This is a genomic window from Mesorhizobium sp. M2D.F.Ca.ET.226.01.1.1 (genome assembly GCF_004022705.2).
Taxonomy (GTDB): domain Bacteria; phylum Pseudomonadota; class Alphaproteobacteria; order Rhizobiales; family Rhizobiaceae; genus Mesorhizobium.
Genome location: NZ_RZOY02000001.1, coordinates 699885 through 753587, shown reverse-complemented (window position 1 = coordinate 753587; position 53703 = coordinate 699885). Strand labels below are relative to the sequence as shown.

The window sequence follows — 53703 nt, the reverse complement described above, 5'->3', positions numbered from 1 at the left end:
GAGAGCCTGGAGCGCGTGCATCGGCGCGTCGCGGGCAAGTAGTCCAATCACTCCGCCGGCGCGAGCCGCAGCGACGGCTTCCGGGAGCTGAGCCGGTCCAAATAAAGATAAACGACCGGCGTGGTGTAGAGCGTCAAACCCTGCGAGACGATGAGGCCGCCGACGATTGCCGCGCAGAGCTGCAATTCCGGCCTGAGCGACTCAGCCAGCACCGGTGAGTTCGACAGCCGTGCGCACGCGGGCAAGCACCTCACACAGCATGTCGTGCATGGCCTTGCGGGCCCCGGCGGGGTCGCCAGCCTCGATCGCTTTCAGCACCTTGCCATGCGCGTCGAGATCGCCCACCGGGTGACCGAACAGCGCGTTGGTGGTCGGCACGCTATACTGCAGCGCCGTGTGGATCAGGGCCGTGAGCGGCAGGAAGAAGCGGTTGCCGGTGGCGGCAAGCACGGCTTCATGGAAAGCGGCGTCCGACAGGACCGGATCGCCCTGGCCGCAGGACGCCGCGCGCATCGCTTCGAAAGCCTCGCGGATGGCCGCGATCTCGTTCGCGTTGTTGCGGCTCGCGGCAAGGGCCGCCGCCTCGCATTCGAAGCCCAACCGCACTTCCAGAAGCTCGATGATGAAATGGCGCGGTGTGGCGCTGGCGCGCAGCCAGCCCAACACCGACGGGTCCAAAAAATTCCAGTCCTTCAGCGGCCGGATGCGCGAGCCGCGCCGCGGGCGGGTGAGCAGCAGCCCCTTGGCCCACAGGATCTTCACCGCCTCGCGGGCGGCGCTGCGGCTGGCGCCGAAGCGGGCGCAAATCTCTTCCTCGCCGAGCAGCGTCGCGCCAGGTGGAAACAGCCCGCCGAGAATCTCGCGGCCGAGACTATTGGTTATCTCGTCCGTCACCGACGCGGTCTGGTTGCCTGCCATTTGTCCCGGCCCGTTTAGTCTGCCAACAACCGGTCGGTGTTACCTCACCGAGCCGGGTCTGTCCATATCATCTGATTTGTCAGATAAATGCAGTTGAAGCCGCCGCGGCTTTCCTGTTAGCTGCGGGAAGAGAAATTCGAGCGAAGCAGCGGAGAGCCGGTTTGTCGCCAACATCCTCGATGCGGGCTGTGGTGCTACGCCAGCCGCTCGACCTCCATGTCGAGGAGCGCGAGACGCCAACGCCCGGTCCCGGCGAGGTGCTGGTGCGCATTGCGCGCGGCGGCATTTGCGGCTCGGACCTGCATTATTTCCGCCATGGCGGCTTCGGCACCGTGCGCATGAAGGAGCCGATGATCCTCGGCCATGAGATCGCCGGCCACGTCGAGGCGCTCGGCACCGGTGTGTCCGGGCCGGCGGTGGGCACGGCGGTCGCCGTCAATCCAGCCAATCCCTGTGCCGTCTGCGCCTTCTGCCGGGCCGGACATCCGATCCATTGCCTCGACATGCGCTTCCTGGGGTCCGCGATGCGAACCCCGCACGTGCAGGGCGGTTTTGCCGAGCATCTGGTCTGCCGCGCCGAAAACGCCGTGCCGCTGCCGAAGGACGCCGACCCCACCGCCGGGGCCTTCGCCGAGCCTCTCGCCGTGACGCTGCATGCGGTCGCCCAAGCGCCGGTCTATGGCAGCCGCGTGCTGATCATGGGCGCCGGGCCGATCGGCACACTGCTGGTGCTGGCCGCGCGCTTTGCCGGCGCGCGCGAGGTGGTCGTCACCGACGTGCAGGACAAGCCGCTGGAATACGCCACGCAAGCCGGCGCCGACCGCACCATCAATGTCGCCACCCACGCCGACGCGATGGACGCCTATGCCGCCAAAAAGGGGTATTTCGACGTCGTCTTCGAGGCCGCCGGCCAGGGCGCGACAGTGGCCAGCGCCTTGCCTATCATCAAGCCGCGCGGCACGCTGGTGACCGTCGGCCAGGGCGCGACGGCGGAGCTTTCGATGTCGATGATCGTCACCAAGGAAATCCAGGTGAAGGGCAGCTTCCGCTTCGACACGGAATTCGCCCTCGCCGTCGACCTGATCGGCTCCGGCCGCATCGACGTCGCGCCGCTGCTCAGCAACACGCTGCCGCTCGCCGAGGCGCGAAAAGCCTTCGAGCTGGCCAGCGACAAATCGCAATCGATGAAGGTGCAAATTGCGTTCGACTGATTATCTCGGCCGCCTCTTCGGCCTCGAAGGCAGACATGCCTTCATCACCGGCGCCAGCCGCGGGTTGGGCCTCGCCTTCGCGGAGGCGTTGGCCGGAGCCGGCGCGCGCGTCACCATCGGCGGCCGCAAGGCCGACGAGCTCAAGGCTGCCGGCGACAGGCTGCGTTCCGAAGGCTATTCGGTGACGGAGACGCTGATCGACGTCACCGACACGCAATCGGTCGATGCGGCAATCGCGGCTTCGGAATCCGGCACCGGGCCGATCGACATCCTCATCAACAATGCCGGCATCCAGCGCCGCGCGCCGCTCGAGACTTTTTCCGACGCCGACTGGGACGCGCTGATGGCGACCAATCTCGACGGCGTGTTCAAGGTGAGCCGCGCCGCGGTGAAAGGCATGATCCAGCGCCGCAAGGGCGTCATCATCAACGTCTCGTCGGTGCAGAGCGCGCTCGCCCGCCCCTCGATCGCGCCTTACGCGGCGAGCAAGGGGGCGATCACCATGCTGACCAAGTCGATGGCCGGCGAATGGGGCCAGCACGGCGTGCGCGTCAACGCAATCGCGCCCGGCTATTTCAAGACCGAGCTCAACGCCGCCCTGGTCGCCGACGAAAAATTCTCGACCTGGCTGACTGGCCGCACCCCGATGCGGCGCTGGGGCGATGTGGAGGAATTGGCGGGTGCCGCCGTGTTCCTGGCATCGGATGCGGCAAGCTTCGTGACGGGGCAGACGCTGCTGGTCGATGGCGGGATCACGAGCGTGTTGTGAGGCGACCGCGTCACACCGGCAGGCTTGTCACACCGGTCGATAGATGCGGCTCGCCCGGCGTGGCCGTGGTGTCGACCTTGGCGCTCGCGCCCGCCCTGCCCTTCATCATCTCGACCAGCACGCGGTCGACCGACAGCCGGCCGGAACCGGCGAGCGCCAGGATGAACATGCCGCCGGCGATCGCCAGGTCCTTCTCGAAATGCAGCAATTCGTTCTGGCTGGCGAAATTGGTGTGGAAGAGGCTTGCCGTCATCAGGCAGAACAGTCCGAGCCCGATCGCGCCGAGCCGTGCCAGTATGCCCAACGCCACCGACAGGCCAGCGCCGAGCTGCAGCAGGATGGTGGCGATGAGCAGCGGCGTGCCGACGCCGAGCGCGGCCATGGCTTTCTGAGCGCCCTCGAAATGCGTCGCCAGTTGCAGTCCCTCATGCACGAAGATCAGGGACAGAAGCAGCCGGCCGGCAAGCAGGGCGACGTCCCTGGCATGCAGATTCTTGACAAGTTCGCTCGGTATCATGGTCGGCTCCAGTCTTTGGAAACAGTGGCCATCACGCGTTCGCGTGGACGCGCGCCCGCGTGCTCGACGTTGAAAGGTCGGAGCCAGCGCGAGGGAGAGGAACGCCGGCTCCGGTTTTCGGGCGCTACCGCCGTGGCGCCCAACAGTTGGTGTTGGCGGGAGAGGTCAGCGCCGGGCCCCTCTCCGGCCTTGCGGCCACCTCTCCCCCACTTCGTGGGCGCGAGGAACAGCAGCGTTACTTCGTCACCTTGGTGTCAATGGCCTGCTTGAGGTCGGAAAGCTCCTCGCAGCCCGACGGGCATAGCTTCTCCAGCGAGGCGAGCTGCTCGTTGGCCTTGGCCATGTCGCCGGTCTCGACATAGAGCTCGCCCAGATATTCATGCGCGGCCTTGTGGTCGGGCTTTAGCTCCAGCGCCTTGGTGTAGTAGGTCAGCGAGGTCTGGTAGTCGCCGGTCTTGCGCAGCGTGAAGCCGAGCAGATTGTAGACGTCGGCCTGCTGGGTGTCCTGCGCCAGGTCGCGCAGGTCGGCCAGCGCGCCCTTGTAGTCCTTGGCGTCGATCTTGGCCTTGACGGCCGTCAGGTCGGGCGCGTCGGCGCCTTCGATGTCGTCCACGGCATAGGCCGGAACGGCGATGGCGATCGGGGCGGCGGTCAAGATCGCAATGGCGCCGAGCACCACGAAAAGTGCGTGTTTCATGGAAGTTGTCGCTTTCTGTTCGGGATCCGATTTGATCAGATCTCGGTTGGGGTGAAGGCGTAGGCGTTGCCGTCCTTGACGAAGCTGCCGGTGCCGGGGAACGGGAAGTGCGAGCCGCAGATGCGGACATTGTCGGCGATCACCTGGTCGATAATCCGGTGGCGCGTGGCGATCGCCATCGGCCCGTCCTGGTCGTAGGCGCCCTGCCATTCGGGGTGTGGGGCAAGCAGCGCCGGCACATACATGGTGTCGGCCGAGACGAGGAACTGCTCGGCGCCGGCATCGACATGGTAGACGGAATGTCCAGGCGTATGGCCGGGCGCCACCATGATGCGGATGCCGGGCATCACTTCGGCGCCGTCGTCGACCAGCTTCCAGTTCTTCCATTTCGGGAAGTTCTCGGCGATGCGCTTGCCCGCCGGCTTGCGGCCCTCGGGCAGCTTGGCGAGGCGGCTGGGATCGGTCCACCAATTGTACTCGGTGGCATTGACGATCAGCTCGGCATTCGGGAACACCGGATCGTTGGTGCCCTTCTCCATCAGGCCCCAGACATGGTCCGGATGGAAATGCGAGATCAGAATGGTGTCGATCGCCTTGTAGTCGATGCCGGCGGCCTTCATGTTGGCCGGCAGATGCGTGGCGTTGGCCTGCCACTGACCGACGCCGGAGCCCGCATCCATCATGATGGTGCGGCCGTTCATCTTGAGCACCATGACGGTGAGCGGGATCGGCATGAAGTCGGTGGTGAGCCCCGCCTTGGCGAGCGCCGCCTTGGTATCGTCGACCGAGACGCCCTTGATGAAGGCCGGGTCATGGGGCTTGCGCCAAATGCCGTCATAGACGGCGGTGACCTCGAGCGAACCGACCTTGTATTTGTAGAAACCGACCAGCGGCTCGACCGGGGTTTCGGCGTGAGCCGCGGGCGCGAATTCCAGCTTGCCGGCAATGCCGAAGGCGGCAGCGGCGGCAGCTGATCCGAGCACCATGCGGCGTGTCATGTTGAACATCAGAAATCTCCTCTTCATGGCTTGCGCGTTTGCTTCAGGGTTCAGGCGGTATGAGAGATTGGCGGAGGGCCCGGTGCGACCCTCCGCCGGCTGCGGAACCGGTGTCGGCCGGTCCGACTGAAGATCGGCCGGCGCCGGGGAGATCAGGATTTCGGCTCCGAGCCCGGCGAGGCGTGCCTTCCCCGCCTAGGATCAGGACCGTCGGTCCTGACTCCTAGCTCAGCGACCCCAGATGCCCTGGCCGGGCTCATCCGCAGCGATCCTGGCGGCCGGCTTCATGTCGTGGCGGGCCATTTCGGATTGCGCGATGGAAGCAGTGGTGGTGGTGTCGACGGCGACAGCCTGCTGACCGGCCGCGACGAAGTGGTCGCTGCCAGCAAAGGCACTGCCGGTGGCAATGAGAATGGCGACTGCGGCGAAGATGGTTCTGTTCATGTTGGTAGTCCTTCCGGGTGGTTGATGCGCGCCTTGGGAGGATGGCCTCGCTACAGCCAAGACCCGGAAGTCCGGGGCTTTATTCCCGGGGCGCGGAAGAATTTTTTGGGGGTCACGGAACCAGGGCGGAGACCGGCAAGGCCTCGGCCGTCATCCGACTGTCACACGCGGGCCGACAGCACGTGCTAGAAGGAGCGCTGGCCGCCCCCGGCGACCCGACCATATCAAGAGCCGGCGAAGCCGCCATGAACATCGCCCTCCCCACCGAAGGCACCGATCTCTCGCCCTATTTGCCTGACGAACACGGGCTGTTCTTCATCTACCATTTCAAGGCCGACGGTTCCCGCACCAAGGACCCCGCCGAGGCGCACTGGACCTGGCGCAGCTACCAGATCACCGACATGCGTGCCCGCCGGGAGATCGGCGCCGAGCGGGCGCTGCCGGCACCGGTGCGCGATGCCTTCCTGTCGCCCAGCCATGGCTGCCAGATCGATTTCGAGGACGACTTCCTCTATGGCGACCTGCCCGACCTCAGGCACGATTTTGCCGAGGCGCGCGGGCTCACCCACTTCCGCTTCGCCTTCAACGACAAGATGCTGATCGGCGCCCGCAAGCAGCCGCTGGAATCGGTCGACAGGATCCGCAAGCTGGTGGAGAGCGGCACGCGCAAATTCCGCGCGCCGGCCGAGCTGATCGAGGCGGTGATGGGCCAGTCGCTCGACGGCATGGCGGTCGAGCTCGACAGGATGGGCGACACGCTTGACGGCATCGAGGACCGCATCGTGTGCGACGCGTGGCACAATGAGCGCCAGGCGCTGGTCGACGCGCGCCGGCAGCTGGTGCTGATCCACCGGCAGATGGCGACGCTCACCAGCCTTTTCCGCCACCTAGACCATTCGCATCGCAACGAGCTGCCGGACACGATCAACGACATGGCCACACGTCTCTCGCACCGGGCGCATACGCTGCATCACGACGGCGAGCAGTTGCAGGCGCGCACCCGCCTTTTGCAGGACGAGCTGATGGCGAAGCTCACCGAGCAGTCGAACCAGCTGCTCTACATCCTGTCGGTCATGACGGCGGTGCTGTTGCCGATGACCATCATCTCCGGCCTGTTCGGCATGAATGTCGGCGGGCTGCCGCTGGTCGACACGCCGCACGGCTTTTGGGTGGTGACGGCGATCTCGGTCGTCATCGCCGGCATCGTTTACAAGATCGTGCGACGGCTGGGGCGGGTGTAGCGCTTCAAGCGGTTGCCCGCAGATCCTCGACTATCGTGCCCGCGGCAGCGACTTCCGCTTCATGGCCGGGTTCGCGCCAGGTCTCGGCGAGGCCGGCCGCATACCATTCGCGCATCGCCGGCAGGTCGAGCAGCCGCTTCGGGTAGGCGGCAGCGGCGCCCTCGAAAGCCAGGCCATAGGACTGCGCCCTGAACGCGACGGGAGCGAAGAAGGCATCGACGGCACCAAAACGGTCCCCGGCCAGGAACGGCCCACCGAAACGCGCAAGGCCGTCGTTCCACAAGTCTCCCATGCGGAAGAGGTCGTGCTTCAGCGCGGCGGACATCGGCAACGGTTCGACGCGCACGCCGCAGCTCATGGGGCAGTCGTTGCGCAGCGCGGTGAAGCTCGAATGCATCTCGGCGGCGGCCGAGCGTGCCCAGGCGCGCGCCTTCGCGTCCGCCGGCCAGACGCCCGGATGGCGTTCGGCAAGACACTCAACGATCGAGAATGAATCCCAGACCGCCCAGCCATCGTCGACCAGGCAGGGTACGCGGCCGTTCGGTGAAAACTGCCTGTAGAGGTCGAAACTTGGTCCATTCGGGAACGGCGTCAGCCGCTCCTCGAAGGGAATGTCGAGGACGCGCATCAGCAGCCATGGGCGCAGCGACCAGGACGAATAGTTCTTGTTGCCGATATGCAGGATGTACATCGGGCGCCCTCCTCTGTTCGACGCGGTTGCGGACGGAAAGCCGTCTCGCACTTTTGCTTATCTCGCAGGCGCCGCCGGGCGGACCTCGCGGCCCCTGAACATCGACCATGAATACATCGCCAGCGCCGTCCAGATCAGCGCGAAGGCGATCGCCTGCGTGGCGCCGAACGGCTCGTCGAAGATCAGCACGGCGATCAGGAACACCATGGTCGGCGCGATATATTGCATGATGCCGATGGTGGACAGGCGCAGCAGCCGGGCGCCGAAGGCGAAGAGCAGCAGCGGCACCGCGGTGATCGGGCCGCAGCCGATCAGCAAGGCCGTGTCGGAAACGGTGCTGGAGATGAAATGATCCTGGCCGGTGGCGATCAGGTAGACGATGTAGCAAAGCGCCGGCACCGAGAGCAGCAGCACTTCGAGCAGAAAGCCCTGGCTGGGGCCGATCGGCAGCGTCTTGCGGAAGAAGCCGTAGGCGGCGAAAGAGAAGGCGAGCGCCAGCGATACCCAGGGCAGCTTGCCTGCCTCGACGGTCAGCACCGAAACCGCGACCGCGGCCAACGCAACCGCCGCGATCTGCAGCCGGTCGAGCCGTTCGCCGAGCAGCACGGCGCCGACGACGACGTTGACCAGCGGGTTGATGTAATAGCCGAGAGCGGTCTCGACGGTGCGGTCGACCGCGATTGCCCAGACATAGATGCCCCAGTTGACCGAGATCAGCACCGCCGTCAGCGCCGCCATGGCAAGGCTTTTCGGCGAGCGGATCGCCGCCTTGAAGTCGGCTGTGCGGCCGGCCCAGACCAGCACGCAAGCCGCGATCGGCACCGACCAGACGACACGGTTGGCGATCACCTCGGCAAGCGGCAGATGCGCCACCGCCTTCATGTAGAAAGGCAGCAGTCCCCAAAGGAAATAGGCGCCAAGCGCCAAAAGGAATCCTCGGCGGGCTTTGGCGTCGTGATCGAGATCGGCTGTCGCTGTGACCATGGCCCAACGCTATGGCCCAGCGGATCGTCCAAGACCATCACAAAATTATGATGGATCAATGGACTTTTGGTGATGGTTCAAGGGGTTGACGTCGCGCCCAGGCGCCTCGACAGCGATGCATGCTCATTTCTGGGCAGGTCTTTTGACAAGCTCGAAGAAGACCCTGTCGGGCGCTCCCTCATCATGCCTGAAGCCCGTCAGCTCCGCCGCCAGATCGAGAGGAATGTCGAAGACATGATCGACATTACTTTCCTTGTCCTGCTTTGAAAACGCCTGCTGCCTCAGCGATTCAAAGGACGCTGGAGGATCGCCCGTGGTGTGGAAATCTCTGATGTTCTTGTCGCCACTATGCCAAACTCGCCAGATGTTCTTTCCGTTGCTCCAGAACTCGGCGCGAGCGAACATTTGATGTTCCTCTACATGCACGACGACCATTTCCCTGCCCTGCGAGAACACCGATAGATAACTGTCGGGAGGGTTGGGAAAGCTACAATAATCCAGGATGATGATCGCCCAGTTCTTATTGCTAAGGTAAGCGCTTATGGGAGCATCGAAATCCTCCGAAGAGTCGCCGACGTCCCTGCCGAACAGGGCCGCGGCGTCCTTAATCTCGTAACCGCGAAAGCCGAACCAGCTTATCGAGAAGCCCACGCGCCCTCACTCCGCCGCCACCAGCCCCGCCATCTCGCGGTTCTTCATCAGCTTGTAGATGATCGAATCCATCAGCGCCTGGAAGGAGGCGTCGATGATGTTTTCCGAGACGCCGACCGTCCACCAGCGGGCGCCGGTGGAATCATGCGATTCGACCAGGACGCGGGTGATGGCCTCGGTGCCGCCGTTGAGGATACGCACCTTGAAGTCGGCGAGCTCGAGGTCGACGATCTCGCTCTGGTATTTGCCGAGGTCCTTGCGCAGCGCGATGTCGAGCGCATTGACCGGGCCGTGGCCTTCCGCCACCGACATCTTCTCCTCGCCATCGACCTCGACCTTCACGATCGCCTCGGAGACGGTCTTCAGATTGCCGTTGGCGTCGAAGCGGCGCTCGACCATGCAACGGAAGGATGTGACGTTGAAGAACTCCGGCAGGCCGTGCAGCATTTTGCGTGCGAGCAGCTCGAAGGACGCGTCGGCGCCTTCGTAGGCATAGCCTTCGGCCTCGCGCTCCTTGACCACCGCGATCAACGCGTCGAGCCGATGATCGTCCTTCGGCACGTCGATGCCGCGCCGCTTCAGCTCGGCGAGGAAATTGGCCTTGCCGCCCTGGTCGGAGACCATGACGCGGCGGCGGTTGCCGACGGCTTCAGGCGGCACGTGCTCGTAAGTCGCCGGCTCCTTGGCAAGCGCGGAGGCATGGATGCCGGCCTTGGTGGCGAAGGCGGAGGAACCGACATATGGCGCCTGGGCTTCCGGCGCGCGGTTGAGCAATTCGTCGAAGGCGCGGGAGAGCCGCGAGATGCCGGTCAGCACTTCGGCCGAAATGCCGGTTTCGAATCGATCGGCGAAGGCCGGCTTCAGCGAAAGCGTCGGAATGATGGAGATGAGGTTGGCGTTGCCGCAGCGCTCGCCGATGCCGTTCAGCGTGCCCTGGATCTGGCGCACGCCGGCCTCGACGGAGGCGAGCGAGTTGGCCACCGCCTGGCCGGTGTCGTCATGCGCATGGATGCCGAGATGATCGCCCGGGATGCCGCCAGCGATTACCTTCTCGACGATGGCGCGCACTTCCGAGGGCTGCGTGCCGCCATTGGTGTCGCACAACACCACCCAGCGCGCGCCGGCATCGTAGGCGGTCCTGGCGCAGGCCAGAGCGTAGTCCGGATTGGCCTTGAAACCGTCGAAGAAATGCTCGCAGTCGACCATGGCCTCCTTGCCGGCCGCGACCGCCGTCTCGACCGAGACCTTGATCGATTCCAGGTTCTCCTCGTTGGTGCAGCCGAGCGCGACGCGGACATGATAGTCCCAGCTCTTGGCGACGAAACAGATGGCATCCGACTTCGACTGCACCAGCGCCGCCAGCCCCGGATCGTTGGAAGCCGAGACCCCTGCCCGCTTGGTCATGCCGAAGGCGACGAACTTTGCCCCTTGCGTGCGCTTCTTCTGGAAGAAGGCGGTGTCGGTCGGATTCGCGCCCGGATAGCCGCCCTCGACATAATCGATGCCGAACTCGTCGAGCAGTTTTGCGATGGCGATCTTGTCCTCGACGGAAAAATCGATGCCCGGCGTCTGCTGGCCGTCACGGAGGGTCGTGTCGAAGAGGAAAAGTCTTTGTTTTTTCATGGCTATAGCTCGAAAAGCTGCGATCCTTCGCGCCCCCCTCTGCCCTGCCGGGCATCTCCCCCACTTGGGGGGAAATTGGACGGCACTTCGGCTTTCGCCAATCTCCAGCGCTGCAGGAGAAACGGCGTGGCCGAAGCTGCTGATCTCCCCCCTTGTGGGGGAGATGGCCGGCAGGCCAGAGGGGGGCGCCGTAGAGCACGAACCTGCATCATTATTTCCCCGCAAACCGATCCGTCGCCCGGATCAGCCGATCCAGAATCCCCGGCTCCGAATAGGCGTGCCCTGCCCCCTCGATGAGGTGGAAATCCGCTTTCGGCCAGGCCTTGTGCAGCGCCCAGGCATATTTCGCCGGGCAAGGCATGTCGTAGCGGCCGTGGACGATGGTGCCGGGAATGTCCTTGAGCTTCCACGCATCGCGCAGCAGCTGTCCCTCCTCCAGCCAGCCGGCATGGACGAAGTAATGGTTCTCGATGCGGGCGAAGGCCACCGCATAGTCGTCCTGGCCGAACGGCGTGCTGGTCTCGGGCTCCGGGAGCAGCGTGATCGTCTCGCCTTCCCAGATGCTCCATGCAAGGGCGGCCTCGACCTGGGCCTTGCGGTCAGAGCCGACCAGCCGCTTGCGGTAGGCGGCCATCATGTCGCCGCGTTCGGCTTGCGGGATCGGCGCCAGAAAACGCTCCCATTTGTCAGGGAACATCTCCGAGACGCCGAACTGATAGTACCATTCGAGCTCGGCGCGGGTCAGCGTATAGATGCCGCGCACGATCAACTCGCTGACGCGATCGGTATGCGTCTCGGCATAGGCGAGCGCCAGCGTCGAACCCCAGGATCCGCCGAAGACAAGCCATTTGTCGAAACCCGCCATCTCGCGCAGGCGCTCGATGTCGGCGACGAGGTGCCAGGTGGTGTTGGCCTCGAGCGAGGCGTTCGGCGTCGACTTGCCGCAGCCGCGCTGGTCGAACAGGATGACGTCATAGAGCTTCGGGTCGAACAGCCGCCGGTGCTTCGGCGAGATGGTGCCGCCCGGACCGCCGTGCAGGAACACGGCAGGCTTGGCGCCCCTGGTACCGCAGCGCTCCCAGTAAATCGTGTGGCCGTCGCCGACATCGAGCATACCCGAATCGAAGGGCTCGATCTCGGGATAGAGCGTGCGCAAAGAACCGGCAGCGATCGTCATAGTTTCAAGCCCTGCTGTGGCCAGTTGGCCGTCTCGTGGTCGGGATGCTGGAAGGAGATGATCTGCTCCTGTCGCCGATAGAAGTCGGGGTCGTCGAGCGTCGGCGCCTCGAATATCTTCTCCACCCAAGGCAGCCGCACCGCGTAGTTAACCTGGATCTGCGGCGCGAGGTCGGAGCGGTCGTCGAAAGCGCCGATGGCGATCTCCAGCGCGCCGGGCTGGCGGTAGGTCAGCGGTGTGCCACAGCGGCGGCAGAAGCCGCGGTCGATGTTGACCGAGGACTGGAAGTAGCTCGGCTCCTCATGGGTCCATTCGACGCCGTCCTTCGGCACCGTCACGAGAGCGCCGAAGAAATTGCCGAACTGCTTTTGGCACATGCGGCAATGGCAGATGGAGGGACGCCCGAGCTTGCCCTTGATGCGGAAGCGCACGGCGCCGCACTGGCAGCCACCGGTTCGAACTTGGTCGGTCATGGTCTTTCCTCCGGCGGCCATTGGTCGGTGTCGTGGTCGGGATGCTGATAGGAGACGAGCTCGGCCAGATAAGGCGCGGAGCCGATATCGGCCATCGTGTCCTCGGACGGCAGTTTCGGTATGCTGTCGACATAGGGAAGTTTTGCCTCGGCGCCCCACTGCACAGTCGGCGCGATACCGGTCGGGTCGTCGAAAGCAGCGATCGCCAGCGCAATGCCGTCCGGCGCCTCGAAAGTCAGCGGCGTGCCGCATTCGGCGCAGAAGCCGCGCCAGGCCGCGCTGGACGAGCGGAAGCGCTTCGGCTCGCCACGTGTCCAGTCGAGCTTGGCGCCGCGCACGGAGACCAGAGGCAGATAGAAATTGCCGCTCGCCTTCTGGCACATGCGACAATGGCAGATCGAGGCATCGCCGAGCCTGCCCTCGACGCGGAAGCGCACCGCGCCGCATTGGCAGCCGCCCGTATAGACCGGCCGGTTGTCGAGGCTCATGACGGACTCCGATTCTTGAAATCACGCCGGATCATGGCAAACCGCCTCAACATTGTTGCCGTCGGGATCGAAGACGAAGGCGCCGTAGTAGTTGGGATGATAGTGCGGCCGCAGGCCCGGCCCGCCATTGTCCTTGCCGCCGGCGGCAAGGGCCGCAGCATGAAAAGCATCGACCTCGGCGCGGCTGCGCGCGGTGAAGGCGATGTGCTGGTGGTCCTTCGGCTTCTCCTTGCCGGCGGTGACCCAGAACACCGGCCGGTCGCGGCCATAGCCGCCGACCTTGGCGCCTCCGGTGTATTCCTGCGGCACCATGTAGAGCAGCGAAGCGCCGAGCGGCGCCATCGCCTTGTCGTAGAACGATTTCGACACGTCAAAGTCGGAAACGGTGATGCCGAGATGGTCGATCATATGACGAGTTCCTCCCTTGGTAGCGCCGGCGCATCGGCCGGGCCGGCCGCGATGACGATGTGCTGGCAGACATTGTCGATATCGCGGATCACGTCGTCATTCCAGAAGCGCAGGATGGTCCAGCCGATCGCTTCAAGCGTCGCGGTTCGCGCCGCGTCAGACGCCGAGACATCGGGCGAAGCATGTTGCGAGCCGTCCAGTTCGATAATCAGCTTCTTCTTGGGGCAGGCAAAATCGACGATGTAGCCAGCTATGGGCATCTGACGCCTAAACGCCATTCCCATCAGCCTATCGGCGCGGACCTCATTCCAGAGCTTCAATTCGGCGTCTGTCATCGCCTTGCGCATCTTGCGAGCATTGCCACGGTTGGCTGGAGATACACGATGATGAGTCATCGCGAGGCCCCCCTCTCTGCCCTGCCGGGCATCTCCCCCTCAAGGGGGGAGATCAGCAGCTCCGCCGACGGCGCCCAATGGTCAACGTCGGCGATTGGCGAAAGCCAAGGCGACATCCAATCTCCCCCCTTGAGGGGGAGATGTCCGGCAGGACAGAGAGGGGGGCCTCGCTCCAACCTCTCCATCATGAGAGCATCCGCCCTCACCGCTTGATCTCCCAGGTCGTCACGCGCTCGCCTGTGACAGGATCCTTGCCGTCCTTCAACTGCACGCCTTGCGCCAGCAGCTCGTCGCGGATGCGATCCGCCTCCGCCCAGTTCTTGGCGGCGATGAATTCCAAGCGTTTGGCGATCGACTTGGCGACGGCGACTTCGTCCACCTTGGCCGCGCCGACATCAAAGCCGAGGAAGGCCAGCGCTGCTTTGAGCGAAGCAGCCGCGCCATTCCCTGCGTCGCCGCCAACCTCGCTCGCCTCGCCGGCAAGCTGCGTCAGCCGTTGGAACGCCGTGTAGGTGGCGAGGTCGTCGGACAGCGCTTCCACCACTTCGGGCGGCAGGTCGTTCGCGGCCGCGGGCGCGAGGTCGGCGGCGCGCTTCCATTTGCGCAGCGTGTTTTCCGCCTCTTCCAGCTTGCGCACGGAAAAGTCGATCGGCTCGCGGTAATGCGTCATCAGCATCGCCAGCCTGAGCACCTCGCCGGGCCAGGTGCGGCCACCAAAAGTCTCGGTCTCCAGCAATTCATGGATCGAATAGAAATTGCCGAGGCTCTTCGACATCTTCTGGCCCTCGACCTGCAGGAAGCCGTTATGCATCCAGACGTTGGCCATCACCTTGGTGCCGTGGGCGCAGCGCGATTGGGCGATCTCGTTCTCGTGGTGCGGGAAGATCAGGTCCAAGCCGCCGCCGTGAATGTCGAAGACCTCGCCGAGATAGGCCGCCGACATGGCCGAGCATTCGATGTGCCAGCCGGGCCGGCCCCTGCCCCACGGGCTTTCCCAGCCGGGCTCTTCGGGGCTCGACAGTTTCCACAGCACGAAATCGCCGGGGTTCTTCTTGTGCGCGTCGACGGCGACGCGGGCGCCCGCCTGCTGCTCGTCGAGATTGCGCTTCGACAATTCGCCATAGTCCGGCATCGAGGCGGTGTCGAACAGCACCTCGCCGCCGGCGACATAGGCATGGCCGCGCTCGATCAATTGCGAAATCAGCGACAGCATGTCGGCCTTGCCGTCGGCGCGGGGCGCGACGAACTCGGTGGCGCGCGGCTCAAAGGTCGGCTGCAGGCAGCCAAGGGCGGCGACATCCTTGTGATACTGGTCGGCGGTCTTTTCCGTGACCTTGCGGATGGCGTCGTTGAGGGAGAGCTTTCCGGCCGCGATCGCCTCGCCGAAATCGCGAAGCGCACGCGCGTTGATCTTGTCGTCGACGTCCGTGATGTTGCGCACATACGTGACGTGGCTTTCGCCGTAGAGATGACGCAACAGACGGAAGAGCACGTCGAAGACGATCGCCGGACGCGCATTGCCGATATGGGCAAAGTCGTAGACGGTCGGGCCGCAGACATACATGCGCACATTGAGCGGGTCGATCGGAACGAACGGTTCCTTCGTCCGCGTCAGCGTGTTGTAGAGGCCGAGGCCCTTCGATGCGTCAGACATGCGTGCCCTTCCGATCCCTTAGATTGGTCGGAGCCTTGTCTGCGCCGCAGGCACAAATCGGGCTCCAGCCTGCTGGCCGGGGCGTTTGTCCACTCTAGGGAAAGATGAGGCGAAAACGTCCGGACCAGCGCGAGGCTAGCCAATAATGCAAATGCCACAAATGGCGAAAGACGTTTTCATGGCCGGCTTTATCGCTCTGGCGGGTGTTGCCGTCAAGTCGCTCCACTTGGGAAAGATGTCGTCGGATCACAGGTAAAGACGGGGCGAAACATTTTATTAAACATGTCGGCACAGTGATGAAACATTCGCCGGCTAGACCGCCAGATGTCACGATTTGGTCGGAATCCGCCGCCAAACGCTGAACACGAAACTGTTACCAGGGAAGAGAATCATGGCTCGCAGCAAGCAGGAACAGAACCGACAAACGCAGCCCGCACTGGCCAACCACTACCGCGCGATCGGCCCGGCGGCGATCGTCGCCGCCCTTCTGCACACCGCGAAGAAGAAGAAGCCCGCGCAGAAGATCGTTTCGCCGCGCGCTGCCTGAAAGGGCACGACGGGCACTGTCCCGACGATGGGGACGCCGGCGATGAGGGCGCCGAAGAGCGCCCTGGAGATGAAGGCCCCAAAGCAGCCTCCCGAGGCAAGCAGCCTTCCGGATGGTTTTGCGCAATTCCGAACGGAAAACCGCTCCACGCTTTTCCTGGAATTGCTTTAAAACAAACTCATCTGATTTTCGTCCGCGCCAGGCTTTTGGCGCCTGGGCTTTTCGGCCTGCGGCGACACGATGCCTCGCTCCTGAATCTCCGGCCCGGTGTTGGCGACCTTGTTGACGAGGTCTGAAACCGGAATCGCTTCGAAGAAATCGGGCTCGGCGGGCTTCAGCAGATCGAGCACGTCACGCGGCTCCTGTGTGCGGCAATCGAGCCAGCGGGCGAAGTCGCGCTCCTCTATCACCACCGGCATGCGGTCGTGGATGTGGCAGATGCCGGTATTGGCCTCGGTCGTTAGAATCGCGCCGGTGTCCATCTCCGAGCCGCCCGGTTCGGAGAAGGTCTCGATCAGGCCGGCGAAGGCAATCATGCCGCCGTGCTTCGGCCGAATCCAATAAGGCTGGCCCTTTGCCCCGCCCGACTGTTGCCATTCATAGAAACCGGATGCCGGTACAAGAGCGCGCCGGTGGCGCATGGCGGTCTTGAACGAAGCCTTTTGCAGCACGCCCTCGGAGCGGGCGTTGAAGAGCAACGGGAACTCCCTGGTGTCCTCGACCCAGGCCGGGATCAGGCCCCATCGCACCAGTATCGCCTGGCGCTCCGGCAGGTTCGAGCCCGGCTCGCGCTGCGGGCCGGCAAGCACCATCAGCACCGGCTGAGTCGGCGCGATGTTGTAGCGGGGTGGAAATGCTTCCAATTCGGCAAGGCCGAGGAAGGCTGCGGTCTGTTCCGGAGTGGCGGTCAGGGCGAAGCGTCCAGCCATGGATCGGGCTCGTCAACTGGTGTGCGATGAAAGTGGCGATGGAACCGCCACGCCGCAACGACTAAAGCTTTGATCGGACCAATCGGTCCACAACAAGACTGCAAGCAAATCGGCTCTTATGGAACCCAGAAAGATCGTCCCCTCCGTCTCCGTCGCCGTCGTGCGCGGTAAGACGGTGCTATTGGTCAAGCGTGCACGCGCACCTTCCAAAGGACTGTTTGCCTATCCGGGCGGCAAGGTCGAGCCGAGCGAAACCTTGCCGCAAGCCGCAGCACGCGAATTGCTTGAAGAAACCGGATTGCAGGCCGGCGACTATCGCCCGCTGCGCGACATCCATATCGACGGCAGCGGCGAAAACCACCCGGTCGACTATCTGTTGACGGTATTCGGCGCCACCTATGCCGGCGGCGAGCCGGTGGCCAGCGACGATGCCGAGACCGCGGCTTTCTACACGTTGGCGCAAATGGCGGACATGCCGCTGGCCGGCGATGTGTTCTCGGTCGCCGAGGAATTGCTCGGGCCTGTTTAAGACGCACCGGGTAACCGGCAAAAATCGCCTTGCAGGCGACAAAATGTTTCGCCACAAAGCTTTGGTTCCCCTCACGCCAAGGCTTTGATGACCCGCGCCTCGCCCTTTCTTGCCGCATGCCTTGCCATCAGCATGGCAGTGGTGGCGCGGCCGGCACTCGCCGCCGAGGCGCCGTTCGAGCCCGGGCTGATGCGGCTGGCGGAAGTTCTGGGGTCACTGCATTTCCTGCGCAATCTCTGCGGCGAGAAGGGCGACCAGTGGCGGGTCGAGATGGAAAAGCTGCTCGAATCGGAAAATCCCGATCCCGACCGGCGCGCCCGCTTCATCGCCTCGTTCAACCGCGGCTACCGCTCCTTCAGCGGCACCTATACGCAATGCACGCCTTCGGCGACCGCGGCCATTGCCCGCTACATGAAGGAAGGCGAGACGCTGTCGCGCGACATTGCTTCCCGCTATGGCAATTGAGGCTTGATCCGCGGCAAGCGCGTTTTGCCCAGTTTTTTGCGACAATCGGCACTAATGTGACGTGCCTTATTGTCTCCTGTCCCGCTCTGGTGCAATGATGTGTTGCAATTGCGCAACAGCGTTAATGAAACGTTAGCGCGCAATTGTGGAATTAACTCAAACTGAAGGTTTTGATGCCGCAAGCCGGTCTAATCGGCTAAGCTCGACATCGATTGAGGGCAGTCTCGCCGGCAATGTAGATTTTGACCCTAAAAATGTCGTATTTACAAAGACTTAAGTGAGACTGCGGACGAACTGACAGACCAAGCCAAGATCCATCGGTCGGATCGCCGCTTGCAGAAGGTGGACATCGCAATGGAACATGGTGTCAGCGACATCGACGCGTTGGTCAGGGAAGAAAAGCGCCTGACCGCCGTGGAGAGCCACAGCGAAGCCTGGGCGGAAGGCCTGTCGGCTGGCATCGAACCTGAAATCATCGCCGAAGCCGCGCTGGAAACGGCCTTCGGCGAAATGCTGCGCGCCAATGGCGAGACCTCGGCGCTGGCGCTGCTCGACCGCATGCGGGAAAAGGTGATTGCCGGCGCGTTCGAGCCGGAGCGGCTCAAGCACTAGCCGCCTGTTTTGACAGCGACTTTTTAGCAGTCACTTTTTGACGGACGCGCGCCGTTTGGGCATCATGCCCAACGCGCTTGATCATTCAAAGCGCCGCCCGGTCAGGCCGGGTAACAATGGAGAGGCATGCGGTGAGATTTTCGATGTCCGGCCAGCCATGCGGGCTGACCCTCAACATCCTGATCGCCGCTTCCTGCCTGGCACTGCCTTTGAGCCTCGCCAGCACCCCGTCCTACGCGCTGAGCGAGATCCAGCGCGAGGATCTGCCTTCCCCCCTCACTCCGCCCGCCAGTGGCGACAGCGCCGCACCCGGCGCGACCGTGCCGGTGCCGGAAGGACCCGGCTCAAAGCCCAGGGACAGCGGCCAGCCGGCCGACGATAAGGATAAGTCGGAACCGGAAACGCCGCCCGCCAATGGCGGCATCACCAGCCCGCGCGCCGACCCCGATGCGCCGCCGCCCGCGGTCGTCTACGACCTCGACACGCTTCCCGAACCGGTCAAGCGCATGCACGGGCTGATCATCGAGGCCTGCAAAAGTGGCGATATCGAGAAGCTCAGGCCGCTGATCGGCAAGGGCGATACGATGACGCAATTGTCGCTGGGCGACATTGACGGCGACCCGGTCACCTTCCTCAAGAGCCTTTCGGGCGACGGCGACGGCCAGGAAATCCTCGCCATACTGGAAGAGGTGCTGTCGGCCGGCTATGTGCATGTCGATACCGGCACGCCGCAGGAGCTCTATGTGTGGCCGTATTTCTTCGCGCTGCCGCTCGACAAGCTCGATGCCAGGCAGCGTGTCGAATTATTCAAGCTGGTCACAGCAAGCGACTATGACGACATGAAGCAGTTCGGCGCCTACATCTTCTACCGTGTCGGCATCACGCCCACGGGGCAGTGGCTGTTTTTCGTGGCTGGGGATTAAGCGGGAAACTTATCTCTTTCCGGTCTCCGGCCAGATGCGAGCCGCTTCCTCTTGCAAGGCCGAGATGGCGTCAGCACCTACCGCAGGGTCCATTTGCAAGACTTCGGCTGCGTCGCGCAGTTCGCCTATGTCCCGGAGCTTACCCACTACCCAGGCAACTTTGCGTTCGATGTCGGGTCCATAAGCAGTTTGCGCCTTGTCGAGGGCTTCGGTTGGGATTTGCCCATACCCTTTGACCAGCATCCCGAGATCGAAGGCGTCACGATACGCGACAGCGCGATCCTGGCATCGGTCGGCATTCGCCAGCAGCTTCTCTGCAAACATGTCTGCTGGAACGAGCGCCGGTATCCCCAAATCCTCGTCAAAATGACCGCGCAAATCGATGCGGCCCTCCCGGACGACTTCGAACCGGATCGGGTGCTCCCTCAGGCGCACCATTGTCCTCAGGCCGTATTGGTCGATCTGGAAATCCCGAGCAGCTTCGACGGGCTCGGGAAAAAAGGCTCGAATGCCGAGTTCCGATGCTCGTGTTCGCAGCTCGCGGTAGCCGCCAGCGTCCGCGCGAAGGAAATCCAGGTCCAGCGACCGGCGATACTCGCCTAGTTTCATAAGGATGGCCGTGCCCCCGCCAAACCAGCATTGGGTGGCCGTCAGAAAGTCACGATCCATCAGCCCGAGGGCTTCGGCGATAATCCTATGTTCCGGCTTTCCGAACGCCTTCATGATTTCTACCCGCAATATTCCTGTCCGGCGCGGCGATTGCGCGCGTCAAGGACAGAACGATGGATCATCACGATGTGGTCAGAAGGATACCGTGGCCGAATTCGTCAGCCAATTTCATGATAAGCAGCTTCTCACGCGCCGTAAGGCGCTTTTGATCGACAAAGCGCCAGTTGCGCTCATAAAGTGCAAAGGCCTCCTTAGCCGGGATGGGGCGCGCGACATCGCGGTTCCAGGCGAGTGCCTGGAGCTCGGGAAATTCTGCAGGAATGATCGGCGCGATGTTGTCGGTCATAGCGCATTCAAGATAATGCAGAGCGCTTAACAAATCCAATTTTGGCCGGGCTAAACCGGCAGCGCCTCGGAGAATTCGACTGCCCTGCCCTGGTTGGGTGTCGCGATCTCGCCTTCCCACATGACGCGATTGCCGCGCACGATGGTGCCGACCGGCCATCCGGTCACCTGCTTGCCGTCATAGGGCGTCCAGCCGGCCTTGGAGCCGGCCTGGGCGTTGGTGATGGTCTCGCGCCGCTTCATATCGACGATCGTGAAATCGGCATCGTAGCCGGCGGCGACACGGCCCTTCCTGGCCATGCCGAAAATGCGCTGCGGGCCGTGGCTGGAAAGATCGACGAAGCGCTGCAAGGTGAGCCGGCCGGCATTGACGTGATCGAGCATGATCGGCACCAGCGTCTGCACGCCGGTCATGCCCGACGGCGAGGCCGGATAAGGCTTTGCCTTCTCGGCCAGCGTGTGCGGCGCGTGGTCGGAGCCAAGAACATCGACGATCCCTTGCGCAATGCCGTGCCAGACGCCGTCGCGGTGGCGTGAGGCCCGCACCGGCGGGTTCATCTGGAGAAGCGTGCCAAGCCTGGCATAGTCGTCCGCCGTCAGCGTCAGATGGTGCGGCGTCGCCTCGCAGGTCGCGACATCCTTGTGCTGTTCGAGGAAGACGATCTCCTCGGCCGTCGAGATATGCAGCACATGGATGCGCGCGCGGGTCTGCCTAGCGATGCGCACCAGCCGCTCGGTGCAGCGAAGTGCTGCGACCTCGTCGCGCCAGACCGGATGCGACGACGGATCGCCCTCGATGCGTTCGCCCAGCCGCTCGCGCAGGCGAAACTCGTCCTCGGAATGGAAGGCGGAGCGGCGGCGCGTGTTGCGCAGGATCGAGGCGACGCCCTCGTCGTCCTCCACCAGAAGATCGCCGGTGGACGAACCCATGAACACTTTTATGCCTGCCGCTCCCGGCAGCCGTTCCAGTTCGCCGACATCGCGCGCATTGTCGCGCGTGCCGCCGACCCAGAAGGCGAAGTCGCAATGCATGCGGCCGGTGGCGCGGCGCACCTTGTCGGCAAGTGCGGCCTCGCTGGTGGTCAACGGATTGGTGTTGGGCATCTCGAAGACGGCGGTGACGCCGCCCAGCACCGCCGCACGGGAGCCCGTCTCCAGGTCCTCCTTGTGCTCCAGCCCCGGCTCGCGGAAATGCACCTGGCTGTCGACGACGCCTGGCAGGATGTGCAGGCCGGTGCAGTCGATGGTTTCGCCGGCCGAGGCCTGAGCGAGATCGCCGATCCGCGCGATGCGTCCGGCCTTCACGCCGATGTCGCGCCGGCCTTCGCCGTCATGGTTGACCACCGTGCCGCCTGTCAGGATGAGGTCGAAGGTGGTTGCCATGGGCAGGTCCAATCTCTTGCGGGGGGAGTGTGGCCGGCTTACGTAATGACCGAACGTTTTGCAAGATCAGGCCGATTTTACCCTCATGCCCTTTGCCCAGCTCAACGACCGCGCGCTCATTTCCGTGTCAGGCCCCGATGCCGAGCATCTCCTGCAGAATATCCTCACCACCGATCTCGACACGCTTGGGCCGGGCCAGGCAAAACCGGGCGCGCTGCTGGCGCCGCAGGGCAAGATCCTTTTCGATTTCCTGATCTCGCGCGTCGGCGACAACGGCTTTCGTCTCGAATGCCGGGCCGACATCGCAGACGATTTCGTGCGCCGGCTGATGCTTTACCGGCTAAGGGCGAAGGCCGATATTGCCAAGCAGGATCAGGTGGTTGTCACGGTCGCGTGGGGCGATGATTCAACCGCCTCATCTTCCGATTCAACAGCGCTTGCCGACACGCGCTTCCGCGATGTGGCGGTCGGGCGTGCTTATGCCGGCGGGGCAAAGGGCGGTGGCGATCCTGATGGCTGGAAAGCCGTTCGCATCGCCAACGGCGTCGCCGAAAGCGGCTCCGACTATCAGCTCGGCGATGCCTTCCCGCATGACGTGCTGCTCGACGAAACCGGCGGGGTGGGCTTCAAGAAAGGCTGCTATATCGGCCAGGAAGTGGTCTCGCGCATGCAGCATCGCGGCACCGCGCGGCGTCGCGTGCTGATCGTGTCGGCCGAAAGTACCCTGCCCGCATCGGGAACCGAGCTTACCGTTGCCGGCCGGCCCGTGGGTGCGCTCGGCTCAGTCGACGGCAAGATCGGCCTTGCCATCGCCCGTATCGATCGCATCAAGGCGGCGCTCGATGCCGGCGAGGCGATCATGGCGGGCGATGTTCCGGTTACGCTTGCGATCCCCGCCTGGGCAAAATTCTCCTTCCCGCAGGACGCGGCCACTGCGGAGGAGGCCTGATGGCGGCCGACCGGGCCGGCGCGCCACCGCGCGCCTGGCAACGCATGCTTTCAGGCCGGCGGCTCGACCTGCTCGATCCCTCGCCGCTCGACATCGAGATTGCCGACATCGCGCATGGGCTTGCCCGCGTCGCCCGCTGGAACGGCCAGACCAGCGGCGATCACGCCTTCTCCGTCGCGCAGCATTCGCTGCTGGTCGAGGCGCTCTATGGCGAGCTGGCGCCGCAGGCCACGGCCGAGGCGCGGCTCGCCGCGCTGCTGCACGATGCGCCGGAATATGTCATCGGCGACATGATCTCGCCGTTCAAATCGGTGATGGGCGGTTCGTACAAGGACTGCGAGCTGCGCCTGCAGCGCGCCATCCATCTGCGTTTCTCGCTGCCGGCGGAGCTCGCCGCCTCCTTGCGCAAGGATATCAAGCGCGCCGACCAGATCGCCGCCTATTATGAGGCGACGCTGCTGGCCGGCTTTTCGACGGCGGAGGCGACCGAGTATTTCGGCCGGCCGCGCGGCTTTTCCGCCGACCGCTTCGATTTCACGCCCAAATCCGTGACCTGGGCTCAGACGGCTTTTCTCAAGCGTTTCAAGACGCTGGAAGCCACGCGCCAGTCCTCACTTGCCGCCAGTCCGGCAAGCTAAAGAAGGCAGGCCGGCGACCGTCACTGGACACGACTGCTAATCAGTTTCATGAAAAGCGGCGCAGGTTGGCGTAATCTGCCACCGCAATGGCGTGCTTCGTCACTGAATGGGCGAGCGCCTGCCCCTAGATCCGGGTCAAGCAAGATCAAGAGGCAATCATGTTTGACAGGAAGAGAAAGACAGCCCTTGTGACCGGCGCGTCGTCCGGCATGGGCAAGGAAATCGCCAGGCGCCTGATCCGGGACGGATATCAGGTCTATGTCGCCGCGCGCCAGATCGAGAAGATGGACGACCTCGCTGCCCTCGGCGCGCGCGTGTTGCGCATGGACATTTCGAAGGACGCAGATATCGAAGCGGCTGTCGCCAACATCCTTGCCGAAGTCGACGGTGTCGATGTCCTGGTCAACAATGCCGGTTTCGGGCTTTACGGGCCGGTCGAGGAAATCGGCATCGATGAAGCGCGCTATCAGTTCGAGGTGAACGTCTTTGGCCCCGCACGCCTGACGCAGCTTCTCCTGCCATCGATGCGCAGAAGGAAGGCGGGCACGATCGTCAACATCACCTCGATGGGCGGCAAGATCTATACCTTGCTCGGCGCTTGGTATCACGCGACGAAGCACGCGCTGGAAGGCTGGTCGGATAGCCTCCGGCTCGAGCTCGCTCCCTTCGGCATCAAGGTCGTGGTCGTCGAGCCGGGCCTGATCGAGACTGGATTCGGCGATGTCGTCGCGGATGGGCTTTTGAAGCGATCCGGAAGCGGCGCCTATGCGAAGGTAACGCAGGCCGTGGCGAAGACGACCCGAGCAAGCTATGGCCACGGCCGCGGCAGCGATCCGAGCGTGATCGCCGAGGTCGTCTCGGCCGCCATAAGCTCGGCCAGGCCGAGGACACGCTACGCCGCCGGCAAATATGCGAAGATGATGATTGGTGTGAGAAAATGTTTCGGTGACCGCATGTTCGATCGCCTCATCCTCAGCCAGATGCGATGAGCGGCGGAGGCGGCAGCAGGGCGGGAGAACGGGCATGAGCGGAGTTCCGGGCGACAAATGCAAGGTGCCTCGGGCCTTCTGGCGTGCCGTGGAGCGCCTGGGCCTGCCTGCGTCGGCCGTGTTGCGGCAAGCCAGGCTTCCCGCCACCCTTCACCTCAACGAACATGCCTTCGTCACGACCGCGCAGTATTTCACGCTGTGGAGGGCTCTCGAGGAACTCTACGCGAAACCGGCTCTGGGCATCCGGCTGGTCGAGGCCGCCGATACCGCGATCCACCCGCCCTCCACGCTCGCCGCTTTCCACGCGCGGAACTATCGCGACGGCATCGCCCGGATTGCTCGCTTTAAGCGACTTTGCTCTCCCGAACAGTTGCATGTCTCCGACGAGAACGGTGAATGCACGATGAGTTCGGAGTGGCTTTACGCCAACGAGCCGACGCCTGCAGTCGCAACCGACGTCGCCTTTGCCTTTCTTGTCGAGCTCGGCCGGCGGGGAACGGGGCAGCATCTTGTCCCCCTTCGTGTCGAGCTCACGCGTCCCGACGACAAGAGCGGCGCGCATCGGGACTATTTCGGATGTCCGGTCCGCTACGGCGCGGCGCGCGACTTGCTGGTCCTGCGTTCCGCCGATCTCGACCGTCCCTTTCCGGGCCACAACCCAGAGCTTCTCGATATCCTTACGCCCGCGCTGGCCGCCGCGCTCGGCGAGCTTAGCGCGCAAAGTTCGATTGCTGAGCAGGTGAAGGTCGTGTTGAAACGGAGCTTGGCGAGTGGAAGGCCGGAGCTCTCCGACATCGCGCGCGAGCTTGGGATGAGCGAACGCACGCTGCAGCGGCGCATCACCGAGCAAGGAACCAGCTTCCGCGAGCTTCTCATCAACGCACGACAGGAACTCGGCCGGCAGCTGCTGTCGGATCCGACAGCCGACATTGACGAGGTCGCCTGCCTGCTCGGTTATCAGGACGCGAGTTCCTTCTACCGCGCGTTTCGCGAGTGGGAGGGCACGACTCCCAATCGCTGGCGGGAGCTCAATTTCGACGTCCTGAAACCGCAAGATTCGGGCAGCTTACTACAATAGCCAAAGACAGGCCCGAGGCCACGTCGCTCCGCACAAACGGCCCGGCCGGCCACGAATCCCTAGCGGCCGGATCGTCGGCCATCTGATGTGATTGCTAGCCGCGAGAACGCTAAATTAACCGGCGACCAGGACAGTATTGTGTTCGGTCACGGCCCGAAGGCGTCCTCATGCCTGGTGCACACGTCAAGACTGGTTCGGTCGCCGGCAGGCGAAGGACGACCGGTATTGGCCCAGCCCGACGAATAGCCGAAGAACTTCGCGCGCAAAACGAGCGCTTTTCTGCGGCCGTCGAGAACATGTCGCACGGCTTGTGCATGTTCGATGCCGACGAGCGGATGATCATCTGCAATCGTAACTATCTCGATATCTTCCACCTCGACGCCAGGGTGGTGAAGCCCGGCATACGCTTCTTCGATATCCTGCAGCACAGCGTCGATATAGGCATTGCCTCGCAAAGTGCTGCGGCGCTCTACGCGATCCGTAAGCCTTATATCGACGGCGCCAAGCCCTCGACCTATGAGGAAGTCCTGTCGGATGGACACACCGTGGTCATTTCGCACCGGCCGATCGCCGTTGGCGGTTGGGTGTCGATCTACGAGGACGTGACCGAACAGCGACGCGCCGAAGCAGAATTGAAGGAGCAGCATCGCCGCTTCGACGCCGCCCTGGCCAACATGTCGCAAGGCCTGCTGATGTACAGCGCCGAGGGCCGCCTGATCGTGCGCAACCAGCGCTTCCTGGATCTGTGCAACGCCAAGGCCGCGGATTTCCCGCTGGGCATGACGCACGGCCAGATGCTGGAGAAACTCGTTGGCCTGCGCATCTTCATGCCAATTGAGATCGACATCGAGGTCGGAAAGACGAAGGCGGCTCTGGAAGCCGGCCAGTCGCGCTCGAGCTATCGCGAGCTCGTCGACGGCCGCACGCTCTTTGTCTCTCGCCGGCCGCTCGCCGGCGGCGGATGGGTGGCGACCTTCGAGGACGTCACCGAGCGCCGGCGCGCCGAAGAGCGCATGACGCATCTTGCGCATCACGACACGCTGACCAACCTGCCCAACCGCTCGATGTTTCGCGAAAGCCTGGACCAGGCACTTGGCGACGCCAAGGCCGGGCCGCTGGCGATCTTCTCGCTCGATCTCGACCGCTTCAAGGCCGTCAACGACACATTCGGCCACCCGGCCGGAGACTGGTTGCTGAAATGCGTCGCCAAGCGGCTGCAGCATGCCGTGCGCAGCAGCAAGGATGTGGTGGCGCGCTTCGGCGGCGACGAGTTCGCCATCATCCAGTTCGGCATCAAAGGTGCCGCCGATGCAGAAAAGCTTGCCAAGCGCATTGTCGAGATCGTCGGCAAGCCCTATCGCGACAAGGGGCGCGAAATGCATGTGGGTGCCAGCCTCGGCATCGCGCTTTATCCAGGCGACGGGCACGATGCCGACACGTTGCTCACCAACGCCGACATGGCGCTCTACCGGGGCAAGAGCGAAGGGCGCAATGTCTATCGCTTCTTCGAGCCGGGCATGGATGCGCTGATGCGGGAGCGCCGCGCGCTCGAGGTCGATCTCGAAGCGGCACTGCCCAAGCGCGAATTCGAGCTCGATTTCCAGCCGATCCTCAATATCGGCTCCGGCGATATCGTCGGCGCGGAAGCCCTGATGCGCTGGCGCTCGCCGGCGCGCGGCCTGGTGTCGCCGGAAAACTTCATCCCCGTCGCCGAGGAGACCGGATTGATCGTGCAGCTCGGCGACTGGGCGTTGCGCAAGGCGTGCAACGTGGCTGCGAACTGGCCGCCGGACATGCGCATGGCCGTCAATGTCTCGGCCGCGCAGATCAAGAGCGGCGGCTTCGCCCGCAGCGTGATCTCGGCGCTTGCCTTTTCCCGCCTGCCCGCCGACCGGTTGGAGCTCGAAATCACCGAGACGGTGATGATGGACGAAAGCGACGCGGTGCTGAAGACCCTTAGCCAGTTGCGTGGCCTCGGCGTGCGCATCGCGCTCGACGATTTCGGCACCGGCTATTCCTCGCTCGGCTATCTGCGCCGCTTTCCCGTCGACAAGATCAAGATCGACCGCTCCTTCATCCGCGACCTCGACAAGCGCGACACAGCGGCGATCGTGCGCACCGTAATCGGGCTCGGCGCCGAGCTCGGCATCACCGTCACCGCCGAAGGCGTCGAAACCGAAGCGCAGCTCGACATGCTGCGCAAGGCCGGCTGCGGCGAGGCGCAAGGCTATCTGATCGGCAGGCCGACCAAGGCGTCCGATATTGGCCGGCTGCTGAAGACGACCGCTGCGGTCAGGCAATCCGGCTAGGCTCAGCGGGTATCGCGGCTATTTCGGGTTCAGCCAGCTTGGGTGTGACAGGCGCGCTGCCATAAAACTGGCGACCGCTTCGACCTTTGCGGGGCGCGAGCGCGCCGATGGCGTGACGAAGTACAGCGCGCCCTTTGGCAAGGTCCAGTCGGTCAGGATCGCCTCCAGACGCCCGTCGACAAGGTATTCGCTGGCAATGAATTCCGGCAGCTCGGCGATCGCGGTTCCGGCCAGTACGGTCGGAACAAGGGCATCGGAATTGGTGACCCGCAACGGCCCTGACGGTGTGATGACCTCCTCATCGCCCGCAGCATTGCTGAAACGCCAGACGTCCTGGCGTGGCCGGTAGGCATAACCAAGGCAGTGATGCGCGTGGAGGTCACGTGGCCTGACCGGCCGGCCATGCCTGGCGAGATAGGACGGCGCCGCGACGATGAAAGGAGCAATGCCGCACAGGCGCCGGGCTACCAGCGAGGAATCCGGCAACACCGCAATCCGTAGGGCGGCATCGAAGCCTTCGCCGATCAGATCGACGACCGCATCGCTCAGGTGCATATCGATCGACACGTCAGGATAGAGCTTGAAGAAATCCGGAAGCAACGGCGCCACCCATCGGAGTCCGAACGACATTGGAACGGCCAGACGCACAAGGCCGCGCGGGCCGGCCGACAGTTCTCGCGCCGCGTTCTCGGCATCCTCCGCGTCGCGGTAGAGGCGCGACGCGCGCTCGGCCAGACGCTGACCAAAATCGGTGAGGGCCAGGCGCCGCGACGTCCGGTTGAAAAGCCGTGCGCCAAACCGCTCCTCCAGTCGGCTGACCCCACGTGACACCGTCGCCACCGACAGGCCGAGCACACGTGCGGCGGCGGCGAAGGATCGCTCCTCGGCGACCTTGGCGAACATGGCCAAACCTTCGAAATCCGGCGCTTTTGACATCGTCAATCCTGCAATGGTTGTTTGCAAATATTGCTATTTTGAAAGGAGATGCCTGTCCATATGTCTCCGTCACCCACAACAGGAGTGACGAAAGTGACAAGGAAACTCGAAGGAAAGATCGCCGTGGTGACCGGCGCCAGCGGCGGCATCGGCCTCGGCATCGCCAAACGCTTCGCCGCCGAAGGCGCGCATGTCTATATTACCGGACGACGCAAGGCCGAGATCGACAGAGCCGTCGCTGCAATCGGGAAGAACGCCACCGGCATTCAGGCCGACTCGACCAGCTTTGACGATCTAGACCGGCTCTATGCCCAGGTGAAAGCGGAAAGCGGCCGCATCGATGTGCTCTCGGTCAATGCTGGCGGCGGTTCCATGTTGCCGCTTGGCCAGATAACCGAACAGCACTTTGACGAAACGTTCGACCGCAACGTCAAGGCCGTCTTGTTCACGGTGCAGAAGGCGCTCGCCCTGCTGACCGACGGTGCCTCGGTGATTCTCACCGGTTCAACCGCCGGCTCGACCGGCACGGCGGCGTTCAGCGTCTACAGCGCCTCGAAGGCGGCCCTGCGTAATTTTGCCCGCAGCTGGATAATCGACCTGAAGGAGCGACAGATCCGTGTCAACATCCTCAGCCCCGGCCCAACCCGAACAACGGGCCTCGCTGAGCTTGCCGGACCCGAAGCCGAGCAGCAGAAGGGCCTGCTTGATTTCCTTGCTGCCCAGGTACCGATGGGCCGGCTTGGCGATCCCGACGAGATCGGCAAGGCGGCAGTGTTCCTGGCGTCGGACGATTCAAGCTTCGTCACGGGCGCCGAGCTGTTCGTCGACGGCGGCATCGCCCAGGTCTAACCACCGCACCGGCCGCTTCCTCAGGCGGAGGCGGCCGGTGCCGACCGCGCAACGTCAGCGCAGCGTCTCGATGTATTTCTCGTGAAAGCTCACATAGCCGGGCTCGACCACTTTCAGATGCCGCTCGATCAGCCGGTGGAATTCCGGCAGTTGGTGGAACGGGACGCCCGGATAGGCGTGATGCTCGGCATGGTAAGGCATGTTCCAGGCCAGCTTGCGCACGAACCAGTTGGTCAGCGTCGTGCGGGTGTTTTCCAGCATGTTGGCGACGAGCGGGCAGCGACCGTGCTCGGCCATCAGATAGAGCCTGAGGAATGGCTGGCCGAGCAGTGCCGGCACGATCCAGACATAGAGCAGCACCGACGCCTTGAACCAGACCGCAAGCGCCAGCAGGACGACGTAGAAGGCGATCATCGCTTGCGCCTCGGCCTTCACCTTCGGCAGGCCCTTCGGCGGCACGTAGCTGTCGCGGCAGCCGCCGGTCGCGTTGGTGTAGAGCGTCTTGAAGTGGCCCCACCACACCAGCAGCCCCGAGACGTGGACGATGTATTGCCGCAAGGTCTCTGGCTTCGGAAAGGCCAGTTCCGGATCGTTCTCCGGATCCTGGGTGAAACGGTGATGGGCGAAGTGGAAATAGCGGAACCAGTCGGCCGGCAGCGCGATCGCCAGGCTGCAAAAACGCGCCACCATATCGTTCAGCCATTGCGTCTCGAACGCGGTCCTGTGCACGGTCTCATGCAGCAGCGTGAACAGGAACACAATCAGGATGCCCTGCGGCAGCATCAGGACCGGCCAGAACGGCACCTTCGCCGCGATCAGCACGCCAAGGACGATGATCGCGCCGAGATGGAGCGTGAACTGGATGAGGCCCGGCCCATCCGACTTGCCGGTCAGCCGGCTGCGTTCCTCGTTGCTCAGCGAGGCGATGACGTAGCGATGGTCGACGGATTCGGCGTGATCGATTGCATTCATGAGACCACGATAACCAGAAAGAAACCTTTCTAAAAACGAGGATTTCTGCAAAATAGATAAGTCCAGCTTATCTAATTGGATCGTCATGGTCGCCCTTCCCTCCTTACGCGGACTTCAGGCCTTCGAAGCGGCGGCGCGCACAGGCAGCTTTGCGGCCGCCGCCGAGGAATTGTCGGTTTCGGCAGCGGCCGTCAGCCAGCTCATCCGCACCGTCGAGGAGCAGATGGGGCGAAAACTGTTCCACCGGGTCAACCGGCGCGCGGTGCTGACCGAGGCCGGGGTGGAGATGCTGCCGAGGCTCAGCATGGCGTTCCGCGAAATCGGCAGCGTCGCGCGCGATGTCGGCGGCGATGCGTTCCGGCCACGACTCGTGATCTCGGTGCCGCCTTCGATGGCGATGGGATGGCTTTCGGAGCGGCTCGCCGGTTTCGTCGCCGGCCATGGCGCTGCCGACATATCGCTCAGGGGCGACGACGATCCGGTGCCGTTCGAGCACGAGTTGATCGACATCCGCCTCTCCTACGGTCCGCATTACCGGGAGCATCCGACCGAGGAGATCGTCAGGGACGCCGTCTATCCGGTGTGCGCCCCGGAACTCCTTCGCAAGGCCGTGCCCGGAAGCGAGCCGCTTGCCGGCCTGCCGCTTATCCACACCGACTGGGGGCCGACCGGCGCGTCTTTTCCATCCTGGCGCAACTGGTTCGAGGCGGCGGGAAACGGGCCGGGCCGTGCGGCACAGCGTGGTCTCTCCGCGAACTCGTCACGGGCGGCGCTCGATCTCGCGATCTCAGGACTGGGCGTGGCGCTGGCACAGGGCGTCTACTGCGCCCAGGCGCTTGAGGACGGAAGGCTGGTCCGGCCCGTGGCCCGATCGCTGGCGTTGCGCCAGCAATATTGCCTGACCATCCCGGAACGAAGCGCAAGGCGCGACATCGTAACTGCCTTCCGCGAATGGCTGATCGGGGAATGCGCGAGCGCGGTCGGATCGCCGGCGCTGGGCGCTGCTGCTCAGCGTCGTCTTTGACCGAATTGGCCTGCGGCGCGACGCGCCGGTTCGGCTACGGCTGCCTGTCGAACCGGCCGGGCACGCGGTCCGTCGGCAAATCCACCCGGCACGAGCCCAAGCACTATTATGGCGACGATGAAGCCGTATTGCAGAATGTCGAAGGTCAGCGGCGGAAGACTGCCGGGAAGCACCGAGATCGCGAGCTTCGGAGCAAGAATGCCGAACCCCGCGGCGGCAGGCCAGCCAATGTCGCGTACGCGGGCGAACACCATCCAAATAATCGCAACGATGGTGGCAAAGCCCATCGCCACAAGTATCGACATGTAAATCGTCCCGATGGCAGAGCTTTTCGCCTCCATGGCGAGCGCCTGGGCGACGATGCCGGAGGCATGCTCCTCGGCGGACTTCGGAGCATCGTGCATCCCATAATCCGGGACCCTCAGCTCCTCGACAAAGGACCTCTGACTCCGGGCTATGTTGTTGCCGTCAGCCGCATAGATCTGCTTCTGAATGCCTTCTTTTGTTCCCACGAGAAAATGCTCGATCGGGTCCTTGGCGAAATCAAAGCCAAACAAAAGAACCAGAAGGACTATGTATAGTATCTGACCGCAATTACCTGATTGAAACAGCCTGATCATCTTTCGAGAGCCTTTGGGCAATCCACAATGCAGGTCGGATAGCAAGTCTGGCTTAAGACGCGGTTAGGCAGTCCCTGTCAAATTGAGCAAACGGCGGCCGGAATCTTATTCACAGGTGCCCGGCTAGCGCCACGACCATGTCCTTGCTGCTGGCCACGGGAACGATCTCGAACTCCACGAGATCCGCCCATTCGACGACCCAGCGCTGCAGGATCGTCACGTCGTCGGCCTCCACCAGCATGAAGCAGCGGCTCATGTCGCCGGCGATCCAGCTGTGGTGCACGACTAGCTCATCCGGCTTCAACCGGCCCTTGTCACGGAAGCGGCGGTAGATCTCCTTGCGGTCCGCGCCGTGAAAATCCTCGATCACGAAGAACAGCATTCTTTTCCCTCGGTTGGAATGATGGGAATTGGGGAATTGAAGAACTGAAGAATTGAAGAATTGAAGAATTGAGTAACTCATAAGGTTAGAAAACGAGGAGGCCAATGATGCAGATTGTTCTGTCCAGACACTCCATTCTTCTTCAATTCTTCAGTTCTTCAATTCTTCAGTTCCTCAATTCCCCTTCCTCCCGCCACTACTTCTCCGGCCTCTCCAGGCGTTCCAGGAACCACTGCGTCAGCCGCACCCACAGCTCGTCCTTCTCGCCGGAATCCTCCCAGCCATGGTCGAGATTGGGATTGTCGTTGACCTCGATGACGAAGACCCCGTCCTTGGTTTCCTTGAGGTCGACGCCGTAGAGGCCGTCGCCGATGCACTTGGCCGCCTTGACCGCCGTTTCGACGACATGTGGCGGCGTCTGCTTCAGCGTGAAGGTCTTTATGCCGCCCTGGTCGGGCTTGCCGTTGGCCTTGTGGTTGACGATCTGCCAGTGCTTCTTCGCCATCAGATAATGCACGGCAAACAGCGGCTGGCCGCCGAGCACGCCGACGCGCCAGTCATATTCGGTCGGAATGAATTTCTGCGCGATCAGAAGGTCGGAATCTTCAAGCCATTCGGTCGCGAGCTTGGTCAGCTCGGCCATGTTCTCGCATTTCTTGACGCCGCGCGAAAAGGACGAATCCGGGATTTTCAGCACCAGCGGGAAGCCGAGCGTCTGCGCCGCCACCTCGAAGTCGGAGGTGCCGGCGATCATCACCGTCGGCGGCACCGGCACCTTGTTGTAGGTCATCAGCTCGTTGAGATAGACCTTGTTGGTGCAGCGGATCATCGACAGCGGGTCGTCGATCACCGGCATGCCTTCCTGCTGGGCGCGGCGCGCGAAGCGGTAGGTGTGGTTGGAGATCGACGTCGTCTCGCGGATGAACAGCGCGTCGTAGTTCGCGAGCTTGGCGAGGTCCTTCCTGGTGATCGGCTCGACCTCGACGCCCATCTTCTCGGCGATCCTCGCCCAATAGCGCAGCGAGGAGATTTCCGACGGCGGCAATTCCTCATGCGGGTCGACCAGCGTCGCGAACGTATAGCGCGCCGGCGTGCGGCCCTTGGTGTCGCGCCATTCGCGATTGGTGTAGGTGTCGAGGCACTGCAGGAAGACTTCTTCCTCGCTCTCGGTCATGCGGGCGAGCGGCAGGAAACCGATCTTGCGGATCGAGGCCCATTCGGCGCTGTCCTTGATGTGGACCTCGAGCGCCGGCGCGCGGAACCAGTCGAACAACAGCTTGGCGAAACGGTCCCAGACTTTCGACGGGCCGATGCCGAAGAAGATCGCGACCTTTGCTGGAAAAGTCCCGCCGAGATCCTTGCGGCATTTGTTCAAGGCGAGCTCGAGCTCCGGCAGCGCGTGCTCGTAAAGCTTGCGCTCCGACAGGTCGATCATGGTCTCGACGGTCGGGATCACCCGATGGCCGCGCGAGCCGGCCAGCAGCGAGGCGTAGTAGCCGCGACTCTGATAGCCGTAATTGTTCGACAGGTTGATCACCTTCGGCCGCTGGCCGCGAAACAGCGCCGGATGCGCGAGATAATCGCGGTTGGTGATGATCTTGTGGGGTGTGGCCACCTGATCGAGATCGTTCTGCCTGCCTGTCAGGATTACCCAGGTCATTGTTCAGCGTTTTCCCAGAGTGATGGCGGCGCGCAAACCGTCGCGGCCGAACTGCGCCATATTCATGAAGATGTCGTAGGGCACTGGAATGTTCGCGGCATCGAGTATGGTTTCCTGCCTTTCATCCTCGACCCAAGGGTCGTGGATCAGGATATGGTCGCCATCGTCGCCGATGGCCAGCACCCAATGCGGCACCTTTTTGCCGAACATAAGGAAGCCGCTGATCAACACCAGCACAAGCTTGCCCTGGGCCAAGGCGTCGCGGATGTCGCCGATGCCGAACGGACGGTAATTGACGGGTATGCCATAGAGCTCGGCGCGGCGGCGGAAATCGACCTGGGCAAGCTCCATCACCCGGCGCTTGTCCGCGCTCCTCACCGACTGCAGGAACAGTGCGCCGTAGAAGGAGACGAATATCTCGGCGGCAAGCCCGCTCTCATAGCCGGCGACCGCCAGGCCGAAAGGCTCGCAACCGCCGGGGCCCGACATCATGAAGACGGTGGTCGCCTCGCGCCACAGGCGGATTTCCATGACCGGGTCGGGCACGAAGCCGCGGTCGAAATTGGCCATCGCCATCATCAGGCAGCATGGTCCGCAGGTGAACTCGCAGGTCTGCTGGTAGAACGGCACCTTGGTCGCCGTCGGCGTGTCGCCGCGCAGCGTCTTTTCGTAGCGCAGGGCCGTCGCGCCATCTTCGTAATAGTCGGGCTCGCGGCCCAGTTTGCGATAGCCGGCCTGCTCGTAGACACGGATGGCGCGGTCGTTGTCCTCGCGCACTTCAAGGCGCAGCAAAAGCCGGTCATGCTCGAAGGCTGCTTCCTCGGCGGCGGCCAGCAGGAGGCGGCCGATGCCGAGCCGGCCGAAGAAGGGACCGACAGCAATGGAATAGAGCCGCGCCACGCCGCTGCCTTTGCGAAACAGCACCACCGCGTATCCGGCGACGCGACCTTCGCTCTCGGCCACCAGCATCTCGGCTGTCTCGCGCTCGATGAACTGGCGGAAGGAGCGGCGCGAGAGCCTGTCGCCGGGAAAGACAGCCTTCTCGATGGCGGCGAGGTCATCGACGTCTGACGCGCGGGCCTTTCGAATCTCGGCAGGCATGCGGGCTTGGGAAAACCTCGATTGTGTTGTGGAAACGGCCCCGGTGGATGCGTCGCAAATACCGGCCGAAACGCCGGCATTCATCAAGCGCTATCGCTCCTTGATTAGGGCCGAATTGTGACAGTTTGCGCCACGGCAGAAAAGGGCAAAATGTTTGAACAGAATTGCCGTTCAGAGGCCTGCCGGCTGCAAAAAACGCAGCCGGTTCAGCTCGATATGCCGGCCAGGAGCTGGCCATAGGCGGTCTTTGCGACATCCGACAGCCGCTCCGGCGGCAATGATCCGACGACGGCGCAAGCATAGCCCTTGTCGAGCCAATAGACCGCCTCCGGTCCGCCCCCCTCGGCCGTATAGGTGCCCTTGGAGGTCGCTGACGAATCGGCGGTGACGAAGAGCGAGATGCGCTCGCCCTTGGCGTCCTCGTAGAGCAACATCGCCGCCTTGCCTTGCTCACCGGCCGGCAGCAACCGGCCGCCGACCAGCTGGAAGCCCTCGGCCGCAAGGTCGGGCGCGACCAGCTTCAGCCCGACGCGGTTAGACAACCAGGTCTGGAGATGCTCCTTGTCGCTCGCCGGAACCTCGACGGCATGGCGCTTCTCGGCGGCGTAGACGACATGGGCAGCGATTGCCTGTTCGGCGAGCTGGTCGTCGTCGCCGACGCGGGCAATGCTGTCGACGCCGGCGACATAGCCACCGAGCCCGCCGACGGCGAGCACCACGGCAGCGGCGGCAGAGAGCCACCAGCGCGAACGCCAGGCCGACGCCTTGACAGGCGCCTCGCCAAGCAATGCCTGCCGCAGCCTCGCCGGCACCGGCTCGTCCATCACGCCCGCGAAGGCAGCGCGCATGGCGGCACGGTCGGCAATGTAGCGCGCCGACTTCGCCTTCATCTCGGGATTGGCCTCGAGCCAGGCGTCATAGGCCATGCGTTCCTCGCCCGGCAGCTCGCCGTCGAGGGCCATGTGGATATCGCGTTCGGAGAAATCGCGGCGGGTCATTTCTCAACGATCCTTATCGAGCGGCGGCGCGATGAGTCGTCGAGAAGTCCTCGCAGTTCCTCGCGGCCGCGCGCTATGCGCGACATCAGCGTGCCGGCCGGCACGCCAAGGATGTTGGCGGCCTCGGCATAGGAAAAGCCCTCGATGGCGACCATCACCAATGCCGCGCGGCGATCGGGGCTGATCGCCTGCAAGGCATCCATGATTTCGCGCGAGGCAATGGTCTCGACCTGATCGGCGGGTGCGGCTTGGGCTTCCCCGGCTTCGAGAGGCAGGATCGCCGCCTCGCCTCGCCGGTTGACCTTGCGCATCTGGTCGATGAACAAGTGATGCATGATCGTAAACAGCCACCTCCGGGGGCTTTCTCCAGTCTGCCAGTTGTCGAGCCGCACGAGCGCCCGCTCCAGGCAATCCTGGACGAGATCATCGGCGGAATCTCGGTCGCGCAGCAGCGAGCGCGCATAGCGCCGCAACCGCGGTATTTCGCTCAGGATCGCTGCCTTCTTGTCGTCCATGACCGCTTGTTTCGTGGTCGCTTTCCATCCCGATAGAACGCGCCTTTCCGGCGCGGTGCAAGCAGTCAGCGCGAAGCGGCCGAACCGCTGCGATTACCCAAGCACGCGAATAACGAAGGCGCGGGTCGGGTTATTCCCGGCTATCCGCGAGAAAGCCTAACTATCTCAAATCCGTGAGCAGGAAATCATTGCCTTTGTAGAGCAGTGGAGTGCCGATAGCTTTCGCGCAGGCATAGACAAAACAGTCACCCAAGTTCAGGTCAGCTTGGTGACCAACGGCCTTGCCATAGTGAGCGCTGGCATCGATAGCACGCGAACCGATCTCGTCGCCGATCGGGACATTTTTCCCGCCAATTTCCACAATAAGTTGATCCACCAGATCGCGAGCTTTGAGGAGTGCTTCAGCCGTCGGCTTGCGGGAACCCGCGCCGGCTCGCGCAAGAGCCTGCGTCGCTTCAAAACGGACCATGGCAGAGACGTAGAAGTCGACAGGCCGGGAGAGTTGCTTGGATAATTCCTCCCAGCCCGGTTCCTGGTTGAGAATTGCGACGATCACCGAAGCGTCGACAAACATCAGTCTTCCCACATCTCATCGGTGAATTTCTTCATATCGAACTCGGGATTGGGCAGACCGATCTTCTTCGCCTCCGCTTGAAGCCGCACAATCCGATCGCGCAGCGGTACCTTGGCACGATTACGTTCCAGTTCATGAATAAGGGCTGTCCGCACCGCCTCAGTCTTGCTCGGTGCGTTTGTTTCGCGCTGCAACTTGGCGGCCAGCGCATCCACTTCATCGTCACGTATGTAGAGAGGCATGCCAATATCCCCTTTTGGATATTCCAGATATACCAAAATGGATATTCTTTCAAGAAATCTTGTTGGCCTCCCGCGCGGCCCGCGTCAGAAGCCGCTGGTAGAACAGCCCGATGCCGATCAGCACGGCGCCCAGGCCGATGAAGGACAGCGCGCGCAGCACGCCTTCAAGCTCCGACATGTCGAACAGAAAGACCTTCACCACCGCGACCGCGATCAGCACCGCTGAGGCGATGCGCAGCACCTGCGATTTCAGCCAGACGCCTGCGGTGAGCAGCGCCACGCCAATGATCAGCCAGAGCGCCGAATAGGTGTAGGTCTCTAACTGGCCAAGCCCGCTCCACCAGGCGATGAACTCGCCCTTGAACAGGCGCCGCACCGAGAGCGTGGCATAGGCAAAGGCAAGCAGCGCGGCGATCAGCGCCAGCATCGCCGCATACCATCGCGGGCGCTTGTCGCGGACATAGAGCGCCAGCACGCCGGCGGCGATGGCACGGCAGCAGATAGGCGAGGAACAGAAGGTTGAAGACCGGGATCGTGCCGGTCGACTCGTCCGTCAGCAGCGGGTTCAGCACGACGAAATGCTGCACGGCGATCAAGCCGGCCGAGACCACGCCGGCAGCCATCGAGCCATAGCGCAGAACCGAGCTTGGCGAGCGCATGTCGATGGCGACCAGTATGGCGCCGGCGCCGAGCGCGATCAGCGTGTAGATCGCCTGTTCGGCAAGCGTCACGGTGCCGGTGTCGATGACGCCGCCATGCATGGCATGGCGCACCAGCATGGCGATGGTGAGCAGCGCGAACAGCGCCGAAGCCGCTTCCATGGCAAGGCGCGGCCGGCCGTTGGTGGTGCGGGCGAGCTGCCAGGCGGCGAAGCCGAAGGCGATCGCCGGCACGCCATAGCCTGGCAGCAGCCAGTTGAAGGCCGGCGTCCTGGAGAGCAACGCCGCGCCGACGATGGTCGGATCGAAGGCGACGCGGCCAAGCACCGCGACCGCCGCGCCCACCGCGATCCAGCCCAGCACGGGGTAGGACCGCCAGCGCGTCGCCAGCGCCGGCAAAATAGCGGCAGCGCCGAGCAGCACGGTCGTCCAGCCCGAACCGAAGGCCATGTGCAGCATCAGCAGGCCGGCAACGCCGGCCCCGCCGAGCGCGAACGACACGGCCGGGCCGCCGGTCAGCGGCGGCTCCTCGGCGCTGGCAATCCATTCGCCGCCGGCGGCAGAGGCCAACATCAGCAACAGCGCCGGCAGCGCATAGCCGAGATCGCGGTCGATATCGCCGAAGGTCAGCCACAGCGCGGTGAGCACCACCAGCGGGGCGATGACACCCCAGGCCGCCCAGCAGGCCCCGCGCACCGGGGCGATGACAGCGAAGCGGCGCGCGGCCCAGAAGCCGGCGGCGAGGAAGACCAGGCCGAGCGCGATGCCGACGCGGAATGTCAGCGTGTCGGACGACGCCAGGGGCTGAGCGTCCAGCCCGACATCAAGTGCATTGGCGCCGATCGTGGCGGGCGGGATGATGCCGAGGTAGATCAGCACGGTGGCGATGCCGGCGGCAAAGGCGAGCGGCAGCGCGCGCGGCCGGTAGAGCGCCACCGCGACCAGCGCGGCCAAGAGGACCGCGCCATGCAAGGCATCGCCGGCGCTGGCAAAGGCCGGATCGACGGATAGGCCCAGCGCGCTCAGGGCGATGAAGAAGCCGGGCACGATCGAGGGCCAGTCGAAGCCGCGCTCCGTATCGTCACGGCCAGCGGTCAAGAACGGGGCAAGCCAGACGAAGGCAAGCACGGCAAGCGTGGCAAGGCTGATGAACAGCACGGCCGCGAGGTTCACGTCCGGAGCGTCGACCATGTAGAGAATGGTCCAGATGCCGGTGCCGGCGAAGGCGGCGGCCCCCAGCGCCTTCCAGTCGCGGATGCGGGCGATTGCGGCGGTTGCTGCAAGCACGATCGCCAGATAGACGAACAGCGCCCAGGGATTGGGCGCTTCAGAGGAAACCAGCGCCGGCGTGACCATGGCGCCGACGAGGCCGATGCCGGCCAGCGCCAGGCCGTGCAGGAGCGAAGCGCCAATGGTCGCGACGCCGACGGCGCCAAGCAGGGCGAAGGCGGTTGCCGGGCCGATGAAGCCGTAGATGCCATGCGCGGCATAGACCGTGCCGAACAGGATAAAGGCGCCGGCGCCGGTCAGGATCGCCGGGATATAGGCGCCGGCGGCGCCCTGTACCGGCACCCTGAAGCCGGTGCGGCGGATGAATTCGGCGCCGCCAACCAGCACAAGGCCGAGAATGCCGGCCATGGTCAGGCGCACGCCAGGGCCGAAAATCCCTGCCTCGATGGTGTAGCGGATCAGGAACAGGCCGCCCAGCGCCAGCGCGATGCCGCCGACCCAGACCGCCCAGCGCGTGCCCAGCGCCGTCTCGACGTCGGTCTGGCGCGCGGCTCTGGCGGGCGCGGCCGCTCGGGCTGGCGCGGCCGTGTCAGCGGTCTCGGCCTCCTCAGGCTCTGCCGCGCCGTCCTCAGCCGCCTCGCCTTTCCACGGCCCGGCGGCAACCTCGGCATCAGCGGTATCCGGCTTCGAGGCAGCGGGCTCGGCAGCAACGGCGCCCTCGACCGCAGCCTCCGTGGCGATAGCCGCGGGTGCGACCTCGCTTGGGGCAGCTTCAGCCGCCTTCGACGCGGGCGGCGCGGCGCCGGAAAGCACCAGGCTGCGCAGCGCGCCAAGCTCGCGTTCGATCAGGCTGATGCGGTTCTGCTGGTGTGAAACGATGACGAAAAGAGCGATGACGGCGGCAATGGCGATCAGGCTGAAAAACATGGCGGTTTCCCTCAAAACCAGACCAGTCGTGGCCAATAAATACGGCAATGCGACGGCTGGTCCAAATCAGCGTCTTGCCGACCAACAAGATTTGGCCGACTAACAAGATCGGGCCGACAAGATCGAGCATGTTCGTCGCCGATTGCCAGCAACTTGCCGGTTTATCCTATGCTGGGCCGCAAAGGCCGCGGGCGAGAATGCGCGACCTCGGTGGCGAAATACTCGTGCTACTCTCCTACGACCGAAGAAAAGCCGTGAGGTGACCGATGCCGCAGCGAAGTGCCGGCCTGCTGATCCACAGGCGCATCGCCGGCGTGTTCGAATTCCTGCTCGTCCACCCGGGCGGACCGTTCTGGGCGCGCAAGGACGAGGGCGCGTGGTCTGTTCCGAAAGGGTTGATCGGCGACGACGAGGATGAGCTCGGAGCCGCCAGACGCGAGGCCGAAGAGGAGCTTGGCATCGCCATCGACGGCGACTTCCAGCCGCTCGGCAGCTACAAGCAGCCGGGCGGAAAAATCGTCATGGCGTGGAGCGTCGAGGCCGATATCGATGCAAATGCCGTCAAGAGCAACATGTTCACCATGGAGTGGCCGCCGAAATCGGGAAGAATGAAGGAATTCCCCGAAGTGGATCGGGCCGCCTGGTTTTCATTGCCCGAAGCCGGCCTCAAGATCCTGAAAGGCCAGCGTCCCATGCTCGATGATTTCCTGGAACGGCACGGCGCGAAGTAGGCACCCGTCTATCCTTCTTGCCCGGCAATCGCCTTCAATGCCGCATGATGCCGGCGCAGCGCGGCCAGGAAGCCGGCGCGGGCGTCGGGCGGCTCAAGGCCGCGCGGCTCGTAGACATGGCGGGTGAAGAAGAAGCCGCTCAGCCGGAAGGCGTCTTCCAGAGCTGCCGCATCGGCGCGCAGGCCGGAACCGCGCTGCAGGAAGGCCGGCAGCGCCAGCATCTTGTCGCGCCAGGCTGCACCCGCCGCGCGGGAGACGGCGCGGCCGGATTTCGGCGAGACATAGGCGAGATCCTGCCTGGACCCGGTCGCCGCGCATTGGCTGAGATCGAGGCCGAAGCCCAGTTCATCGAGGATGAGCAGCTCGAAGCGCGCCACCAGCTCGCCCGCCGCATCGGCATCGCTGAGATGGGCAATCATCACGGCAAGGGCCTCGTAAAGACCGCCATGGGCGTCGCGCTCGGGCAGGAGCCTCAGATGCGCGGCCATGGTCTGCAGGCCGTAGACGGCGATCGCGCTGTCCATGAGCCGCGCGGCATTCATCTCGATCGCCTCGGCCTGGAAAATGCCGAGATGCTCGTCGAGCCGCGCCCGCCACAAGAGATCGACGCGGTTGCCGGGCTGCAGCACAGGCTGCTGCTTGCGCGAGCGCCCTCCCCGCACCAGGCCGAGATGGCGGCCATGGGTGCGCGTCATCACCTCGAGGATGGCGCTGGTTTCGCCATGCCTGCGAGTGCCGAGAACGATTCCCTCGTCGCGCCATTCCATGGGCGGAGCTTTTCACCTGTTGGGTGGCGAAATCAAGATTTCGGCACCCCAGGCCCGACGCGTCCTGACATTTTGGATTGGGATGAGGCCGAGCCGGCCAAATATCGGAAATCCATCGGAAAGGGATCGGGATTTTCGGCTGACCGAGGTTCATCAACGCATTGACGATGTGTTCGACGGCGCGGCTGGGTTTGCCGTGGCACGTCGACTGAGCGGTGGCCCGGGAAACCCCCACAGATCCGCCCGAGAAAGGATCCGACATGACTTCCTTCCTGAACCTGGTGTGGAAGCACCGATTGACTGCCTTTTTTTCGCTGACACTCGGCCTGACGTGGTTGGCCTTCGTCCCGTTCTACCTGTCCAATGGCGAGAGCATTCCCTGGTTCACCTTCGGACCGGCGGTTTCCGGCTTCATCGTGGCGGCACTTGCCGGAGGCTGGAGCGCAGTCAAGGCCATCCTGGCCTCGATGGTGAAATGGCGCGTCCGGCCGATCTGGTATCTGGTGGCGTTCGGCTTGCCGTTCGGGGCGCAACTCGCCTCGATCCTGATCAATCCGCTGTTCGGCTCAGCGCCGCCTGCCTGGGGCAATGTCCCGGCCTTCTCCGAAATCGTGCCGATGATCGCGCTCTACGCCGTCTTCAGCGGCCCGCTTGGCGAGGAGCCCGGCTGGCGCGGCTTTGCAGCACCGCGCCTGCTTGCCAACCATTCGGCCCTCGCCGCCGGCCTGATCCTCGGCACGATATGGGCAATCTGGCATTTCCCGCTCGGCCTGATCGGTGACCTCAGCCTTTACGGGACGATCAACGTCGTCCTGGCCGGCATCGTCTTCACCTGGCTCTACCAGAACACCGGCAGCGTGCTTCTCGCCATCCTGATGCATGTCACGCACCAGAACAGCGTGCGCTTCCTCGGCAAGGTGTTCGTCGACGGCGACTATGTGCAGCAACAGTGGATCGGTGTCGCGATCTGGGCGGTTATCGCGGTCGCGATCGTTGCCTATTACGGCACTGAAAGCTTCGTGCGCCGGCCGGCGGCGCGGCTTGCAGTTGCCTGAACCATCACGCCCATTTCCGGTGATCCGCCAGCACCTCGTCGATCACACGGCGCTGCCTTGCGGCCTCCGCCTGGTTGGCGTCGTGTCCGGCAACGGTGATCAGCGCTTTCCACAGCGTCCAGCCGCGGCCGCGCGCCCAGGTCGCGTCATCGACGTCAATGCGTTCGCGAAAGGCCTCGCGGTTCGCACCTTCAAAGAAGGTCCAAGCGATGGCAAGGTCGCAGGATGGATCGCCGATGCCTGATGTGCCGAAATCGATGACGGCGCTCAAGCTGCCGTCCTCGACGAGGAGGTTGCCCCAAGCGACGTCGCCGTGGAACCAGACCGGCGAGCCGTGCCAGGCGGCGGCAAGGGCTGCTTCCCAGACGGTTGTGGCGGCCCGCGTGTCGATGCGGCCTTCGAGCGCGGCGATGGCTTGCCTCGCCTCTCCGTCATAAACGCTAACCGGACCGCCGCGGTAGAAATTGTGCTGGCCCGGCGCAGGTCCGTCCGTCGGATCGATACGCCTCAAGGCAACGAGGAAATCGGCCAGCGCGATTGCGAACGCCTGAAGGTCGGCGATGTGCGCAGTCTTCGCCGTCTCGCCTTCGATCCAGCGATAGACGGACCAATGCCAAGGATAGAATTCCGCCGGTTCGCCCATGGCCAGCGGCGTCGGAATGGGCAGCGGCAGGAGGGGTGCCAATCTCGGCAGCCAGCGCTGTTCCTTCTCGACCTGCAGCGCATAGGGCGCGGCGCTCGGCAGGCGCACCGCCATCTCGTCGCCGAGATGGAAGGTGCGGTTGTCCCAGCCGCCGAAGGCGACCGGGCTGACCGGCAGATCCCGCCAGTCAAGGAACTGCGCATCGACCAGCCGGCGCACCAGACCGGCATCAATGATGACGCTAATGCGGAAACTCCAGCCCCATCTCGCGGTAGCGCTCGGGGTCGTCGCCCCAGTTCTCGCGCACTTTCACGAACAGGAAGAGGTGCACCTTCTGCTCGAGGATCTCGGCGATCTCGGTGCGCGCGGCCTGGCCGATGGCGCGGATCGTCTCGCCCTTGTGGCCAAGCACGATCTTTTTCTGGCTGTCGCGCTCGACATAGATGACCTGTTCGATGCGCACCGAGCCGTCCTTCTTCTCTTCCCATTTCTCGGTTTCGATATGCGAGGAATAAGGAAGTTCCTGATGCAGCCTCAGATAAAGCTTTTCGCGGGTGATCTCGGCCGCGAGCTGACGCATCGGCAAGTCGGAGATCTGGTCTTCCGGATAGTACCAGGGGCCGGCGGGCAACGTCTCGGCGAGATAGTCGAGCAGGTCCTTGCAGCCGGAGCCGGTGAGCGCCGAGACCATGAAGGTGCGCTTGAACGGCACGCGTTCGTTCGCGGTCGCGGCCAGCGCCAGTAGCGTCTCCGGCTTGACGCGGTCGACCTTGTTGAGAACAAGCAGCATCGGCTGGCGGACGTCCTTCAGCCGGTCAAGGATGGCATCGGCATCGCCCTTGATGCCGCGCTCGGCGTCGATCAGAAGCACCACGACATCGGCATCCTTGGCGCCGCCCCAGGCGGTGGTGACCATGGCGGTGTCCAGCCGTCGCTTCGGCTTGAAGATGCCGGGCGTATCGACGAAGACGATCTGCGCGTTTTCGTGCGTGGCGATGCCGCGCACGATGGAGCGGGTGGTCTGTACCTTATGCGTCACGATCGACACCTTGGCGCCGACCAGCTGGTTGACCAGCGTCGACTTGCCGGCATTGGGCGCGCCGATCAGCGCGACGAACCCGGAGCGCGTCGCGGGGACTTCAGAGGTTTCAATTTCCGTCATGCCGCGCTCCATACGCCTTCGCGCAGCAAAAGAGTAGCCGCCGCGGCCTGCTCGGCCTCGCGCTTGGAACGGCCGCTGCCGGTCGCCGGGGCAAATGAGCCGACCTTGACGCTGACGGTGAACAGCGGGTCGTGGTCCGGCCCCTCGCGGGCGTCGATGCGGTAGGCCGGCACGGCGCCGGCGGCCGCCTGGTGCGCCCATTCCTGCAATTCGGTCTTGGCGTCGCGGCGCGCCGCACCTATGGCCTGCGAGCGCGGCTGCCAGTAGCGGTGGATGAAGGCGCGGGCAGCGTCCAGACCACCATCCAGATAAAGCACGGCAATCAGCGACTCCAGCGCGTCGGCGCGCAGATTGGTGCGCTTGCGCCCTTCGAGATTGCGCACGTCGGAGCCGGCGCGCACCAGTTCGGGCAGCCCGATCTCCTCGGCGATTTCGGACAGCGCCTCGGCATTGACCAGCGCGTTGAGGCGCAGCGAAAGCTCGCCCTCGGCGGCCTCGGGAAAGGTCGCGAGCAGCATGTCGGCGACGACAAGGCCGAGAACGCGGTCGCCCAGGAATTCGAAGCGCTCGTAATCGACGCCGGCATGGCTCGAACGCGCGCTGGCGTGGGTCAGCGCCCGCTGCAGGCGCTGCCGGTCGACGAAGGCGTGGCCGGTGCGCGGGGCAAGCGCCTCGGCAAGGGCGTCGGCTGTCAAACGCTTGCTGGCCGCCATCGCTCTAGTGGACGAAATGGAACAGGCGCCCGGCACGCATCAGCGACGGCCACTTCCAGATCTCGAGCGGGCTCGCCTTGCCGGCGATCGAGAAGAAGATGAGGTTGGCGCGGCCGACGAGGTTCTCGGCCGGAACAAAGCCGACGGCGAAGCGGCTGTCGGAAGAATTGTCGCGATTGTCGCCCATCATGAAATAGTGGCCGGCCGGCACGACGAATTCGCGCGTGTTGTCGCCGATCGAATCGGAATTGATGTCGAGCGTGTCGTAGCTGACGCCGTTCGGCAGCGTTTCGCGATAGACGTCGATCGGCCGGTTTTCCTCGGTGACATCTGGATTGTCGATCTGGCCGGTCTTTTCGCGCGGCACGCCGACGTCGTTGATGAAAAGCTGGCCGTTCTTCATCTGGATCTTGTCGCCGGGCAGGCCGACGACGCGCTTGATGTAGTCGACCGACGGATCCGGCGGGAACTTGAACACCACCACGTCGCCACGCTTGGGTTCCGAGCCCCAGATGCGGCCCGAGAAGAGATCGGGGCCGAACGGCAGCGAATAGCGCGAATAGCCATAGGCCCATTTGGTGACAAAGAGATAGTCGCCTTCGAGGAGCGTCGGCCGCATCGAGCCGGACGGAATGGAGAAGGGCTGGAAGAGCAGTGTGCGGATGACGAGCGCGAGAAGCAGAGCCTGGATGATGACGGAAAAGGTCTCACCAAGCCCGCCGGATTTCTTCTGCGATTTTTCAGCCACGCTCATGTCGTCCTCGATTGTGCGATGTTGGTATAGAGTCTCGGCGCGCGCTGGGCAACGTCATGCCGCTGGTGGTCAGATGGAATCAATGTGGCGCTTGTTCGGCGGGCACCGCCTCGATGATCACAAAGGCTTGAGCAAGCGGGAAATCATCGGTGATGGTGAGGTGGATGAGCGCGCGGTGGCCTTTCGGCAGGATCTTCTCCAGCCTGGCCGCGGCGCCGCCGGTCAGCGCCATGGTCGGCGCGCCGCTCGGCAGGTTGACCACGCCCATGTCGCGCCAGAAGACGCCCTCGGCCATGCCTGTACCCAGCGCCTTGGCGCAGGCCTCCTTGGCGGCGAAGCGCTTGGCATAGGACGCGGCGCGGGCGGCGCGCTTTTCCGACTTGGCCTGCTCGACCTCGGTGTAGATGCGTTGGACGAAACGCGCGCCGTGCCGCTCCAGCGATTTCTCGATGCGTCTGATGTCGATGAGGTCGCTGCCGATGCCGATGATCATTGCGCCGGCATTTCCCGTCCACCCTGCCGCGCCTTCTTCTCGGCGCGCTCGGCCATGCGCTTCCTGCGCTGCTCGCGAAACACGGTCATGCCCCAGCGCGTGATGACATAGAACAGAAGGCCGAAGATTAGGCCAAGCAGCACCGCGCCGATGAGCATCGGCTCCAGAACGGGATGCCAGAGCTTGGCGAAGGAGAGCTTGTGCATCATTTCGCCGAGATGCTCGGGCGGCCCGTGCTTGGGCAGACGCTCACGCAGGATCAGTTTGCCGATTTCCCAGGACGCGCCCCACAGTAGCGGGGAGGTCAGCGGATTGCCGAAAAACACCGCGCCAAGCGCCGCCGCGACCAGATTGCCGGCGATCACCCAGCAAAGCACCGCGGCAACCACGAAATGGGCGCCAAGCGGGAAGAAGGAGGCAAAAACACCCGCGGCGACGCCGGCGGCGACCGAATGCGGCGTCGACTTCAGCCGCAGGATGCGCTTGGAGAAATACTGCACGGAACGTGAGAACGAGCGGCGCGGCCAAAGATAAGTACGCACCCGCTCCAGGAGGCCATCAGGCACTCGGCGTCGAAAAAGCACTCTGTTCCAGTTCCCGGTCCAAACACGCGCTGCCCCTGCCCACCGGGTCGCGCCAACACATCTTGCGCTTCCAGGGCGCAGAAAGGCAACAAGACTCTGATATAGAGACCGCCAGGCCGCGTAACAACGAAACGCCGCCGCGATGGTCTGCCGCAGGCTGTTACAAGAGCCTCATTTCTGGCGAAACTGAGGAAAAGAATAGGGTTATGCGGCACCAATGATCACCATTCGACCGGCGCGGTCCGAGGACGCAAAGGCATTGCCGGCCATCGAACAATCGGCCGGAGAAGCGTTTCGCACCATCGCGGAACTGGCGTGGCTCGCCGACGGGGACAATGTCAGCGTCGAGCGACACCGCGCGCTGATCGCCGGAGGCGCATGCTGGGTTGCCGCCGACGAGGAGGACCGGCTGGTCGGCTTCCTGAGCGCCGGGATCGAGGGCGATGCGCTGCATATCTGTGAGTTGGACGTGGACCTCGACCGGCAGGGCCAAGGCATCGGCCGGGCGCTGCTCGAGCGGGCGGTCGCGGACGCCCGGCGGCGCGGCTTGGCGGGGGTGACGCTGACCACGTTTCGCGCCGTCCCCTGGAACGCGCCCTTCTATCGCAAGTTCGGATTTCGTGTCCTGGAGGGCGCCGAGATCGACGAACGGTTGGCCAGCCTGCTCGGCGACGAAGTCGAACACGGCATGCCTTCGGACCAGCGTTGCGCCATGCGGCTCGATCTCAATCGAGCCGGTACTCGCTGACCTCGACCAGATTGTCGTCGGGATCGCGGAAATAGACCGACATCATCGCGCCGCGCGCACCGATGCGCTCGACCGGGCCGACTTCGGTCCCCACGCCATTGGCCGCAAGGCTGGCCTGGACTTCGGCAAGCGGCACCGCGGCCACGAGACAGAAATCGCCGGAACCCGGCGTCGGCGCCTTCGCCTTCGGCTCGAAAGTACGACCGGTTTCATGCAGGTTGATCTTCTGCGGGCCGAACAGAAGGGCGGTCGGCCGGTTCGGCTCGTCCAGTCGCCGCATGCCGAGCACGCGCGTGTAGAAGTCGCAGGTCGCTTCGACCGAGCGAACCGTCAGCACGAAATGGTCGATGCCGGCGATCATTTTGGCTTTTGCCTCGTGCATGTCATGACTCCTAAAGCCGCTGCACATTTTTGGGCGACATGCACCCTCAGATGTTGCGGCTTCCAGGCTTAACCGCCGGAATGGCGGCGAGTTCCGGCGGCAGGCGGTCGGCGGGATAGGCCGGCACCTCATATTCGGCAAGCGCGATCAGCGGCACGCCGACATCGGTCTTGCCGGCCGAGCGGTCGATGATGCAGGCAGCCGCCACGACCTCGGCGCCGATCTCGCGCAGGCAGTCGATGGTCTCCCGGATCGACAGGCCCGTGGTGACGATGTCCTCGACGATGACGACGCGCGAGCCCTTGGCGATCTCGAAGCGACGCAGCCGGAACTCGCCCCCTTCCCGCTCGACCCAGATCGCCGGCGCGCCGAGATGGCGCGAGGTTTCATAGGCCGGGATCAGGCCGCCGATGGCCGGGCCGACGACGTAGTCGATCCTGCCCGGCACATTTGCCCGGATTTTCTCGGCCAGCGCTTTGCACAGACGCTCGGTCTTGCCGGCATGCATGAAGACCCGCGCCTTCTGCAGGAAGACCGGGCTGCGCAGGCCCGACGTCAGGATGAAATGACCTTCGAGAACGGCGCCCGCCTCGCGGAAAATGCCCAGCACTTCGTCGGTATTCATGTCGTCCCCCATTCAATCCTGTTCCGAACCGTTCCTTTTGGTGTCCACGGTCCAGTCGATTAGATTTTGCGCAATTCCGGACGGAAAACCGCCACGCACTTCCTGGAATTGCGCTAGCCGTTAACGCGCCGCGCATCGCTGACGCTCGAATTGTCCTTGAGCTGCGACAAGAGCCGGTTGAGATGTTTTAGGTCCCAGACCTCGAGGTCAATCAGCATCTCGGTGAAATCAGGCGCGGTTCGGATCATCGACAGCGTATGGATGTTGGCGTCGTTGGATGCAACGACCTGGGCGATGTCGGCCAAAGAACCGGGCGCATTGATGGCAGTGACCGAGATGCGCGCCGGGAAACGTTCCTTGGTGCGTTCGTCGATGTCCCAGCGCACGTCGATCCAGCGCTCGGGCTGATCATCGAAGGCCTGCAGCGCCGGCGACTGGATCGGATAGATGGTGATGCCGGTTCCCGGCTGGATGATGCCGACGATGCGGTCGCCAGGCACGGCACCTTCCGGCGCGAAGCGCACCGGCAAGTCTCCACGCACGCCGCGGATCGGCACCGCGCCGTCGCGCGGCTGGTCCTTATCCTTGCGCGCGGCGCGCGTGCCGGGCATCTGGAACAGCATGCCGGCAGCGTTGCGGATCTTCGACCAGCCTTCCTCGCGCTGCTTGGGCGCCGCGACGGTGACGCGCTCGTCCTTATAGTCGGGGAAGACCGCTTTCATCACGTCGGTCGAGCTCAGCTCGCCGCGGCCAACCGAAGCCAGCACGTCCTCGATGTCCTTGCGCGCCAGCCGGTGCAGCACCGGCTTCAGGCTCTCCTTGGTGAAGGTCTTGCCGGCGCGCTCGAAGGCGCGTTCCAGGATGCGGGCGCCGAGGCCGGAGTATTGCTTGCGGATCGCATTCTTGGTGGCGCGACGGATGGCGGCGCGCGCCTTGCCGGTGACCACGACCGATTCCCAGGCAGCCGGAGGCACCTGCGCCTTGGAGCGGATGATCTCGACCTCGTCGCCATTCTTCAGTTCCGTCATCAGCGGCATGATGCGGCCATTGACCTTGGCGCCGACGCAGGTGTCGCCGACATCGGTGTGGACGGCATAAGCGAAATCGATCGGGGTGGCGCCGCGCGGCAGCGCGATCAGCATGCCTTTGGGCGTGAAGCAGAAGACCTGGTCCTGGAACAGCTCCAGCTTGGTGTTTTCGAGGAAATCCTCCGGGTTGTCGCCTTCGGCCAGCTGCTCGATGGTGCGCCTGAGCCAGGCATAGGCGTTGGTCTCCTTGGAGATCGCATGGCCGGCGCCGTTCATCTTGCCGCCGGTATCCTTGTAGATCGAATGCGCGGCGACGCCGTATTCGGCTATTTTGTTCATCTCCTTGGTGCGGATCTGCAATTCGACGCGCTGGCGCGACGGGCCGACGATGGTGGTGTGGATCGAGCGGTAGTCGTTCTGCTTCGGCGTCGAGATGTAGTCCTTGAAACGGCCAGGCACCATCGACCAGGTGGTGTGGATAGCGCCGAGCGCGCGGTAACAGTCGTCGACGGAATCAACCACGACACGGAAGCCGAAAATGTCGGAGAGCTGCTCGAAGGAGAGCGCCTTGGCCTCCATCTTGCGGAACACCGACCACGGCTTCTTCTGCCGGCTCTTCACGCTCGCCTTGATGGCGTGCTTCTCGAACAGGCCCGACAGCGCCGTCTCGATCTCCTGCAGGACGCCCTTGTTGCGCTCGAAAATCTCGGCAAGCCTCGCGGTGACGGCGCGATAGGCCTCCGGGTTGATGTAGCGGAAGGCGATTTCCTCCAGCTCCTCGCGCATGCCCTGCATGCCCATGCGCCCGGCCAAAGGCGCATAGATGTCCATCGTCTCCTCGGCGATGCGCAGGCGCTTGGACTCGGGCATATGGTCGAGCGTGCGCATGTTGTGCAGGCGGTCGGCGAGCTTTACCAGTAGAACGCGAATATCTTCGGAGATCGCGAGCAGCAGCTTGCGCAGGTTCTCCGCCTGCTCGGCCTTCTTCGAGACGAGGTCGAGCTTTTTCAGCTTGGTCAGGCCCTCGACCAGCTTGCCCATTTCCGGACCGAACAATTCGTCGATCTCGGCCCTGGTCGCGGTCGTGTCCTCGATCGTGTCATGCAGCAGCGCGACGGCAATGGTCGCCTCGTCCATGTGCATGTCGGTGAGGATGGCCGCTACTTCGAGCGGATGCGAGAAATAGGGATCGCCCGAGGCGCGCTTCTGATGGCCATGCTTTTGCATGGCGTAGACATAGGCCTTGTTGAGCAGCGCCTCGTTGACGTCAGGCTTGTAGCGCTGGACGCGCTCGACAAGCTCATACTGACGCATCATGGGCGGGTTCTCGCGGTGCTGAAATGATTGATGCGCCGCACCAAGGTGCGACGCATCCCATAGATAGCCACGAAACTTACGAGACGGAAGTGCCGGATGCTTGATCCAGGCGAACTCCGAAGCTTTTCAGAATCCGCTCAACAACCAGCTGAGCAGAACCATCAAAAGCTCTTAGTAGTCGTCGCTCTTTTCCGGCGGCACCAGACCTTCGATGCCGGCGAGCAGATCTTCTTCGCTCATGCGGTCGAAAGCGATGTTCTCCTCGGCGTCGTCAGTGTCGGCAGCGACGGCAGCCGTACCGGTCTGGTCGGCGATCGCCTCGCCTTCGGCCTCCGGCTCGTCGACCTCGACATGCTTCTGCAGCGAGTGGATCAGGTCTTCCTTCAGGTCGTCGGGAGACAGCGTCTCGTCGGCGATCTCGCGCAGCGCGATGACCGGATTCTTGTCATTGTCGCGCGGAACGGTGATCTGCGCGCCCTGACTGATCTGGCGGGCGCGGTGGCCGGCGAGCAGCACGAGTTCAAAACGGTTGTCGACCTTGTCGATGCAATCTTCAACGGTTACGCGGGCCATGGACTGCCCCTTTCATGCGATGGATTTGATGGAAAGCTGGCGCGCTCCATAACGCGGGTGCGGCCGAAATACAAGCTTTATGGCTACGGCGTCAGGTCTGCGGACCCTTTGCCCGGCTCATCATCGCGCCGCGCCATGATACGGCTCACATAGTGGCGATCACAATTGCTTGCAATGCGGCTCGTGCCCTTGGATATCCATAAATTGCGCGTTATTTCGGATATGATGGCACCAAGGCCCATTTATCGGCCCATACGTCAAACGCTTTTAGACGACAGAAATTTTCGAAAGGAATGTTTTTCAATGTTCGATCCCCGTGAAAAGATCGCTCTTTTCATCGACGGCGCCAATCTCTACGCCACGTCGCGCGCGCTGGGTTTCGACATCGACTACCGCAAGCTCCTGTCGAGCTTCCAGAAGCGCGGCTATCTGCTGCGCGCCTACTATTACACCGCGCTCGTCGAGGATCAGGAATATTCCTCGATCCGGCCGCTGATCGACTGGCTCGACTACAACGGCTTCAAGGTGGTGACCAAGCCCGCCAAGGAATTCACCGACTCGACCGGGCGCCGCAAGATCAAGGGCAATATGGACATCGAGTTGACCGTCGATGCGCTGGAGCTGGCCGACGTCGTCGACCATTATGTGATCTTCTCCGGCGACGGCGACTTCCGCACGCTGGTCGAGGCGCTGCAGCGGCGCGGCCGCAAAGTGTCGATCATCTCCACCATGGCCTCGCAGCCGCCGATGATCTCCGACGATCTGCGCCGCCAGGCCGACCATTTCATCGACCTGATGACGCTGAAGAACGAAGTCGGCCGCGATCCGTCGGAGCGGCCGGTGCGGCGGCCGGAACCGGCCGAAGTCGACGAGGACGATTATTGACGGGCGCCGGCCTTGAACGCCGCGCCCTGCCCCGAACCCAGCCGCGATTGCCCGCTTTGCCCGCGGCTGCATGATTTCATTGCCGTATGGCGCGAGCGTGAGCCAAGCTGGTTCAATGCGCCGGTGCCGACCTTTCTGCCGCCAGAGGGCGAGGCTTCGGTCAAGCTTCTGATCGTCGGCCTGGCGCCTGGTCTGCGCGGCGCCAACCGCACCGGACGCCCCTTCACCGGCGACTATGCCGGCGACCTGCTCTACGGCACGATGATCGCGCATGGCCTGGCGCGCGGCGAGTTCAAGGCAAGGCCGGATGACGGGCTCGAGCTTGTCGGCGCGGCCATCACCAACGCGGTGCGCTGCGTGCCGCCGGAAAACAAGCCGGTGGGCGCGGAGATCGCCACCTGCCGGACTTTTCTGAGACCGACCATCGCGCGCTTTCCCAATTTGCGCGCCATCCTGACACTGGGCTCGATCGCGCACCAGTCGACGGTGCGGGCACTGGGCGAGCGCGTCGCCGCCTTTCCGTTCCGCCATGGCACGAGGCAAATAGCCAGCGGCATCGCGCTGTTCTCCAGCTATCACTGCTCGCGCTACAACACCAATACGGGCGTTCTGACGGAGGAGATGTTCGTCAGCGTGTTCAGCGAGATCGCGGCGTTTCTGAAGAACTAGATTCAGGCGCCGCCCCGATGGTCCGGCGGCTATACCGGCAGGAGCGCATCCGGCTTCACGTCGCCGATCGAGGCGTAAGTGTGCGTCTCCTTCACGCCGGGCAGCGGCAGGATGACCCGGGTCAGGAAATCCTGATAGGCGGCCATTTCCGAAATGCGCGCCTTTACCAGATAGTCGAAGC

At 63.8% G+C, this 53703-nt stretch carries 63 protein-coding genes and 1 pseudogene (2 of these 64 running past the window's edge); 21 read left to right on the top strand and 43 right to left on the bottom strand.

What is annotated here, in order from left to right; genetic code table 11:
• On the top strand, positions 1-42 hold the final stretch of the coding sequence (locus tag EN869_RS03675) for a pyrroline-5-carboxylate reductase (RefSeq protein ID WP_127228474.1). 729 nt of this gene lie to the left of the window's left edge; the window shows 42 of its 771 coding nt (coding positions 730-771); its start codon lies beyond the left edge, outside the window; its stop codon occupies positions 40-42.
• A 5-nt stretch (positions 43-47) separates the two neighbouring features.
• Here the strand turns inward: EN869_RS03675 and EN869_RS34290 are convergent, their stop codons facing one another.
• Positions 48-212, bottom strand: coding sequence for a hypothetical protein (locus EN869_RS34290; protein ID WP_167506955.1), 165 nt, complete (start codon positions 210-212; stop codon positions 48-50).
• Positions 202-918 carry a FadR/GntR family transcriptional regulator gene (locus tag EN869_RS03670; RefSeq protein ID WP_127228475.1) on the bottom strand — a complete coding sequence of 239 codons (717 nt, stop codon included), beginning with the start codon at positions 916-918 and terminating at the stop codon, positions 202-204. Before EN869_RS03670 ends, EN869_RS34290 begins: the two co-directional genes overlap by 11 nt.
• A 179-nt stretch (positions 919-1097) precedes the next feature.
• On the opposite strand from EN869_RS03670, the gene EN869_RS03665 reads away from it, so the two are divergent.
• Both EN869_RS03665 and EN869_RS03660 read left to right on the top strand, forming a co-directional pair.
• The gene (locus tag EN869_RS03665; protein ID WP_127228695.1) at positions 1098-2129 is read left to right on the top strand and encodes an L-idonate 5-dehydrogenase; all 1032 of its coding nucleotides are present in this window, start codon (positions 1098-1100) and stop codon (positions 2127-2129) included.
• Entirely contained in the window at positions 2116-2898 is a 783-nt protein-coding gene (locus tag EN869_RS03660) for a glucose 1-dehydrogenase (protein WP_127228476.1), read from the top strand. Before EN869_RS03665 ends, EN869_RS03660 begins: the two co-directional genes overlap by 14 nt.
• Before the next feature lie 10 nt (positions 2899-2908).
• Here the strand turns inward: EN869_RS03660 and EN869_RS03655 are convergent, their stop codons facing one another.
• The 4 genes from EN869_RS03655 to EN869_RS03640 all read right to left on the bottom strand — a co-directional run bounded on the left by EN869_RS03655 (position 2909) and on the right by EN869_RS03640 (position 5554).
• Positions 2909-3415: a DoxX family protein gene (locus EN869_RS03655; protein ID WP_127228477.1), complete on the bottom strand. Its 507-nt coding sequence runs from the start codon at positions 3413-3415 to the stop codon at positions 2909-2911.
• A gap of 235 nt (positions 3416-3650) precedes the next feature.
• Entirely contained in the window at positions 3651-4112 is a 462-nt protein-coding gene (locus tag EN869_RS03650; RefSeq protein WP_127228478.1) for a tetratricopeptide repeat protein, read from the bottom strand.
• Between the two features lie 35 nt (positions 4113-4147).
• The gene (locus tag EN869_RS03645) at positions 4148-5119 is read right to left on the bottom strand and encodes an MBL fold metallo-hydrolase (protein ID WP_127228479.1); all 972 of its coding nucleotides are present in this window, start codon (positions 5117-5119) and stop codon (positions 4148-4150) included.
• A 219-nt stretch (positions 5120-5338) separates the two neighbouring features.
• A complete protein-coding gene (locus EN869_RS03640; protein WP_127228480.1) occupies positions 5339-5554 on the bottom strand; it encodes a DUF680 domain-containing protein in 216 nt (71 codons plus the stop codon).
• 245 nt (positions 5555-5799) lie between these two features.
• Here EN869_RS03640 and EN869_RS03635 point away from each other — a divergent pair, with 245 nt between their 5' ends.
• Positions 5800-6795 carry a transporter gene (locus EN869_RS03635; RefSeq protein ID WP_127228481.1) on the top strand — a complete coding sequence of 332 codons (996 nt, stop codon included), beginning with the start codon at positions 5800-5802 and terminating at the stop codon, positions 6793-6795.
• 4 nt (positions 6796-6799) lie between these two features.
• On the opposite strand, the gene EN869_RS03630 is transcribed toward EN869_RS03635, so the two are convergent.
• The 10 genes from EN869_RS03630 to cysS all read right to left on the bottom strand — a co-directional run bounded on the left by EN869_RS03630 (position 6800) and on the right by cysS (position 15339).
• Positions 6800-7486, bottom strand: coding sequence for a glutathione S-transferase family protein (locus EN869_RS03630; RefSeq protein ID WP_127228482.1), 687 nt, complete (start codon positions 7484-7486; stop codon positions 6800-6802).
• Between the two features lie 57 nt (positions 7487-7543).
• Positions 7544-8470, bottom strand: coding sequence for an EamA family transporter RarD (gene rarD, locus EN869_RS03625; RefSeq protein WP_127228483.1), 927 nt, complete (start codon positions 8468-8470; stop codon positions 7544-7546).
• A 123-nt stretch (positions 8471-8593) separates the two neighbouring features.
• Positions 8594-9121 (bottom strand): hypothetical protein, encoded by a 528-nt coding sequence (locus tag EN869_RS03620; RefSeq protein ID WP_127228484.1) that lies wholly within the window; start codon positions 9119-9121, stop codon positions 8594-8596.
• Positions 9122-9127: 6 nt separating this feature from the next.
• On the bottom strand, positions 9128-10744 hold the full coding sequence (gene cimA, locus EN869_RS03615; RefSeq protein WP_127228485.1) for a citramalate synthase: 1617 nt from the start codon (positions 10742-10744) through the stop codon (positions 9128-9130).
• 211 nt (positions 10745-10955) lie between these two features.
• Positions 10956-11921 carry a prolyl aminopeptidase gene (pip, locus tag EN869_RS03605; RefSeq protein WP_127228486.1) on the bottom strand — a complete coding sequence of 322 codons (966 nt, stop codon included), beginning with the start codon at positions 11919-11921 and terminating at the stop codon, positions 10956-10958.
• Positions 11918-12394, bottom strand: coding sequence for a GFA family protein (locus EN869_RS03600; protein ID WP_127228487.1), 477 nt, complete (start codon positions 12392-12394; stop codon positions 11918-11920). Before EN869_RS03600 ends, pip begins: the two co-directional genes overlap by 4 nt.
• Entirely contained in the window at positions 12391-12882 is a 492-nt protein-coding gene (locus EN869_RS03595; RefSeq protein WP_127228488.1) for a GFA family protein, read from the bottom strand. The genes EN869_RS03600 and EN869_RS03595 overlap by 4 nt, the downstream gene beginning before the upstream one ends.
• A gap of 21 nt (positions 12883-12903) precedes the next feature.
• Positions 12904-13290, bottom strand: coding sequence for a VOC family protein (locus tag EN869_RS03590; RefSeq protein ID WP_127228489.1), 387 nt, complete (start codon positions 13288-13290; stop codon positions 12904-12906).
• Entirely contained in the window at positions 13287-13685 is a 399-nt protein-coding gene (locus EN869_RS03585) for an endonuclease domain-containing protein (protein WP_127228490.1), read from the bottom strand. Before EN869_RS03585 ends, EN869_RS03590 begins: the two co-directional genes overlap by 4 nt.
• 202 nt (positions 13686-13887) lie before the next feature.
• Positions 13888-15339: a cysteine--tRNA ligase gene (cysS, locus tag EN869_RS03575; RefSeq protein ID WP_127228492.1), complete on the bottom strand. Its 1452-nt coding sequence runs from the start codon at positions 15337-15339 to the stop codon at positions 13888-13890.
• Between the two features lie 391 nt (positions 15340-15730).
• Here cysS and EN869_RS03570 point away from each other — a divergent pair, with 391 nt between their 5' ends.
• On the top strand, positions 15731-15886 hold the full coding sequence (locus tag EN869_RS03570; RefSeq protein WP_127228493.1) for a hypothetical protein: 156 nt from the start codon (positions 15731-15733) through the stop codon (positions 15884-15886).
• A gap of 167 nt (positions 15887-16053) precedes the next feature.
• On the opposite strand, the gene EN869_RS03565 is transcribed toward EN869_RS03570, so the two are convergent.
• On the bottom strand, positions 16054-16815 hold the full coding sequence (locus EN869_RS03565) for an SOS response-associated peptidase (protein ID WP_127228494.1): 762 nt from the start codon (positions 16813-16815) through the stop codon (positions 16054-16056).
• Positions 16816-16933: 118 nt separating this feature from the next.
• Here EN869_RS03565 and EN869_RS03560 point away from each other — a divergent pair, with 118 nt between their 5' ends.
• The 4 genes from EN869_RS03560 to EN869_RS03545 all read left to right on the top strand — a co-directional run bounded on the left by EN869_RS03560 (position 16934) and on the right by EN869_RS03545 (position 19344).
• Complete coding sequence (locus EN869_RS03560) at positions 16934-17344, top strand: NUDIX domain-containing protein (RefSeq protein WP_127228495.1); 411 nt, start codon at positions 16934-16936, stop codon at positions 17342-17344.
• A gap of 87 nt (positions 17345-17431) precedes the next feature.
• The gene (locus EN869_RS03555; RefSeq protein ID WP_127228496.1) at positions 17432-17809 is read left to right on the top strand and encodes a TIGR02301 family protein; all 378 of its coding nucleotides are present in this window, start codon (positions 17432-17434) and stop codon (positions 17807-17809) included.
• A 354-nt stretch (positions 17810-18163) separates the two neighbouring features.
• Positions 18164-18421 (top strand): hypothetical protein, encoded by a 258-nt coding sequence (locus EN869_RS03550; RefSeq protein ID WP_040984202.1) that lies wholly within the window; start codon positions 18164-18166, stop codon positions 18419-18421.
• Positions 18422-18552: 131 nt separating this feature from the next.
• Positions 18553-19344, top strand: coding sequence for a hypothetical protein (locus EN869_RS03545; RefSeq protein ID WP_167498716.1), 792 nt, complete (start codon positions 18553-18555; stop codon positions 19342-19344).
• A gap of 9 nt (positions 19345-19353) precedes the next feature.
• Here EN869_RS03545 and EN869_RS03540 read toward each other — a convergent pair whose 3' ends face one another.
• From EN869_RS03540 to EN869_RS03530, 3 genes are all read right to left on the bottom strand, one after another.
• On the bottom strand, positions 19354-20067 hold the full coding sequence (locus EN869_RS03540) for a nucleotidyl transferase AbiEii/AbiGii toxin family protein (protein ID WP_127228696.1): 714 nt from the start codon (positions 20065-20067) through the stop codon (positions 19354-19356).
• Between the two features lie 67 nt (positions 20068-20134).
• Positions 20135-20359, bottom strand: a complete 225-nt coding sequence (locus tag EN869_RS03535) for a hypothetical protein (RefSeq protein WP_127228498.1) — start codon at positions 20357-20359, stop codon at positions 20135-20137.
• Positions 20360-20409: 50 nt separating this feature from the next.
• Positions 20410-21741 carry a dihydroorotase gene (locus EN869_RS03530; RefSeq protein ID WP_127228499.1) on the bottom strand — a complete coding sequence of 444 codons (1332 nt, stop codon included), beginning with the start codon at positions 21739-21741 and terminating at the stop codon, positions 20410-20412.
• Positions 21742-21826: 85 nt separating this feature from the next.
• Between EN869_RS03530 and EN869_RS03525 the strand changes: the two genes are divergently transcribed.
• The 5 genes from EN869_RS03525 to EN869_RS03505 all read left to right on the top strand — a co-directional run bounded on the left by EN869_RS03525 (position 21827) and on the right by EN869_RS03505 (position 27704).
• Entirely contained in the window at positions 21827-22690 is an 864-nt protein-coding gene (locus tag EN869_RS03525) for a folate-binding protein YgfZ (RefSeq protein ID WP_127228500.1), read from the top strand.
• Positions 22690-23328, top strand: coding sequence for an HD family hydrolase (locus tag EN869_RS03520; RefSeq protein ID WP_127228501.1), 639 nt, complete (start codon positions 22690-22692; stop codon positions 23326-23328). Before EN869_RS03525 ends, EN869_RS03520 begins: the two co-directional genes overlap by 1 nt.
• A gap of 158 nt (positions 23329-23486) precedes the next feature.
• Entirely contained in the window at positions 23487-24317 is an 831-nt protein-coding gene (locus EN869_RS03515) for an oxidoreductase (RefSeq protein ID WP_127228502.1), read from the top strand.
• 34 nt (positions 24318-24351) lie between these two features.
• Positions 24352-25395 carry an AraC family transcriptional regulator gene (locus EN869_RS03510; protein ID WP_127228503.1) on the top strand — a complete coding sequence of 348 codons (1044 nt, stop codon included), beginning with the start codon at positions 24352-24354 and terminating at the stop codon, positions 25393-25395.
• Positions 25396-25709: 314 nt separating this feature from the next.
• Positions 25710-27704, top strand: a complete 1995-nt coding sequence (locus EN869_RS03505; protein ID WP_245489525.1) for an EAL domain-containing protein — start codon at positions 25710-25712, stop codon at positions 27702-27704.
• 18 nt (positions 27705-27722) lie between these two features.
• Here EN869_RS03505 and EN869_RS03500 read toward each other — a convergent pair whose 3' ends face one another.
• Positions 27723-28640 carry a LysR family transcriptional regulator gene (locus EN869_RS03500; RefSeq protein ID WP_127228505.1) on the bottom strand — a complete coding sequence of 306 codons (918 nt, stop codon included), beginning with the start codon at positions 28638-28640 and terminating at the stop codon, positions 27723-27725.
• 93 nt (positions 28641-28733) lie between these two features.
• On the opposite strand from EN869_RS03500, the gene EN869_RS03495 reads away from it, so the two are divergent.
• Entirely contained in the window at positions 28734-29489 is a 756-nt protein-coding gene (locus tag EN869_RS03495; RefSeq protein ID WP_127228506.1) for an SDR family oxidoreductase, read from the top strand.
• Positions 29490-29543: 54 nt separating this feature from the next.
• Here the strand turns inward: EN869_RS03495 and EN869_RS03490 are convergent, their stop codons facing one another.
• Positions 29544-30461, bottom strand: a complete 918-nt coding sequence (locus tag EN869_RS03490) for a fatty acid desaturase family protein (RefSeq protein WP_127228507.1) — start codon at positions 30459-30461, stop codon at positions 29544-29546.
• 85 nt (positions 30462-30546) lie between these two features.
• Here EN869_RS03490 and EN869_RS03485 point away from each other — a divergent pair, with 85 nt between their 5' ends.
• Positions 30547-31485, top strand: a complete 939-nt coding sequence (locus EN869_RS03485) for a LysR substrate-binding domain-containing protein (protein ID WP_127228508.1) — start codon at positions 30547-30549, stop codon at positions 31483-31485.
• On the opposite strand, the gene EN869_RS03480 is transcribed toward EN869_RS03485, so the two are convergent.
• The 9 genes and pseudogenes from EN869_RS03480 to EN869_RS03440 form a co-directional block, all read right to left on the bottom strand.
• Positions 31470-32105: a hypothetical protein gene (locus EN869_RS03480; protein ID WP_127228509.1), complete on the bottom strand. Its 636-nt coding sequence runs from the start codon at positions 32103-32105 to the stop codon at positions 31470-31472. The two genes, EN869_RS03485 and EN869_RS03480, sit on opposite strands and share 16 nt — an antisense overlap.
• 109 nt (positions 32106-32214) lie before the next feature.
• Complete coding sequence (locus EN869_RS03475; RefSeq protein ID WP_127228510.1) at positions 32215-32487, bottom strand: DUF3303 family protein; 273 nt, start codon at positions 32485-32487, stop codon at positions 32215-32217.
• 196 nt (positions 32488-32683) lie between these two features.
• Positions 32684-34147 (bottom strand): RimK family protein, encoded by a 1464-nt coding sequence (locus EN869_RS03470; protein WP_127228511.1) that lies wholly within the window; start codon positions 34145-34147, stop codon positions 32684-32686.
• A gap of 3 nt (positions 34148-34150) precedes the next feature.
• Positions 34151-35248, bottom strand: a complete 1098-nt coding sequence (locus tag EN869_RS03465) for a peptidase C39 family protein (protein WP_127228512.1) — start codon at positions 35246-35248, stop codon at positions 34151-34153.
• 206 nt (positions 35249-35454) lie between these two features.
• On the bottom strand, positions 35455-36246 hold the full coding sequence (locus EN869_RS03460) for an anti-sigma factor (protein ID WP_127228513.1): 792 nt from the start codon (positions 36244-36246) through the stop codon (positions 35455-35457).
• Positions 36243-36761, bottom strand: a complete 519-nt coding sequence (locus EN869_RS03455) for an RNA polymerase sigma factor (RefSeq protein ID WP_127228514.1) — start codon at positions 36759-36761, stop codon at positions 36243-36245. Before EN869_RS03455 ends, EN869_RS03460 begins: the two co-directional genes overlap by 4 nt.
• A gap of 160 nt (positions 36762-36921) precedes the next feature.
• On the bottom strand, positions 36922-37335 hold the full coding sequence (locus EN869_RS03450; protein ID WP_127228515.1) for a type II toxin-antitoxin system VapC family toxin: 414 nt from the start codon (positions 37333-37335) through the stop codon (positions 36922-36924).
• The gene (locus tag EN869_RS03445; RefSeq protein ID WP_127228516.1) at positions 37335-37577 is read right to left on the bottom strand and encodes a type II toxin-antitoxin system VapB family antitoxin; all 243 of its coding nucleotides are present in this window, start codon (positions 37575-37577) and stop codon (positions 37335-37337) included. Before EN869_RS03445 ends, EN869_RS03450 begins: the two co-directional genes overlap by 1 nt.
• A 49-nt stretch (positions 37578-37626) precedes the next feature.
• Positions 37627-40393 (bottom strand): annotated as a pseudogene (locus tag EN869_RS03440) (DUF2339 domain-containing protein).
• A 266-nt stretch (positions 40394-40659) separates the two neighbouring features.
• Between EN869_RS03440 and EN869_RS03435 the strand changes: the two are divergent.
• On the top strand, positions 40660-41124 hold the full coding sequence (locus EN869_RS03435; RefSeq protein WP_127228517.1) for an NUDIX domain-containing protein: 465 nt from the start codon (positions 40660-40662) through the stop codon (positions 41122-41124).
• 8 nt (positions 41125-41132) lie between these two features.
• Here the strand turns inward: EN869_RS03435 and recO are convergent, their stop codons facing one another.
• Positions 41133-41891, bottom strand: a complete 759-nt coding sequence (gene recO, locus EN869_RS03430; protein WP_127228518.1) for a DNA repair protein RecO — start codon at positions 41889-41891, stop codon at positions 41133-41135.
• 296 nt (positions 41892-42187) lie between these two features.
• Here recO and EN869_RS03425 point away from each other — a divergent pair, with 296 nt between their 5' ends.
• Entirely contained in the window at positions 42188-42946 is a 759-nt protein-coding gene (locus tag EN869_RS03425; protein ID WP_245489526.1) for a type II CAAX endopeptidase family protein, read from the top strand.
• 4 nt (positions 42947-42950) lie between these two features.
• Here the strand turns inward: EN869_RS03425 and EN869_RS03420 are convergent, their stop codons facing one another.
• From EN869_RS03420 to EN869_RS03395, 6 genes are all read right to left on the bottom strand, one after another.
• On the bottom strand, positions 42951-43811 hold the full coding sequence (locus EN869_RS03420; RefSeq protein ID WP_245489538.1) for an aminoglycoside phosphotransferase family protein: 861 nt from the start codon (positions 43809-43811) through the stop codon (positions 42951-42953).
• 19 nt (positions 43812-43830) lie between these two features.
• The gene (gene era / locus EN869_RS03415) at positions 43831-44763 is read right to left on the bottom strand and encodes a GTPase Era (RefSeq protein ID WP_127228521.1); all 933 of its coding nucleotides are present in this window, start codon (positions 44761-44763) and stop codon (positions 43831-43833) included.
• Positions 44748-45464 carry a ribonuclease III gene (gene rnc, locus EN869_RS03410; protein ID WP_127228522.1) on the bottom strand — a complete coding sequence of 239 codons (717 nt, stop codon included), beginning with the start codon at positions 45462-45464 and terminating at the stop codon, positions 44748-44750. The genes era and rnc overlap by 16 nt, the downstream gene beginning before the upstream one ends.
• A 4-nt stretch (positions 45465-45468) precedes the next feature.
• Complete coding sequence (gene lepB / locus EN869_RS03405; RefSeq protein WP_127228523.1) at positions 45469-46218, bottom strand: signal peptidase I; 750 nt, start codon at positions 46216-46218, stop codon at positions 45469-45471.
• Between the two features lie 79 nt (positions 46219-46297).
• Positions 46298-46711: a holo-ACP synthase gene (gene acpS, locus EN869_RS03400; RefSeq protein WP_127228524.1), complete on the bottom strand. Its 414-nt coding sequence runs from the start codon at positions 46709-46711 to the stop codon at positions 46298-46300.
• Complete coding sequence (locus tag EN869_RS03395) at positions 46708-47295, bottom strand: DUF2062 domain-containing protein (RefSeq protein ID WP_127228525.1); 588 nt, start codon at positions 47293-47295, stop codon at positions 46708-46710. The genes acpS and EN869_RS03395 overlap by 4 nt, the downstream gene beginning before the upstream one ends.
• A 217-nt stretch (positions 47296-47512) precedes the next feature.
• On the opposite strand from EN869_RS03395, the gene EN869_RS03390 reads away from it, so the two are divergent.
• Positions 47513-48043, top strand: coding sequence for a GNAT family N-acetyltransferase (locus EN869_RS03390; protein WP_127228526.1), 531 nt, complete (start codon positions 47513-47515; stop codon positions 48041-48043).
• Here the strand turns inward: EN869_RS03390 and EN869_RS03385 are convergent.
• From EN869_RS03385 to rpoZ, 4 genes are all read right to left on the bottom strand, one after another.
• A complete protein-coding gene (locus EN869_RS03385; protein ID WP_245489527.1) occupies positions 48021-48425 on the bottom strand; it encodes a VOC family protein in 405 nt (134 codons plus the stop codon). The two genes, EN869_RS03390 and EN869_RS03385, sit on opposite strands and share 23 nt — an antisense overlap.
• Before the next feature lie 46 nt (positions 48426-48471).
• Positions 48472-49050 carry an orotate phosphoribosyltransferase gene (gene pyrE, locus EN869_RS03380; protein ID WP_127228527.1) on the bottom strand — a complete coding sequence of 193 codons (579 nt, stop codon included), beginning with the start codon at positions 49048-49050 and terminating at the stop codon, positions 48472-48474.
• Between the two features lie 113 nt (positions 49051-49163).
• Positions 49164-51395: a bifunctional (p)ppGpp synthetase/guanosine-3',5'-bis(diphosphate) 3'-pyrophosphohydrolase gene (locus tag EN869_RS03375; RefSeq protein ID WP_127228528.1), complete on the bottom strand. Its 2232-nt coding sequence runs from the start codon at positions 51393-51395 to the stop codon at positions 49164-49166.
• 171 nt (positions 51396-51566) lie between these two features.
• Positions 51567-51968 (bottom strand): DNA-directed RNA polymerase subunit omega, encoded by a 402-nt coding sequence (gene rpoZ, locus EN869_RS03370; RefSeq protein ID WP_127228529.1) that lies wholly within the window; start codon positions 51966-51968, stop codon positions 51567-51569.
• Positions 51969-52271: 303 nt separating this feature from the next.
• On the opposite strand from rpoZ, the gene EN869_RS03365 reads away from it, so the two are divergent.
• On the top strand, positions 52272-52853 hold the full coding sequence (locus EN869_RS03365; protein WP_059189095.1) for an NYN domain-containing protein: 582 nt from the start codon (positions 52272-52274) through the stop codon (positions 52851-52853).
• 12 nt (positions 52854-52865) lie between these two features.
• Complete coding sequence (locus EN869_RS03360; protein WP_127228530.1) at positions 52866-53522, top strand: uracil-DNA glycosylase; 657 nt, start codon at positions 52866-52868, stop codon at positions 53520-53522.
• 29 nt (positions 53523-53551) lie between these two features.
• Here the strand turns inward: EN869_RS03360 and EN869_RS03355 are convergent, their stop codons facing one another.
• Positions 53552-53703, bottom strand: the 3' end of a protein-coding gene (locus EN869_RS03355) for an Lrp/AsnC ligand binding domain-containing protein (protein ID WP_127228531.1). 322 nt of this gene lie beyond the right edge of the window; the window shows 152 of its 474 coding nt (coding positions 323-474); the start codon falls outside the window, past its right edge — the gene reads right to left on this strand; its stop codon occupies positions 53552-53554.

Coding starts and splice junctions, on each gene's coding strand:
- EN869_RS03670 (WP_127228475.1), bottom strand. CDS start 918: ATGGCAGGCAACCAGACCGCGTCGGTGACGGACGAGATAACCAATAGT.
- EN869_RS03665 (WP_127228695.1), top strand. CDS start 1,098: ATGCGGGCTGTGGTGCTACGCCAGCCGCTCGACCTCCATGTCGAGGAG.
- EN869_RS03655 (WP_127228477.1), bottom strand. CDS start 3,415: ATGATACCGAGCGAACTTGTCAAGAATCTGCATGCCAGGGACGTCGCC.
- EN869_RS03650 (WP_127228478.1), bottom strand. CDS start 4,112: ATGAAACACGCACTTTTCGTGGTGCTCGGCGCCATTGCGATCTTGACC.
- EN869_RS03645 (WP_127228479.1), bottom strand. CDS start 5,119: ATGTTCAACATGACACGCCGCATGGTGCTCGGATCAGCTGCCGCCGCT.
- EN869_RS03640 (WP_127228480.1), bottom strand. CDS start 5,554: ATGAACAGAACCATCTTCGCCGCAGTCGCCATTCTCATTGCCACCGGC.
- EN869_RS03635 (WP_127228481.1), top strand. CDS start 5,800: ATGAACATCGCCCTCCCCACCGAAGGCACCGATCTCTCGCCCTATTTG.
- EN869_RS03630 (WP_127228482.1), bottom strand. CDS start 7,486: ATGTACATCCTGCATATCGGCAACAAGAACTATTCGTCCTGGTCGCTG.
- rarD (WP_127228483.1), bottom strand. CDS start 8,470: ATGGTCACAGCGACAGCCGATCTCGATCACGACGCCAAAGCCCGCCGA.
- cimA (WP_127228485.1), bottom strand. CDS start 10,744: ATGAAAAAACAAAGACTTTTCCTCTTCGACACGACCCTCCGTGACGGC.
- pip (WP_127228486.1), bottom strand. CDS start 11,921: ATGACGATCGCTGCCGGTTCTTTGCGCACGCTCTATCCCGAGATCGAG.
- EN869_RS03600 (WP_127228487.1), bottom strand. CDS start 12,394: ATGACCGACCAAGTTCGAACCGGTGGCTGCCAGTGCGGCGCCGTGCGC.
- EN869_RS03595 (WP_127228488.1), bottom strand. CDS start 12,882: ATGAGCCTCGACAACCGGCCGGTCTATACGGGCGGCTGCCAATGCGGC.
- EN869_RS03590 (WP_127228489.1), bottom strand. CDS start 13,290: ATGATCGACCATCTCGGCATCACCGTTTCCGACTTTGACGTGTCGAAA.
- EN869_RS03585 (WP_127228490.1), bottom strand. CDS start 13,685: ATGACTCATCATCGTGTATCTCCAGCCAACCGTGGCAATGCTCGCAAG.
- cysS (WP_127228492.1), bottom strand. CDS start 15,339: ATGTCTGACGCATCGAAGGGCCTCGGCCTCTACAACACGCTGACGCGG.
- EN869_RS03570 (WP_127228493.1), top strand. CDS start 15,731: ATGGCTCGCAGCAAGCAGGAACAGAACCGACAAACGCAGCCCGCACTG.
- EN869_RS03565 (WP_127228494.1), bottom strand. CDS start 16,815: ATGGCTGGACGCTTCGCCCTGACCGCCACTCCGGAACAGACCGCAGCC.
- EN869_RS03560 (WP_127228495.1), top strand. CDS start 16,934: ATGGAACCCAGAAAGATCGTCCCCTCCGTCTCCGTCGCCGTCGTGCGC.
- EN869_RS03555 (WP_127228496.1), top strand. CDS start 17,432: ATGACCCGCGCCTCGCCCTTTCTTGCCGCATGCCTTGCCATCAGCATG.
- EN869_RS03550 (WP_040984202.1), top strand. CDS start 18,164: ATGGAACATGGTGTCAGCGACATCGACGCGTTGGTCAGGGAAGAAAAG.
- EN869_RS03540 (WP_127228696.1), bottom strand. CDS start 20,067: ATGAAGGCGTTCGGAAAGCCGGAACATAGGATTATCGCCGAAGCCCTC.
- EN869_RS03535 (WP_127228498.1), bottom strand. CDS start 20,359: ATGACCGACAACATCGCGCCGATCATTCCTGCAGAATTTCCCGAGCTC.
- EN869_RS03530 (WP_127228499.1), bottom strand. CDS start 21,741: ATGGCAACCACCTTCGACCTCATCCTGACAGGCGGCACGGTGGTCAAC.
- EN869_RS03525 (WP_127228500.1), top strand. CDS start 21,827: ATGCCCTTTGCCCAGCTCAACGACCGCGCGCTCATTTCCGTGTCAGGC.
- EN869_RS03520 (WP_127228501.1), top strand. CDS start 22,690: ATGGCGGCCGACCGGGCCGGCGCGCCACCGCGCGCCTGGCAACGCATG.
- EN869_RS03515 (WP_127228502.1), top strand. CDS start 23,487: ATGTTTGACAGGAAGAGAAAGACAGCCCTTGTGACCGGCGCGTCGTCC.
- EN869_RS03510 (WP_127228503.1), top strand. CDS start 24,352: ATGAGCGGAGTTCCGGGCGACAAATGCAAGGTGCCTCGGGCCTTCTGG.
- EN869_RS03505 (WP_245489525.1), top strand. CDS start 25,710: ATGTTCGATGCCGACGAGCGGATGATCATCTGCAATCGTAACTATCTC.
- EN869_RS03500 (WP_127228505.1), bottom strand. CDS start 28,640: ATGTCAAAAGCGCCGGATTTCGAAGGTTTGGCCATGTTCGCCAAGGTC.
- EN869_RS03490 (WP_127228507.1), bottom strand. CDS start 30,461: ATGAATGCAATCGATCACGCCGAATCCGTCGACCATCGCTACGTCATC.
- EN869_RS03485 (WP_127228508.1), top strand. CDS start 30,547: ATGGTCGCCCTTCCCTCCTTACGCGGACTTCAGGCCTTCGAAGCGGCG.
- EN869_RS03480 (WP_127228509.1), bottom strand. CDS start 32,105: ATGATCAGGCTGTTTCAATCAGGTAATTGCGGTCAGATACTATACATA.
- EN869_RS03475 (WP_127228510.1), bottom strand. CDS start 32,487: ATGCTGTTCTTCGTGATCGAGGATTTTCACGGCGCGGACCGCAAGGAG.
- EN869_RS03470 (WP_127228511.1), bottom strand. CDS start 34,147: ATGACCTGGGTAATCCTGACAGGCAGGCAGAACGATCTCGATCAGGTG.
- EN869_RS03465 (WP_127228512.1), bottom strand. CDS start 35,248: ATGCCTGCCGAGATTCGAAAGGCCCGCGCGTCAGACGTCGATGACCTC.
- EN869_RS03460 (WP_127228513.1), bottom strand. CDS start 36,246: ATGACCCGCCGCGATTTCTCCGAACGCGATATCCACATGGCCCTCGAC.
- EN869_RS03455 (WP_127228514.1), bottom strand. CDS start 36,761: ATGGACGACAAGAAGGCAGCGATCCTGAGCGAAATACCGCGGTTGCGG.
- EN869_RS03450 (WP_127228515.1), bottom strand. CDS start 37,335: ATGTTTGTCGACGCTTCGGTGATCGTCGCAATTCTCAACCAGGAACCG.
- EN869_RS03445 (WP_127228516.1), bottom strand. CDS start 37,577: ATGCCTCTCTACATACGTGACGATGAAGTGGATGCGCTGGCCGCCAAG.
- EN869_RS03435 (WP_127228517.1), top strand. CDS start 40,660: ATGCCGCAGCGAAGTGCCGGCCTGCTGATCCACAGGCGCATCGCCGGC.
- recO (WP_127228518.1), bottom strand. CDS start 41,891: ATGGAATGGCGCGACGAGGGAATCGTTCTCGGCACTCGCAGGCATGGC.
- era (WP_127228521.1), bottom strand. CDS start 44,763: ATGGAGCGCGGCATGACGGAAATTGAAACCTCTGAAGTCCCCGCGACG.
- rnc (WP_127228522.1), bottom strand. CDS start 45,464: ATGGCGGCCAGCAAGCGTTTGACAGCCGACGCCCTTGCCGAGGCGCTT.
- lepB (WP_127228523.1), bottom strand. CDS start 46,218: ATGAGCGTGGCTGAAAAATCGCAGAAGAAATCCGGCGGGCTTGGTGAG.
- acpS (WP_127228524.1), bottom strand. CDS start 46,711: ATGATCATCGGCATCGGCAGCGACCTCATCGACATCAGACGCATCGAG.
- EN869_RS03390 (WP_127228526.1), top strand. CDS start 47,513: ATGATCACCATTCGACCGGCGCGGTCCGAGGACGCAAAGGCATTGCCG.
- EN869_RS03385 (WP_245489527.1), bottom strand. CDS start 48,425: ATGCACGAGGCAAAAGCCAAAATGATCGCCGGCATCGACCATTTCGTG.
- pyrE (WP_127228527.1), bottom strand. CDS start 49,050: ATGAATACCGACGAAGTGCTGGGCATTTTCCGCGAGGCGGGCGCCGTT.
- EN869_RS03375 (WP_127228528.1), bottom strand. CDS start 51,395: ATGATGCGTCAGTATGAGCTTGTCGAGCGCGTCCAGCGCTACAAGCCT.
- rpoZ (WP_127228529.1), bottom strand. CDS start 51,968: ATGGCCCGCGTAACCGTTGAAGATTGCATCGACAAGGTCGACAACCGT.
- EN869_RS03365 (WP_059189095.1), top strand. CDS start 52,272: ATGTTCGATCCCCGTGAAAAGATCGCTCTTTTCATCGACGGCGCCAAT.